The sequence below is a fragment of the Lonsdalea quercina subsp. quercina genome (assembly GCF_000688695.1).
GTDB lineage: Bacteria > Pseudomonadota > Gammaproteobacteria > Enterobacterales > Enterobacteriaceae > Lonsdalea > Lonsdalea quercina_D.
The window spans coordinates 288,358-345,101 of sequence record NZ_JIBQ01000005.1; the positions used below are offsets into that span (position 1 = coordinate 288,358).

At 51.2% G+C, this 56,744-nt stretch carries 60 protein-coding genes and 1 tRNA gene (1 of these 61 running past the window's edge); 40 read left to right on the forward strand and 21 right to left on the reverse strand.

Going from position 1 to position 56,744, the window contains the following annotated elements; translation table 11 throughout:
• Window positions 1-959, forward strand: the 3' portion of a protein-coding gene (locus SB13_RS06325; protein WP_160168631.1) for a pyridoxal-dependent decarboxylase. The gene continues 214 nt to the left of window position 1, outside the view; the window shows 959 of its 1,173 coding nt (coding positions 215-1,173); the start codon falls outside the window, past its left edge; its stop codon occupies window positions 957-959.
• Window positions 960-1,124: 165 nt separating this feature from the next.
• Here the strand turns inward: SB13_RS06325 and SB13_RS06330 are convergent, their stop codons facing one another.
• From SB13_RS06330 to SB13_RS06340, 3 genes are all read right to left on the reverse strand, one after another.
• Window positions 1,125-3,770 carry a hypothetical protein gene (locus tag SB13_RS06330; RefSeq protein WP_026739550.1) on the reverse strand — a complete coding sequence of 882 codons (2,646 nt, stop codon included), beginning with the start codon at window positions 3,768-3,770 and terminating at the stop codon, window positions 1,125-1,127.
• Between the two features lie 110 nt (window positions 3,771-3,880).
• A complete protein-coding gene (locus SB13_RS06335) occupies window positions 3,881-4,516 on the reverse strand; it encodes a two component system response regulator (RefSeq protein ID WP_026739551.1) in 636 nt (211 codons plus the stop codon).
• A gap of 43 nt (window positions 4,517-4,559) precedes the next feature.
• Window positions 4,560-7,310, reverse strand: coding sequence for a two component system sensor kinase (locus tag SB13_RS06340; protein ID WP_026739552.1), 2,751 nt, complete (start codon window positions 7,308-7,310; stop codon window positions 4,560-4,562).
• Window positions 7,311-7,576: 266 nt separating this feature from the next.
• On the opposite strand from SB13_RS06340, the gene SB13_RS06345 reads away from it, so the two are divergent.
• The 30 genes from SB13_RS06345 to SB13_RS06500 all read left to right on the forward strand — a co-directional run bounded on the left by SB13_RS06345 (window position 7,577) and on the right by SB13_RS06500 (window position 31,278).
• Window positions 7,577-7,972: a pathogenicity island protein gene (locus tag SB13_RS06345; protein WP_026739553.1), complete on the forward strand. Its 396-nt coding sequence runs from the start codon at window positions 7,577-7,579 to the stop codon at window positions 7,970-7,972.
• Window positions 7,959-9,443, forward strand: coding sequence for an EscC/YscC/HrcC family type III secretion system outer membrane ring protein (locus SB13_RS06350; protein WP_026739554.1), 1,485 nt, complete (start codon window positions 7,959-7,961; stop codon window positions 9,441-9,443). The genes SB13_RS06345 and SB13_RS06350 overlap by 14 nt, the downstream gene beginning before the upstream one ends.
• Window positions 9,436-10,626: a type III secretion system inner membrane ring subunit SctD gene (sctD, locus tag SB13_RS06355; RefSeq protein WP_026739555.1), complete on the forward strand. Its 1,191-nt coding sequence runs from the start codon at window positions 9,436-9,438 to the stop codon at window positions 10,624-10,626. Before SB13_RS06350 ends, sctD begins: the two co-directional genes overlap by 8 nt.
• Before the next feature lie 10 nt (window positions 10,627-10,636).
• On the forward strand, window positions 10,637-10,873 hold the full coding sequence (locus SB13_RS18095) for an EscE/YscE/SsaE family type III secretion system needle protein co-chaperone (protein ID WP_026739556.1): 237 nt from the start codon (window positions 10,637-10,639) through the stop codon (window positions 10,871-10,873).
• A gap of 98 nt (window positions 10,874-10,971) precedes the next feature.
• Window positions 10,972-11,259 carry a hypothetical protein gene (locus SB13_RS06365; protein WP_026739557.1) on the forward strand — a complete coding sequence of 96 codons (288 nt, stop codon included), beginning with the start codon at window positions 10,972-10,974 and terminating at the stop codon, window positions 11,257-11,259.
• A 14-nt stretch (window positions 11,260-11,273) separates the two neighbouring features.
• Entirely contained in the window at window positions 11,274-11,867 is a 594-nt protein-coding gene (gene sseB, locus SB13_RS06370; RefSeq protein WP_036150480.1) for a type III secretion system translocon protein SseB, read from the forward strand.
• Window positions 11,868-11,893: 26 nt separating this feature from the next.
• Window positions 11,894-12,382: a CesD/SycD/LcrH family type III secretion system chaperone SscA gene (sscA, locus tag SB13_RS06375; RefSeq protein WP_235202375.1), complete on the forward strand. Its 489-nt coding sequence runs from the start codon at window positions 11,894-11,896 to the stop codon at window positions 12,380-12,382.
• Window positions 12,360-13,820, forward strand: coding sequence for a type III secretion system translocon subunit SseC family protein (sctE, locus tag SB13_RS06380; RefSeq protein WP_235202376.1), 1,461 nt, complete (start codon window positions 12,360-12,362; stop codon window positions 13,818-13,820). The genes sscA and sctE overlap by 23 nt, the downstream gene beginning before the upstream one ends.
• Window positions 13,821-13,829: 9 nt before the next feature.
• Window positions 13,830-14,582 carry a type III secretion system translocon protein SseD gene (gene sseD / locus SB13_RS06385; RefSeq protein WP_152545820.1) on the forward strand — a complete coding sequence of 251 codons (753 nt, stop codon included), beginning with the start codon at window positions 13,830-13,832 and terminating at the stop codon, window positions 14,580-14,582.
• A gap of 16 nt (window positions 14,583-14,598) precedes the next feature.
• Window positions 14,599-15,030 (forward strand): type III secretion system effector protein SseE, encoded by a 432-nt coding sequence (gene sseE / locus SB13_RS06390; RefSeq protein ID WP_026739562.1) that lies wholly within the window; start codon window positions 14,599-14,601, stop codon window positions 15,028-15,030.
• A gap of 41 nt (window positions 15,031-15,071) precedes the next feature.
• Window positions 15,072-15,506: a SycD/LcrH family type III secretion system chaperone gene (locus SB13_RS06395; protein ID WP_051616507.1), complete on the forward strand. Its 435-nt coding sequence runs from the start codon at window positions 15,072-15,074 to the stop codon at window positions 15,504-15,506.
• A 38-nt stretch (window positions 15,507-15,544) separates the two neighbouring features.
• A complete protein-coding gene (locus SB13_RS06400) occupies window positions 15,545-16,357 on the forward strand; it encodes a hypothetical protein (protein WP_051616500.1) in 813 nt (270 codons plus the stop codon).
• 836 nt (window positions 16,358-17,193) lie between these two features.
• A complete protein-coding gene (sctF, locus tag SB13_RS06410; RefSeq protein WP_026739564.1) occupies window positions 17,194-17,409 on the forward strand; it encodes a type III secretion system needle filament subunit SctF in 216 nt (71 codons plus the stop codon).
• On the forward strand, window positions 17,406-17,654 hold the full coding sequence (locus SB13_RS06415; protein WP_026739565.1) for an EscG/YscG/SsaH family type III secretion system needle protein co-chaperone: 249 nt from the start codon (window positions 17,406-17,408) through the stop codon (window positions 17,652-17,654). Before sctF ends, SB13_RS06415 begins: the two co-directional genes overlap by 4 nt.
• 21 nt (window positions 17,655-17,675) lie before the next feature.
• Window positions 17,676-17,951 (forward strand): type III secretion system inner rod subunit SctI, encoded by a 276-nt coding sequence (gene sctI / locus SB13_RS06420; RefSeq protein ID WP_026739566.1) that lies wholly within the window; start codon window positions 17,676-17,678, stop codon window positions 17,949-17,951.
• The gene (gene ssaJ / locus SB13_RS06425) at window positions 17,948-18,667 is read left to right on the forward strand and encodes an EscJ/YscJ/HrcJ family type III secretion inner membrane ring protein SsaJ (protein ID WP_026739567.1); all 720 of its coding nucleotides are present in this window, start codon (window positions 17,948-17,950) and stop codon (window positions 18,665-18,667) included. The genes sctI and ssaJ overlap by 4 nt, the downstream gene beginning before the upstream one ends.
• Complete coding sequence (locus tag SB13_RS17225) at window positions 18,649-19,254, forward strand: type III secretion system domain-containing protein (RefSeq protein WP_235202377.1); 606 nt, start codon at window positions 18,649-18,651, stop codon at window positions 19,252-19,254. Before ssaJ ends, SB13_RS17225 begins: the two co-directional genes overlap by 19 nt.
• Window positions 19,236-19,931 carry a type III secretion system stator protein SctL gene (sctL, locus tag SB13_RS06435; RefSeq protein ID WP_036150478.1) on the forward strand — a complete coding sequence of 232 codons (696 nt, stop codon included), beginning with the start codon at window positions 19,236-19,238 and terminating at the stop codon, window positions 19,929-19,931. Before SB13_RS17225 ends, sctL begins: the two co-directional genes overlap by 19 nt.
• On the forward strand, window positions 19,897-20,871 hold the full coding sequence (locus tag SB13_RS06440) for a TyeA family type III secretion system gatekeeper subunit (RefSeq protein ID WP_026739569.1): 975 nt from the start codon (window positions 19,897-19,899) through the stop codon (window positions 20,869-20,871). The genes sctL and SB13_RS06440 overlap by 35 nt, the downstream gene beginning before the upstream one ends.
• A gap of 68 nt (window positions 20,872-20,939) precedes the next feature.
• Window positions 20,940-21,311, forward strand: a complete 372-nt coding sequence (locus SB13_RS06445; protein ID WP_026739570.1) for a type III secretion system protein SsaM — start codon at window positions 20,940-20,942, stop codon at window positions 21,309-21,311.
• Window positions 21,308-23,353 (forward strand): EscV/YscV/HrcV family type III secretion system export apparatus protein, encoded by a 2,046-nt coding sequence (locus tag SB13_RS06450; protein ID WP_394296365.1) that lies wholly within the window; start codon window positions 21,308-21,310, stop codon window positions 23,351-23,353. Before SB13_RS06445 ends, SB13_RS06450 begins: the two co-directional genes overlap by 4 nt.
• Window positions 23,343-24,662 carry an EscN/YscN/HrcN family type III secretion system ATPase gene (locus tag SB13_RS06455; RefSeq protein ID WP_036150477.1) on the forward strand — a complete coding sequence of 440 codons (1,320 nt, stop codon included), beginning with the start codon at window positions 23,343-23,345 and terminating at the stop codon, window positions 24,660-24,662. Before SB13_RS06450 ends, SB13_RS06455 begins: the two co-directional genes overlap by 11 nt.
• A gap of 56 nt (window positions 24,663-24,718) precedes the next feature.
• Window positions 24,719-25,036, forward strand: a complete 318-nt coding sequence (locus tag SB13_RS06460; RefSeq protein ID WP_235202379.1) for a hypothetical protein — start codon at window positions 24,719-24,721, stop codon at window positions 25,034-25,036.
• Between the two features lie 335 nt (window positions 25,037-25,371).
• Window positions 25,372-26,349: a YscQ/HrcQ family type III secretion apparatus protein gene (locus SB13_RS06470; RefSeq protein ID WP_026739575.1), complete on the forward strand. Its 978-nt coding sequence runs from the start codon at window positions 25,372-25,374 to the stop codon at window positions 26,347-26,349.
• An 85-nt stretch (window positions 26,350-26,434) separates the two neighbouring features.
• Entirely contained in the window at window positions 26,435-27,082 is a 648-nt protein-coding gene (gene sctR, locus SB13_RS06475; RefSeq protein ID WP_026739576.1) for a type III secretion system export apparatus subunit SctR, read from the forward strand.
• On the forward strand, window positions 27,079-27,345 hold the full coding sequence (locus SB13_RS06480; protein ID WP_026739577.1) for an EscS/YscS/HrcS family type III secretion system export apparatus protein: 267 nt from the start codon (window positions 27,079-27,081) through the stop codon (window positions 27,343-27,345). Before sctR ends, SB13_RS06480 begins: the two co-directional genes overlap by 4 nt.
• The gene (locus SB13_RS06485) at window positions 27,342-28,115 is read left to right on the forward strand and encodes an EscT/YscT/HrcT family type III secretion system export apparatus protein (RefSeq protein ID WP_026739578.1); all 774 of its coding nucleotides are present in this window, start codon (window positions 27,342-27,344) and stop codon (window positions 28,113-28,115) included. The genes SB13_RS06480 and SB13_RS06485 overlap by 4 nt, the downstream gene beginning before the upstream one ends.
• The gene (locus tag SB13_RS06490; protein ID WP_026739579.1) at window positions 28,108-29,175 is read left to right on the forward strand and encodes an EscU/YscU/HrcU family type III secretion system export apparatus switch protein; all 1,068 of its coding nucleotides are present in this window, start codon (window positions 28,108-28,110) and stop codon (window positions 29,173-29,175) included. Before SB13_RS06485 ends, SB13_RS06490 begins: the two co-directional genes overlap by 8 nt.
• A 506-nt stretch (window positions 29,176-29,681) precedes the next feature.
• Window positions 29,682-30,482, forward strand: a complete 801-nt coding sequence (locus SB13_RS06495; RefSeq protein ID WP_026739580.1) for a DUF1460 domain-containing protein — start codon at window positions 29,682-29,684, stop codon at window positions 30,480-30,482.
• Window positions 30,483-30,546: 64 nt separating this feature from the next.
• On the forward strand, window positions 30,547-31,278 hold the full coding sequence (locus SB13_RS06500) for a hypothetical protein (RefSeq protein WP_051616497.1): 732 nt from the start codon (window positions 30,547-30,549) through the stop codon (window positions 31,276-31,278).
• Window positions 31,279-31,394: 116 nt separating this feature from the next.
• Here SB13_RS06500 and SB13_RS06505 read toward each other — a convergent pair whose 3' ends face one another.
• On the reverse strand, window positions 31,395-31,655 hold the full coding sequence (locus tag SB13_RS06505) for a pentapeptide repeat-containing protein (RefSeq protein WP_072000322.1): 261 nt from the start codon (window positions 31,653-31,655) through the stop codon (window positions 31,395-31,397).
• A gap of 135 nt (window positions 31,656-31,790) precedes the next feature.
• A protein-coding gene (locus SB13_RS17010) for an IS3 family transposase (RefSeq protein WP_152545925.1) occupies window positions 31,791-32,890 on the reverse strand; the annotation gives its coding sequence in 2 pieces (ribosomal slippage) (window positions 31,791-32,635 and window positions 32,635-32,890; 1,101 coding nt in all).
• Between the two features lie 944 nt (window positions 32,891-33,834).
• Here SB13_RS17010 and SB13_RS06520 point away from each other — a divergent pair.
• Window positions 33,835-34,434 (forward strand): pentapeptide repeat-containing protein, encoded by a 600-nt coding sequence (locus SB13_RS06520; RefSeq protein WP_026739583.1) that lies wholly within the window; start codon window positions 33,835-33,837, stop codon window positions 34,432-34,434.
• A gap of 595 nt (window positions 34,435-35,029) precedes the next feature.
• On the opposite strand, the gene SB13_RS06530 is transcribed toward SB13_RS06520, so the two are convergent.
• From SB13_RS06530 to aspA, 5 genes are all read right to left on the reverse strand, one after another.
• A tRNA-Phe gene (locus tag SB13_RS06530) sits at window positions 35,030-35,105 on the reverse strand.
• A gap of 117 nt (window positions 35,106-35,222) precedes the next feature.
• Window positions 35,223-35,798, reverse strand: coding sequence for a division control transcriptional repressor DicD (dicD, locus tag SB13_RS06535; protein ID WP_026739584.1), 576 nt, complete (start codon window positions 35,796-35,798; stop codon window positions 35,223-35,225).
• Between the two features lie 25 nt (window positions 35,799-35,823).
• Window positions 35,824-37,524, reverse strand: coding sequence for a protein-disulfide reductase DsbD (locus SB13_RS06540; protein WP_026739585.1), 1,701 nt, complete (start codon window positions 37,522-37,524; stop codon window positions 35,824-35,826).
• On the reverse strand, window positions 37,500-37,832 hold the full coding sequence (gene cutA, locus SB13_RS06545; protein ID WP_026739586.1) for a divalent cation tolerance protein CutA: 333 nt from the start codon (window positions 37,830-37,832) through the stop codon (window positions 37,500-37,502). Before cutA ends, SB13_RS06540 begins: the two co-directional genes overlap by 25 nt.
• Before the next feature lie 161 nt (window positions 37,833-37,993).
• The gene (gene aspA, locus SB13_RS06550) at window positions 37,994-39,433 is read right to left on the reverse strand and encodes an aspartate ammonia-lyase (protein WP_026739587.1); all 1,440 of its coding nucleotides are present in this window, start codon (window positions 39,431-39,433) and stop codon (window positions 37,994-37,996) included.
• A 424-nt stretch (window positions 39,434-39,857) separates the two neighbouring features.
• Between aspA and SB13_RS06555 the strand changes: the two genes are divergently transcribed.
• The 5 genes from SB13_RS06555 to ubiA all read left to right on the forward strand — a co-directional run bounded on the left by SB13_RS06555 (window position 39,858) and on the right by ubiA (window position 44,792).
• The gene (locus SB13_RS06555) at window positions 39,858-40,328 is read left to right on the forward strand and encodes an FxsA family protein (RefSeq protein ID WP_026739588.1); all 471 of its coding nucleotides are present in this window, start codon (window positions 39,858-39,860) and stop codon (window positions 40,326-40,328) included.
• A gap of 207 nt (window positions 40,329-40,535) precedes the next feature.
• Window positions 40,536-40,829: a co-chaperone GroES gene (locus SB13_RS06560; protein WP_026739589.1), complete on the forward strand. Its 294-nt coding sequence runs from the start codon at window positions 40,536-40,538 to the stop codon at window positions 40,827-40,829.
• A gap of 45 nt (window positions 40,830-40,874) precedes the next feature.
• Entirely contained in the window at window positions 40,875-42,518 is a 1,644-nt protein-coding gene (gene groL, locus SB13_RS06565; protein WP_026739590.1) for a chaperonin GroEL, read from the forward strand.
• Window positions 42,519-43,391: 873 nt separating this feature from the next.
• Window positions 43,392-43,913 carry a chorismate lyase gene (gene ubiC / locus SB13_RS06570; protein ID WP_026739591.1) on the forward strand — a complete coding sequence of 174 codons (522 nt, stop codon included), beginning with the start codon at window positions 43,392-43,394 and terminating at the stop codon, window positions 43,911-43,913.
• Between the two features lie 15 nt (window positions 43,914-43,928).
• Window positions 43,929-44,792 (forward strand): 4-hydroxybenzoate octaprenyltransferase, encoded by an 864-nt coding sequence (gene ubiA / locus SB13_RS06575; protein WP_026739592.1) that lies wholly within the window; start codon window positions 43,929-43,931, stop codon window positions 44,790-44,792.
• A gap of 40 nt (window positions 44,793-44,832) precedes the next feature.
• Here ubiA and plsB read toward each other — a convergent pair whose 3' ends face one another.
• Window positions 44,833-47,292: a glycerol-3-phosphate 1-O-acyltransferase PlsB gene (gene plsB / locus SB13_RS06580; protein WP_026739593.1), complete on the reverse strand. Its 2,460-nt coding sequence runs from the start codon at window positions 47,290-47,292 to the stop codon at window positions 44,833-44,835.
• Between the two features lie 131 nt (window positions 47,293-47,423).
• Between plsB and SB13_RS06585 the strand changes: the two genes are divergently transcribed.
• Entirely contained in the window at window positions 47,424-47,792 is a 369-nt protein-coding gene (locus SB13_RS06585) for a diacylglycerol kinase (protein ID WP_026739594.1), read from the forward strand.
• A gap of 112 nt (window positions 47,793-47,904) precedes the next feature.
• Window positions 47,905-48,516, forward strand: coding sequence for a transcriptional repressor LexA (lexA, locus tag SB13_RS06590; RefSeq protein WP_026739595.1), 612 nt, complete (start codon window positions 47,905-47,907; stop codon window positions 48,514-48,516).
• A 208-nt stretch (window positions 48,517-48,724) separates the two neighbouring features.
• Here the strand turns inward: lexA and zur are convergent, their stop codons facing one another.
• Both zur and SB13_RS06600 read right to left on the reverse strand, forming a co-directional pair.
• Window positions 48,725-49,234 carry a zinc uptake transcriptional repressor Zur gene (zur, locus tag SB13_RS06595; protein ID WP_026739596.1) on the reverse strand — a complete coding sequence of 170 codons (510 nt, stop codon included), beginning with the start codon at window positions 49,232-49,234 and terminating at the stop codon, window positions 48,725-48,727.
• A gap of 85 nt (window positions 49,235-49,319) precedes the next feature.
• Complete coding sequence (locus tag SB13_RS06600) at window positions 49,320-50,021, reverse strand: pirin family protein (RefSeq protein ID WP_026739597.1); 702 nt, start codon at window positions 50,019-50,021, stop codon at window positions 49,320-49,322.
• Between the two features lie 110 nt (window positions 50,022-50,131).
• On the opposite strand from SB13_RS06600, the gene SB13_RS06605 reads away from it, so the two are divergent.
• Window positions 50,132-51,028: a LysR family transcriptional regulator gene (locus SB13_RS06605; RefSeq protein ID WP_026739598.1), complete on the forward strand. Its 897-nt coding sequence runs from the start codon at window positions 50,132-50,134 to the stop codon at window positions 51,026-51,028.
• Between the two features lie 75 nt (window positions 51,029-51,103).
• Here the strand turns inward: SB13_RS06605 and SB13_RS06610 are convergent, their stop codons facing one another.
• The 8 genes from SB13_RS06610 to SB13_RS06645 all read right to left on the reverse strand — a co-directional run bounded on the left by SB13_RS06610 (window position 51,104) and on the right by SB13_RS06645 (window position 56,641).
• Complete coding sequence (locus tag SB13_RS06610; protein WP_026739599.1) at window positions 51,104-52,093, reverse strand: glutathione S-transferase family protein; 990 nt, start codon at window positions 52,091-52,093, stop codon at window positions 51,104-51,106.
• A gap of 153 nt (window positions 52,094-52,246) precedes the next feature.
• Window positions 52,247-52,642 (reverse strand): DoxX family protein, encoded by a 396-nt coding sequence (locus SB13_RS06615; RefSeq protein WP_026739600.1) that lies wholly within the window; start codon window positions 52,640-52,642, stop codon window positions 52,247-52,249.
• 224 nt (window positions 52,643-52,866) lie between these two features.
• Window positions 52,867-53,154: a YqjK-like family protein gene (locus SB13_RS06620; protein ID WP_026739601.1), complete on the reverse strand. Its 288-nt coding sequence runs from the start codon at window positions 53,152-53,154 to the stop codon at window positions 52,867-52,869.
• Window positions 53,151-53,546, reverse strand: a complete 396-nt coding sequence (locus SB13_RS06625) for a phage holin family protein (RefSeq protein WP_026739602.1) — start codon at window positions 53,544-53,546, stop codon at window positions 53,151-53,153. The genes SB13_RS06620 and SB13_RS06625 overlap by 4 nt, the downstream gene beginning before the upstream one ends.
• Window positions 53,547-53,551: 5 nt before the next feature.
• The gene (locus SB13_RS06630) at window positions 53,552-53,860 is read right to left on the reverse strand and encodes an ElaB/YgaM/YqjD family protein (protein WP_026739603.1); all 309 of its coding nucleotides are present in this window, start codon (window positions 53,858-53,860) and stop codon (window positions 53,552-53,554) included.
• A 140-nt stretch (window positions 53,861-54,000) separates the two neighbouring features.
• Entirely contained in the window at window positions 54,001-54,375 is a 375-nt protein-coding gene (mzrA, locus tag SB13_RS06635; protein WP_026739604.1) for an EnvZ/OmpR regulon moderator MzrA, read from the reverse strand.
• A 3-nt stretch (window positions 54,376-54,378) separates the two neighbouring features.
• Window positions 54,379-55,053 carry a DedA family protein gene (locus tag SB13_RS06640; protein WP_026739605.1) on the reverse strand — a complete coding sequence of 225 codons (675 nt, stop codon included), beginning with the start codon at window positions 55,051-55,053 and terminating at the stop codon, window positions 54,379-54,381.
• 634 nt (window positions 55,054-55,687) lie between these two features.
• On the reverse strand, window positions 55,688-56,641 hold the full coding sequence (locus tag SB13_RS06645; protein ID WP_026739606.1) for a TerC family protein: 954 nt from the start codon (window positions 56,639-56,641) through the stop codon (window positions 55,688-55,690).
• Window positions 56,642-56,744 lie beyond the last annotated feature (103 nt).

Here is a 56,744-nt window from a genome sequence, read left to right on the forward strand (position 1 = left end):
CATGGGGTTATGTCGGTGAAGGCTCATCAATAGGTAATCTTCAGGGGATGTGGATGGGTATGACCTTGATTAAGGACGCCACCCTGATATTCACAGACCAGGCTCATTACAGCATTCCCAAGTTTGGCTCAATACTTAAGTTTAAAAACGTCAAAGTGATAAAGACCACGCAAGAGGGAAGTATTGATATCAACGACCTCGCCGCACGCATTACCGAGAATGAGAAACTCGTGGTTGTTCTTACCGCCGGTACGACGATCACGTCTGCCTACGATGATATAAACCGTGTTCTCGCTACCTTAAAAGATAAACATTGCCCTTTTTATCTTCACCTGGATGCCGCGCTGGGTGGGTTTATCCTGCCGTTTATCAACGATGAGGATTTTCCTGACCGGTTAGATTACACCTTTGCCAATCGCTCAATTTCATCACTGACCGTGAGTTGCCATAAGGTCATCGGCGTTCCTATGCCATCGAATATCTTTATTTCCCGTTGGAAGGTTTATGAGGCGTTTAAAAAACAGGTCAATAAAATAGAATATTTTGAAAATAAAGATGATGTCACGGTCTATGGCAGCCGGGATGGTTTTCGCGCTGGGGTGGTGTATGAACGGCTGAGCAATATTAAAAAAAGCGAAATTGCTGAATGGGTGAGCCAGGGTATTTCGCTGGCAAGCTATCTGGCCGATAAAATAAGTACAACGCTAGGAATCAGGAATACGTTCTCGGTTAAAGGCGGATTGGCGACTGTTTTTTCCAAACCAGAATTTGATCATCAATTCAGTCAGGATGCCTTAAAAAGGATCGTCCAGCGATATCGACTGGTCAACGATGGGCGATTTTATCATATGTACCAAATGGCTCATATGGATAAGCGTATTTGCGATGAGTTTATTGATTTTTGTCTGAGTCAGCGTGAGTGTATAGACATATCTTATCAGCATGATGCTCTTCAATGATCGCCTGCATCATTGATGAACTATTTCCAGCGACGAGCATAGAATGAGAACTGAATACCTTTTCATAATAATCCGGAGACGTCCACCGTCTCCGGATTATGCTATACCACTGACGTGTCCAGGTCAGTGATATGCCTGGTCAGCGTGTCACTTTGCAATCCGATATTATCTCCCAATAAAGTTATCGAACTTTGTTACTAAGTTTGTGCTTTTGAATTTATTTTCATATTTAATTTTTTTAATTTTTTCTTCCAATATATCAATGTTAGGTAATTTATTCCCGAGTGAGCGAATGATATCCCTTAGTGAGATATAGTTCACTTCGGCCTCGGACATATAGTCGCGCTTCAGTTTTTTATCTTCTGGACATTGGCTAATCATGTCTTCAAGAATTTCTAATGCTCTGAGCGCACTATTGCCAGTCCGTTTAGCGACATCGTTGGTCCGGGGGCTTTCATGCAGTGGCTCAAGCTCTTTCGCTGCAATATCTAACGCTAATAGCCCCTTATGCCAAAGTGGGTTTGAAAGACTCGCGCCAGCTTTGGTGATTTTAGCGAGTGTTTCTTGTACCTGAGTAAACTTCTGATCCTGATTCTGGATCTTTGTCAGAACCACTTTGGTGGCACTAATATCAGTCAGAAGACGTTCGTTCGCCGAGTTTTTGGGTAGCGTTTCACTACGCGCCTCCAATTGAGCAAAACGGTCGGCAATGCCTTTGGAATAGGGGATGACATACCGATTGATGCCAGAGATGGTGACGCTTAATTCCATTAACTCTTCTTTGATAGCGCGATTTTCTGAGGATGCTTCCGCGAGTGTCTTAATTCTTTGTTCATAATCATCCCGACGAGTGCCGGGCAGTAAACTATTATTATGCGACGTTAACTCGTCGATGTCTTTCTGCTGGGCAACACTATTTTCGATGTCATGAAGTTTTTTTTCAATTAATGCGATGACGTCACTCTGTTTAGTTAATGTGTCAATTCTGTTGATGAGTGTGATCTCATTTTCTGTGAGATTGTTTTTTGTCTGTAGCTCTTCTTTTAATTCCATTGCTTTTGACTCCGCCTGAGTCAATAACAATGGAGGTTGAATATTTTCGTGAGTTAATAAATTTAGCGTTGTTTCCTTATTCGTCTCTGACTCCGGCACCGTACTGAGGCATTGTGCCCACATCTCTACCTGTCGGTAAATAATGCTAAGGTTAAGCGCATCAATTTTTGTTTGGTAATCGGATTTCCTTTGGCTAACTGGCAAATTATCAATGTGTTGTTGTTGCCGCTGGGCAATACTTTTTCGAGGGTAGGATAAAATATCAAGATCACCGATCTTGCTCCCCTCATCCAGATATTTATCTAACTCGTTTATCGAGTTTAATGTCTGATACGCCGCACTTGCTCGTTCGATGATTGCAGTTCGGTTTTCTATGATGGGCAATAAGTGGTTTGCCTTCAAAAAAAATTGCTTGAGAGAGGCTAATTCAGAATTCGGTCGGAGATTTGAATTTTCAAGCAACTGCTTAATTTCGTCTTCGTAATGTGTCAGTGTTGAAATGACTTTTTCAGCCTGCTGATGTAAATCCGACTTTAAGTTTGTGCTGCCTACATACCACGGGTTGGCTTCTCGAATGTTCTCCAGGAGTCTATCCCGTACAGCCGTGAGCTGGTTTGCTCCAGCTTCGTCTAGCTTATTTCGCTGTTCGTTAATCTGTTGATATAGCTCTTCAGGAAACTTCTTTGAGTCATGAATTTCTTTTTGCAACTCTGTGATGAAAACAAGATGTTCCAGCTGTTGTTGTATTTCGCTAACTGTTTTCTGGTTTCCCTCTGGTACGACAGATTGATATTTTACTTCGTTCATCTTAGCCAGATGAGCGATATCAAGGTCAAGATCTGGCATTTCTATAGCCAGTTTGTCTCCAGTTAGAAGGGCGTATTTTTCAATCAGCGTATTCAATGATGCCTGATTAATCGATTTATAGGTGTTTTGTTGTTCGGCCACAAACTCGCTTAGCTGATCGATGGCTGCCTTAATACGAACATCATTCGGCGTGTAAGATGTACCCGGCGGTGAGATGAGGCTTTGGAGGTGCGCAATTTGCTGTTGATACTGTTCAAGTTGATGGGCTTGTTCGTCAAGATTGCCATTTTCGTTAATACCGCGTTCTGTCAATGCGCGGCTTTGGTCTAACGCGGTGGCCACCATAAACTCATATTTGCTGGCGATCTGGGTCTCGGCATCAAAGGAAACTCTATTTCCATTGGTGGTCAAAACAGCGGGGTTTAGTTGATAAACACCCGAATGACTCTGTGCATCTTCATCCACTTTTAAGAGCATGTAGCGATCAGTAATACAGCTCAAAATAATGTTATTGAGCGGTGTGTTTGAGTATGAAATATCGGGCAGTGAATGATCATCTATGATGATAGTGAAAGGGATTTGAGAAGGCTGATGTTCTACATCAAGTGTACCACCAGGATATCTGAAATCGAACGTCATTGTGCGAGCTTTATCTCCTTCCATTAATTCGATTAAGTCTTGCAAAGAATGCCAAATGGTTTCTATCGAGTGTGTTTCTTCACTCGAAACGGCTGTATTGTTTTTATGATAAATTTTTTCATAAATTTCACGCAGCGACTTCTCTTTATCCTCAATATTAATACCGGGTAGATTATTGAGTAGTTTAATAAAGAAATTCTTGAATGCTTCCCAGCCTTCAAGTTTGGTCGCACCTTTGATATCTCCGGTCAACATGGCGTGTAACTGTGTCTCGTTGATAGTGGGTCCGTTGTCGATAATTGCCATACTCATGATATTTGTCCTTAGTTGGTTAAAAACACCATGTTGCAAAAATGTAAAGCGAACAACTATCAGGTAAATAAAGGAGTCTGTTTATTTTTCTAGAGATTAGGGTGAATGATTTAATTCATAAGGCCGAGACGGCGGACGCAGTTCAGTAGTTCTGTGACTTTATGCACGTTAAGCTTTCGCATGATATTCAGTCTGTGTGTCTCAACGGTTTTCACACTTATGCATAGCTGTTCGCTAATGAGCCGATTGGTATAACCGTCTGCGATCAATCTGAGGATCTGCTTTTCACGCGGAGTGAGAATCTCAGGGCTGTCATTTTTGACGCTCAACGCGTTATTGATGGCTACGCGGTTGAGCGCAGGGTCAATATAACGTTTATTCACAGCAACGGTTTGCAGCGCGGCTAATAGCACCTGGCGACTACTATTTTTCAAAACATAGCCCATTGCGCCAGCTGCAAGCGTGCGTATTGCCATTAACTCTTCAACGTGTGCGGTATATATCAGAATCGACATTTGTGGCCAGCGACTGCGCAATTGAGGGATGAGGTCCAAACCGTTAATACCGGGTAGTCCCAGGTCGAGTACCAAAATATCTGGTTCGTGCAGCCGGCAGGTGTTGTAGACCTCTAAACCGTTATCGATATGCGCGACGATGCTAAAACGCGGGTATGGCGAGAGCAAACTCATCATGCCATTAATAATGAGATCATGGTCATCAACCAGCAGTATTTTATGGTTTTGCATATTATTACCTCTTAAATGAAAAGAAGCATTGGCAAGAACGGACTCAACTATCCAATGCTAAATTTAGCGCGTAACGTAGCTCTGCAATCTCTTCTGGTGTTAACGCCAGACCATGCTGAACACGGTTTTCCATATCAATCACGCTGCAGACTAAAGTGTTTAAGCCTGCTTGTCCGAGACACCCTTTTAACGTGTGTAACAGTGCGGCAGTTTCCTTCAGAGCCGATAAGTTTTGGTCAAGTTCGCCGAGCAGTAAATTCAGCGAACGCCGTATTTTTTGTCTCATCGTGGCATCATCGAGGGATAAAATCGCATGGCCTTCCGCGTAGTCTTGTTCCTTAAGAGGGATATCTCTTTGCAGCTGGAATTCCGCTGCGATGCTGATTCCGTCGGCCAACTGCGTCAACGTGACGGGCTTGGTTAAATAATGCTGCATTCCCGCCTCTTTACAACGGGCGATCTCTTCTGGCGCGGTATTGGCGGACAGCGCCATGATCATGCACTCGCAATCGAGGTTGTTGGTATCTTGACGCCACTGTTGCGTGCACAGGATCCCGTCTGTGACGGGCATGCGGATATCCATCAGTACCAAATCGAAGCTCTGATGCTGGCCGTGCATTAAGGCTTCTTTGGCATTTGCCGCCAGAGTGACGTCCTGTCCCAGCGACGTGAGCATCATGCCGATGATGTCTCGATTGACCACCGAATCATCGACCAGCAGGATGCGCAGCCGCCAGGGTTGGACCGGTAGCGGATCGGCCGTATTGTCTTTTTCTCCGGAGAGAGCGTGAATGACGGTGTCCCGCAATTTTCCCGGCAGAAAACAGAGGTCATCAGAACTAAAGGCGCTTTCCTCCGTGGACAGCACGCAGCGTAGTCCCCAGGCGGAGAGCTGACGATGCAAAAGCTGCGGAGCCGCAATCTCACCGCACAGCGGCGTGGGTTCGCTATATTCATCTAGCGGCAGCAGAAATGAGATGCAGGTCCCTAAACCTGAAGAGCTGCGCAGCTCCAGTTTCCCGCCCATCATTTTGGCCAGCGTAGAGGCAATGGTCAGCCCCAGCCCAGTGCCCTGGCTATGGCCCTGGCTTTGAAAAAAGGGCTCGAAAACGGCGTCTTGATCGGCAAGCGAAATTCCCTGACCACTGTCGCTAACGGAGAAAATAAGGTGATCGTTGTGGCGTTTGACGGTGAGACAAATACCGCCGGCCTCTGTGAATTTGAGCGCATTTCCCAACAGGTTCACCAAAATCTGCCGTAAACGCGTGCCATCCACGTTGAAACTCAGCGGCACTTTATGACCGACAAAGACTTTTAGCGTTAATCCTTTGGTTATTCCGGGCCCCTGAATCGTTTGCATCGCCTGATCCAACAAGGGCAGCAGCGGGGTCTGCTCCATGTGCAAGGAGAGTTGCCCTGACTCAATGCGTGAAAAGTCCAGAAGGTTATTGATGATGCCGAGTAGTGACAGCGTGCATTGGCTGGCCGTATTGGCAAGTTGATATTGCTTGTCGCTCATTGGGGTCATTTTCAGGAGTTCTAATGCGCCCAGCGAGCCGCTGAGCGGCGTGCGCAATTCATGACTGATGGTGGTGAGATGACGGCTTTTGCGTTTGTTGGCCTGCTCTGCCTGCTGCTTGGCAATCGTCAGTTCACGCGTGCGTTCGGCAACGGTTTTTTCCAAATTGTCATACTGAGCGCGTAGGGCATCGAGCAGCAGATTATAGGCGCGCGCAATGCTGCCCAGCTCGTCTTGACGGTTTTCTGGCAGACGTGCCGAGAGTGAATTGGGGCCGGTTTTCGTGATGATATCGACAAAATCCCACAGCGGACGCGCCAGGTAGCGATGAAGTAGCCAGAACAACATCGCGGCCAGTAACAGCAGTGTGGTCAGTGCAAAAGGCAGCTGGTTTGCCACAATCCCAATCGCTCTCTCCATTACCCCATTGGTCGGATATAAAATGACCTGCTGCCAACCGGGCCCTTTTAGCTTATTACGCAATACCAGATAACCGGGCAGTTGCTGCCATCCCTCCTTCAAATGAGCATGGAGAAATACTTTTTGCAGCGATTTCACGTCGATTTCATGCAGAGCTGAGAAGGGTAAGATCTGATTATCCTTGTCAAGCCACAGGCTGATGTCGCTATCAGAGACAGAATCCCCATAAGACAATATATCGTTGAGCTTGACCGTTAACCCTATCAGCACGTCATGCATCCCGGCCGCCGCGATAGACACGCTCCAGCCGCTCCCTGAGATGTATTCGGGTTTGCCCCAAAATAGATTGTCATGGGTTGCACAGAGGGGGAATTGCCACAGCTCCTTTTGACGGCGGACGAAATAATCGGACGAATGTTCTAGCGGCGGCAAGAGGGAAATGCCATAGCGCCGGTCGAGGATAAAACTATCAAGGTAGTAAGTCTGACCCGCGGTCCCGTAGAGCTGAATGAAGCTAAGATCCTGATTCTGCTTGTCTGGCGGTGTACAGACCGAGGTATCGACAGGAAAATAGCGGCTCTCGGTTTTCGTCGTCGGAGCGGCATTAACGGGAATATAGTGGTATTGCTGATAGTGGCGTGCGAGCGCCTGAGCATCTCGCTCAGCCCCTTCAAATCGATGATTGCTCAATCCCACCCTGAGGTTGGCGATGTGTGACAAATTATCAATCAGCCGATGGCGATTCTGGCTTAATGAAACATACGTTGCTGAAAAGATCGTGATTAACCAGATGGTTAATAGGCCGATTGAGATCAGGAGCGTTAATTTACCCACCAAGGAATACTGTTTTCTCATTACCATTATCCTAAGACAATAGCCTGATATGAAACGCCCAGGCTTCATCGTCAATGAATGTGGTGGTAGACCACCTCTATGTTGATCAGTATGAGGTCATTTGGATATACACAATCGCAATGCTTATAAACTTTGCGGGATTCGGCGTATGGGGCTGTCGATGAATAGGATGACAAAGTTAGCAATGCAATCAAATCAGGTCTTGAACTGATGTACACCTAAAGTTTTCCCATTGAATATCTCTCCTATTTTAGGAGTCAATATCGATGCTGGATAAATTAAAAAAAATACCGTTGATTGATGATGTACATATTTCTAATCATGATGGCGTAATCCTGATGAATATGGAAGGAAGAGCGGCGCGTGGGTATCTATGTACACTGTCGCTGGCTCTGTCTATCTATATCGATACCGTTGAGAACTTTACGGCGGAAACGGCAAATTACATGATGCTGTTGCTGGCAGCGTGCCCGCAACTCCATGATTACGCCCTACAAATGAATCCCGTAGGGGGGTGGCTATGCGGCTATTACGATAAAAATATGACGGCTGAAATAATGGCTGTGGAGGTTGAAAAGCATCTGGCGTTAACTCGCTACTTAACAAGCGTCCTCTCTTGTAAAATAAAATCAGGTAAGGAAAGAGGAAATGAAATTAAGTAAGGCGGCTGCTTTATCTATCCTTTTTTTCGGCGCCATGGCTCATGCGCAGTCACTGAATTGGACAGGAGATAACTTTTCCATCCGGGCACAAAAAATAGCGCTTTCGGTGTTATTACAGAATTTGGCCGAAGACTATGAGACTCAAGCGACTATCGATCCCGGTATCGTCGATGTTTTCAGCGGAACGATTCCGGCATCTCCGCCGGTTGAAATTTTGAATAAACTCGCTGCGCAATATCATTTGGCCACCTATTTCGATGGGAATACGCTCTATATCTATCCTGGCTCCCGCTTGACGCATAGTGTTATTCCCCTAAAGACCTTACCTGCCAGCTCATTCATCCACTATTTACGTCAGCGCGACATCATGGCGAAGAACAGCTGTGAGATAAGCCGCGTGCCGGGTATCAATGCGCTGGATGTCAGCGGGGTGCCCGCCTGTATGTCCCGAGTCACGCAGTTGGCCTCAATGCTGGATGGGGAAATGACCCGACGACAGGGCGATGCGGTTAGTTTGATTGTCTACCCGCTGAAATATGCCACGGCCATCGATGACCGCTATCAGTACCGCGATCAGACGGTTGTCGTGCCGGGCGTGGTCAGCGTGCTTCGCGAGATGAGTCGGAGCAGCGCACCTTCGGCTAACGCTAACTCACCCGATACGGCGGGATTGCCGATGTTTTCTGCCGATCCCCGCCAAAATGCGGTTATCGTTCGCGATCGCTCGGCGAACATAGCCGGCTATCGCCAGCTCATTAGTCAGTTGGATCAGCGCCCGAAAATGATTGAAATTTCCGTCACGATCATTGATGTAGACGCCGGTGATGTGAGCGAACTCGGCATTGACTGGAGCGCGGCGGTCTCTCTGGGCGGCGGTTCTATTTCGTTTAATGGCCCTAACAACAACACCGGCGGCGGATTTTCCACGGTCATCAGCAATACGCCGAGTTTTATGGCGCGTTTGGTCGCGCTGGAGAAGAATTCCCACGCCTATATTTTGTCGCAACCTTCCGTCGTAACACTCAATAACATCCAGGCGGTGCTGGACAAAAACATCACTTTTTACACCAAGCTAGAAGGGGAAAAAGTGGCCAAGATGGAATCTATTACTACCGGATCCCTGCTCCGTGTGACGCCGCGCTTGCTGGATGACCACGGCAAGCAGAATATTATGCTGAGCCTTAATATTCAGGATGGTCAGCAAAATGCACCGCTGAGCCAAGAAGAGCCGCTACCCCAGGTACAAAACTCTGAGATCGCGTCACAGGCCACCCTGCAGCCCGGTCAGAGTCTCCTGCTAGGCGGCTTCAAGCAGGACAAACAAATTCAAACACAGAATAAGATCCCTCTGCTGGGGGATATCCCCGTTATCGGGCATTTATTCCGGGATGATATCAATCAAACGCACAGCGTCATCCGCCTGTTCCTGATTAAAGCGACCGTGGCGAAAGGTGACAACAGCCATGGATAACGAATGGAAAGTGCGTTTACTCGGCGGCGTACTGCATGGCCGAGAGGTGTGGCTGTCGGAGGGGCATCTGACTATCGGAGAACGCGGCTGCGATCTCTGTGTCCCGCTCCACAGTGACGGCAAAATCGCACTGTCGGTGATGGAGGGAACGCTGTTTATTGATGCGGGAGGCGCCGGCGTTCTGCTCAATGGACGACGGCATAAAAACGGCGCCCCGTTGCCTGAAGAAGGCGTAGTGAAAACCTTGGGATTGGAAATGGCTTTCGGCCGTCACAATACCGATTTATCACGCTATCCACAGCGAACCGGCATGCCCGCTATTTTGTGGGGGGCCGCCCTGATGTTGATGGCGCTGATTGGCCTCTCTATCGTCGTGCTCTGGACTTATCCCGTCGTCAAGGCGCCCGAGTCGATGTCAGACCGCGTCGAACAACTGCTGCAGAAAAAGGGATTGACTGACACCACGACACGTTGGGATCAGGATGGCGCGCTGGTGTTGTCGGGGTATTGCCAGAATAGTGCGGCGATGCAAGCGGCCCATTCCACGTTAGAGGCATGGGGCGTGCTCTATCGGGACAATGTTGTCTGCTCCGATCAGCTCATCAGAGAAGTTCGCGATATTCTGATACAGGCGGGATATAACGATGCACAGGTCACTATCACCGCACCCGGCGAAGTGCATATCAACGCTGATATCACCATGGGGAAACGCTGGGCCGCCGTTCAGCCGCAGCTGAGCCAATTACCGGGGTTGAAACATTGGAGAATTGACAACCCGCACGAAATACAGAGTCAAGCGATTATCGATGAGTTACTCCACAATGGATTAGCGGGCAGCGTTAGCGTGACTCCAGTCGGTCAGGCCTTTGTCATCAGTGGCGTACTCAATGAAGATCAGCTGCGGTCCTTGCAGTTGCTCATGAAACGTCTGCGTAAACAGTTTCCCCATATTGAGTTGAGCTATCAACATGTCGCCGCGTCCAACGAAGGCAGCCAGCGGCTGCCTTCTCCGATTGCTGCGGTTGTCCACAGTCGTACGGGACTCTACGTCGTATTGGAAAATGCTGAACGCCTGAGAACGGGCAGTAGACTCCCAAATGACGGGGAAGTGATCGCCCTTAATGATCACGCTATGGCGCTCAAGTCCGGGGACGCCTTGATCAATATTCCCTTCAATTTTTAGCGGAGATACCGTGCCTACGTTGACAGATTTAGAAGATCACGTGCGTGACTCCGAAGCACATACCCGTGAACGATTAGTGCAGTTGGCAGAGGCCAAAGCCCGGTTATTACGGGCGATGAAAGGACCGTCGACCCCACTACAATATCAGCACATCACCTTATTGTTAGAAGCGGTCATTCAGGCCGAAGATATTATCAAGGTCATTTACTTTCGTTATCACAATCATCAAATAAATCGAGATGATTAAGAAGTGACGCCGGGTTTCTCACTGAACGAATACACTTGGAAAGTGAGATGAAATAAGTACCAATACTTGGTTATATATCGAATTTCACAGGTGATGTTATGAGAAAAGATATTGAGTCAGAGAGAAAAAGAATAGAGCGAGAATATATTTGGTTGGAAAATTGCTTTTCAGATTTTAATCATTTGAAAAAACGAATATTGGAGTTGGTTGCAGACTCAGCAAAAGAACCCGAGGCGGCGAAAAAACTTACGGAGTTGCATCGGCTTTTTCCTGAGGGGCTGGAGGGTATTGAAAATAATGCCAGGCAAGATATGAAAGCGTTAAATACCACGCTGAAGAAACTGCAGTCGAAATTGAAAAATATCGTTTCAAATTCATTGGAATAATTGAGGAGAATAGGATGAGCGTAAATGTATTATCCAGTCAAAACTCTCATGTTACGGCTACCGGTATCAGTTCATATTCACGCATTAATGAAAATGATGCTTCGCAGGTCAGTAGCAGCGAAGAGGAGAATCCTTTTGCTTACGGATTATCCGTTCTTGATAATTTTGAACTCGTGCTACAAAAAATCGCGAACGATCTTTTCAGCACTCTTGAACAGAAAAGTGTGCGTGCGCGTAATACGCAAGAGAAGTCCAACACCATGGATGAAATCATTGCCGAGGCGGCAAAAGGTGATGATAAAACTCGCGAAAAAGTGCCCGACGACGTCATTAAATATATGCAAGAAAACGGTATTACCGTGGATGGCGTCAATATCAATGACTACATCAGCCAGCATGGCGGTTCGGCAGGATTAGATAAAGGATCGCTGCAGGCCATCAAAGCCGCGCTGGATAACAGCGCCAACCGCGACACCGACCTGATGACGCAGGGACAGATAAAGATCCAGAAAATGACCCAGGAGATCAATGCGGTGATCACTCAGATGACCGGTCTGGTCAGCAAATGGGGCGATTTACTCAGCATGATTGCACAGAAGATGTACTGATGACGGAGCGCGGAAGTCCCCAGGATATGCAGATGCTGTTGCATTTTTTTCAGCGGGGAGGCGCGCTGCGCATGCTCTTGGACAAGGATGTTAGCGCAGAACTGGATGTGTTATTTCGCTATGCGAAACAGCTGATGGGGATTGGTGAATACGGTGCCGCGGCTCGAATCTTTAAAGTCCTGACGCTCTACGACGGGTGGTCGTTTGATTACTGGTTCGAACTGGGCGCGTGTTGTCAGGCGGACGGGGCTTGGATCGATGCCATCTATGCCTATGGACGTGCCGCGCAAATCCGTGTTTCGGCTGCACAGGCGCCCTGCGCCGCCGGTGAGTGTTATCTCGCCTGCGGTCATCGGCCGCAGGCGGCCAAAGCATTTAAAGCGGCTTTACTGGTGTGCGGCACTGCCCATGAAGGAGAGCAGTGCAAGGACCGAGAACGGGCGGATATTCGCCGCCGCGCACAAGTGGGCCTGGCCAAAGCAGGAGAGGATCATGAGTCGGATGCAGATAAATAGCGTTGCCAATGTTCATGCTGGATTGAGCGGAATACCGCCCAAGATCGATACACCCACCGTTAGCCCGCTCCGCGGTGGACTGAGCCATCGCCTTGGCGTGTTGCCCATTTTCGATGATGAAAACCCTGAGGCGCAGCGCTCACCGTATGTCAGCCAACAGGAGGCGGAAAAAGCGTTACAGCAGCTCATTCCTTCCGGTGCGATGGGGGCAAGTCCGCCCTCCATTCGCGACGTCATGGACATGGATCCGATGGTGTTGTCCATGATGATGGTGCAGTTGGTCATGAACGTTTCCGGCAACAACGCCAGCGCCCTCTGTCAGCAGTTGGAACGGGCGACTGAAGTCCAGGCCGCACTGCGAAATCAGCAAGTCGAAAAATATCAGGAGCAAATCAACAAGGCGATTGAACAAACCGATCAGGCGCGTAAAGCCGGGATACTGAACGCGGTATTCGACTGGGTTATCGGCGGTGTTGAAGTCGTCTATGGCGCGCTGACGCTCATGAGAGGTTCGCTGAGTGGCGACCCGCTGGCGATTGCCGACGGGGCGGCCTATTTATCCGCGGGCTTATTCGGGATGGTCAAAGCCAGCGCTGAAACGGCGATGTTGTTGGGGGCGAATAAAAACGATTGTCAGCAGGTTATCCAGGTCGCCGGTACGTTACAGACTAGCTGTGAGTTCGTGGCATTCGGCTTGGACTTTGTGCAGGTCGGCCGGGGAATCAGTGCCTCTCGCGCCGTGACGAAAGCCGCCGAAGAGGTGCTGGAGTCCGGTATAGGAGAACGTTTTGTTGAAGCCGTGGCGACAAAGGCGGCTGAAGAGGTCGAGGTTCTGGCTAAGAAGATCGGCCAGGAAGTGAGCCAAGAGTTAGGTAAAAACTTCGGCATGGCGATGGAGCGTGAAATGGTCGAGGTGGGTGATATGGCAATCGAAGCGGCGGCGCACGAGATAGAAGCTGAAGCGAATATGGTGCGCATGATGGGGAAAAGTTTTACCCGTGAGGGCGTCGCGGAAATGGTGGGATCCGTGCTTAAAGCGGTGGGCGAGGATCTCATCCAAAAAGGCGAGAAAGTGGTGGCGGAGAAACTTCGCGAGGCTGTGTTGAAGCAGCTCCGTAACACATTGATGAAGCAAATTCTTTTCGACGTCGGCTGTGACGCGTTAAGGACGACACAAAAGATCGGCAGCAGCGTGAATCATACTTTTTCGGGAGTGATCGCTTATAAAACCGCCGAATTGCAAAAAATGATTGATCAATTAATCACGCAACAAAACTTCATCGACTTCATGGTGAACTGGACTGAAGAGCGCAAGAAAACGCAGCAGAAGAGGCTGAATGAAGCCTATCAGAATGGCGCCAACGCAATGAAATGCGCGTCAGACATTATCGATAGCTACGGCACGGTGCTGGCGAATATCGCCGGAGCGCGCGCCTGAGGAGGAACTATGAGAAGTATTGATACCGCATCGACAACCCTTTCCTCGACGGTGACAGGGGCATTGCCGGTTGGAAGCGACACGATTGCATCTCTGTCGAGTCAGGGAACGTTGATTAAAAACCTATGGCCTGTCAGCCAGACACAAAAAAGGACGATGGACCCTGCTGGAGAGTTGATTCCTCAGACGCACAGCGCCGGGAACGCGGGGGCTGCGGATAACAGCAATGTCGCCTTCGATGCCAACTCGTTTTTCAACTTATTTGATGAGATCTGGGCCAAGCTCATGCTTCTGGCTAAGGAGCTACGCGACACGATGCAGTACTACAACCAGAAAAAACAGGAGCTGGGTTGGGGATTGGAAATCAACGCTTTGAAAAAAAGCCTTAACGCGATTGATGATAGCTGCTCGGCTGCCAAGCTGGATGCGGTAGGCAGTATCATCGGCGGCTTATGTTCGCTGGGCGGCGCGGCTTATGGTATAGCGGGGGCGAACAGTATTGCCCAAGAGGCCGGGCGCTTCGTGGGCAATGCCGCGGATCAGACTGTCAAAGGGACATTCAGCGCTCTCGCCGCCAATCTCAAGCGTACCGCCGATGAAGAAAAGGCCATTGCCGATTTGCAAGACAAAGGGGCGCAATCTTACGCCAAAACACTCGACGATATCCTGACGAAAGCCCGTGACATCATGCAGCAAATGATGGAAATGGGGCGCAGTCTGGTTGAGGTTTTCAGTCAGGCATTGCGCGCTATTTCGCGTTAACGCTCAGGGAGTCAGTATGAATGAGATAGCGCGTCTGCTGCGTCAGGAAGGGTTAGATCCGCAGCCGGCTTTTTTGGCCGACTGTGGGTTGCAGATTGGGCTTCAGGTGGACATCGCGCCCTATCGCCTTATTTATCGAGTGGATGCCGGCCATCTTATTTTGTGCAGCTTTTATCGGACCCCTGATAGCGGGCCGCAGTTCTCTTCGTTGATCCGGTTTTGGCGCTTGCTCCGTCGACTCTTTCAGCGCGTATCTTCGTTGAACGGCGTCAGGATGCTGGTGATCACCAATGTCTTGGATCAACGGTTGGCCTTACAGCGACAACAGCTAGTGCGTTTACTCCATAGACTGGGGGCGGTCGGTGTAATAAAGGACGGTGATGACTGGTTGGAGATACCGGCATCGAGGTTGCTTCATCGACGAAAATCTCCAGGGAGTAGCCAATAGCATTTTTTTCTCAAGATCCCGCCTGGAGGTATTTTATGCCCATGACATTCGATACGACTGAACAGGATATTTGGCAAAACCCAGAGGTCAGACAGGCAATGAAACTTGACCCTGAAGAAGTTTATGCCGAGGGGTATGTCGCCTGGCAAGCGGGGGATTACGGTAGCGCGCTGATCAAATTCAGCTGGTTGGTCATGACTCAGCCTTGGTGTTGGCGTTCACATATCGCCCTGGCAGGGGCGCTGATGATGCAGAAAGAGTATGTGATGGCCATCAACCATTACGGCTACGCCCTCATGCTGGATGCCTGTCACCCGGAGCCTGTTTATCAAATTGCCGTCTGTCTGAAAGCGATAGGGCAACTTTCAGAAGCGCGAATAGCGCTGCAAACGGCATTAGAGATGAGTTATGACGACCCTTCATATAGCGACGTGCGCGCTAATGTGGAACGCCTGCTGAGCCAGCTACTGGTTTAGCGTGGTGTGGCTTTATCACCTTCGACGACGGGGATTTGATGATGCTTCCTAGTCCAAAACCTGTTCCTCAAACCGCCAATATTGGCAATATTTTCCCTGCTCCCATTGCCGAATCCGGTGACGCGGCGGTCTCGGTTCCTGTGCTCATTCCGCCGGGGAGCCAGACAACATCGCCAGAGTCGGTCATGAGTCAAGAAACGCGAGCGAAGCGGGCGATTCAAACAGGATATTTTCTTCAGCGTTTGACGCGGCTCATCGGCGCAGCGTCTGTGTTTGGGCTTGCCGTCGCGGCAACGGTACTTTCTGGCGGGATGGGGATCCCTTTGGTCGCCGTGGCGGGCGTCGCGATGATGATTGCCGTGGGGGATAGCTGCTGTTCGCTTTATAACCTGATTCAGGTCAAAAACGATCGCGAGCCATTGGAAACAGCAGATGACTGCATTGCGCTGGCGGTCAGAGCCTTGATGATGTCTTTAGACTGTTCGGAGGCTTGCTCACTCAACGTGGGGGATGTGGTTTCGTGTCTTACTCGGGTGATTATTGGCTGCGCTCTGCTTGTTATCCCCACTGCGCATTTATCAGAGGGGGGGGCTCATACTTTGAATATTATCTCGACGGCCATCACCGTAACGATCACGTTCGGCGGAGAAGGGGTCAATATGTTCATCTCTTGGGTCGAGAGAAATAAAGCGAATGCCAAGGCGGCCGAGTCTAAGGCGCTGGCCGAAAAGACAGAGGCTATGACTCATGGCACGACTGAGGATGGCAAGTTGAGCGAGGAGCTAAAGGAAATAGTGAAGCAAATTGTTGCTTGCTATGAGCGGGAAAAATTGCAACAACCAAGCCTTTAAAAGGGCCGCATATGGCTGATATCACTCGCACCGGCAGTACGGTATATGCTGAGGTCTGGCAAGCCGTGCAAGAGGGGGGCGACAAGCTGCCGAGCCCTGTACTACCTCTGCCGCAACGCGCAGAGTCGTCGGCGCCCGGCGCTTTTTCTCGCGAGGAGGGGCAGCAAAGTATGCTGGCTAGCTTGGTGAAACGCGTTATCCGCGTCTTTCCCCCCGCCCTGTTTAGTTGGCAGGCAATCGTGGTGGGCGGTCAACTTTTATGCTGTAGTTCAGCGATCGTACTGGCGGTGCTTTGCCCTGGCACTGTGCCCTTACTGTTGCTGTCATCGATTGGCTTGGCGATTGCTGTTGCGGATATCGCCTGCTTCATCAAGCNCCAAGAGCAGGCGCTGCCGATGGAGCATGACAGCATTGCGAATGCGGTCTACTGCATCGCTCAGCGGTTTTGCGACAAACAAAAAAGTCAGCATATCGGCTCCGTAGTGTCTTTAGGCGCGCGTTTGTTGCTGACGGTGGCCTCTTGCGGATTGTCGTATATGTCGACTTCTCTGGGGCTGAGTTACCCTCTGTTCCGCCAGGTGTACAACGCAGCCCAGGGTTCCTTGATTTTTTTACGCTACGGCCAGCAAGGGCAATCGGTGGTAGGGCAGAACGCCAGCGGAGCTTTCTTCCGTCTTATGGCGCGCCTATTTCCTCCCGACGAGTCCGACACCGCTCCCTCTTACTCTCCAGTTCAGGCCATCACCCGATAGGTAACCTCAGGTAGCGCGTCATAATTGAGTTCGCGGGCAGTTTGGTGAATGACGTTGCCCGCCTAGCCTTAGCGGGAGGTCATTATGAACGTTGAGCAACTTGTGGATACGCTATCGCGTTTGGCGAATCAGGCAGGACAGGCCGTCGAAGACAAAATGAATGGTCAGGATATTTCTAACCCTGAGGCCATGCTTAAAGCCCAGTTTGCCGTGCAGCAGTACTCCACCTTCATCAACTATGAAAGCGCGATGATCAAAACGATCAAAGACATGCTGAGTGGGATCATTTCCAAAATATGATCTTGCTGACGGATGGCGAACGGCGGTTGCTGGTCGAGACAGCCTTTGCAGGGATCAATCATGGCCTGCACCGGCAGGTCCGGGGCATGTTACCCGCCTTACCTTATCTGGTGACGGATAACAACATGCGGGCGGTCTGTCTCGGCGTTTTATTTGCGGGGCTGAATGAGCCTGAACGGGCACGTCAGATCCTGACTGATATCACGCTGCCAGAAGCCGAATCGCTGAAAAACTACTTAACCTGATCTCATCATAGGAGTCTGCCCATGAGTATCCTCAGCAGCACGGCGGCGATCGATTCCAGTGCCGTTTACGGAACCCTCCATTCATCTGATGCTGACGTTCCAAGCAGTGAAAAAGTATCGGCATTCAACAAGTTATTGTATGCGGGGACACCGCAAGGCGACGTCGGCCAATTATCGCCCTCGCAGATGTTGGCGCAGCAGGCCACATTGATGGGAACGACGGTCAGCGTGGATCTGGGCGCGAAAGTCGCTGGCGCCGTGTCTCAGTCGGTCAACAAACTGGCCAACATGACATGAAATTATTGCGCTTTCTGTTGGTCTTCGGGCTGATTTTACTACTGTCAGGGTGTCGGGTTGAGCTCTATAGCGCCCTTTCTGAAGAAGATGCCAATCAAATGCTGGCTATCCTCATGCAGCACAACATCTCGGCGGAAAAGCAGGTGGCAGAAGGCGGCGTCACGTTGCGGGTGGAGAAATCACAGTTTATCAATGCGGTGGAATTACTGCGTCTCAATGGGTTTCCCCGCCGCAGCTACACGTCCGTCGATACGATGTTTCCACCGAATCAACTGGTGGTCTCGCCCGCGGAGGAACATCAGAAAATCATTTTCCTCAATGAGCAAAGAATCGAAGAGATGCTGAGCAAGATCGACGGTGTGGTTTGTACCGATGTCACGATTGGTTCTCACCTCCCGGATGATATGGGGGATAACGGCAACGTGTCGGTGGCGGTATTTATCAAATATTCACCGCAGATCAACCTCGAAGCGTTCCGGGTTCAAATAAAGAACCTGATTGAAAAATCGATTCCAGGCATTCATGCGGATCAAATCGGTATTCTCATGCAGCCGACTGAATTCAGAATGCACAGTGCGGCGAATGTGCCGGATGAGGGTCCGTGGAGGACGATACAGTGGTTAGCCCAACATCGATGGCCTTTAATACTCGCGTTGACGCTGGTGATTTTCATCCTTGTTTCTCTGATGTTAGTGGCGTGGCGCAAACGACGCTAGGCGTCGCCCTGCCCGAAGACACGATCTTGCTGCTGCATCGCTATCTTTGGACACCGGCTCGTTATGCGCATCCATGCTGGCTGACGTCGCTTGGCTTCAAGCCCAAGCCGGACTGGTCGTATGGTGAGAATCCTCAACGTGATCGCTGTTTGAATCAGGCATTGCGAGTCCGGCGGGGAACGCCGCGGCTTCCGCTTAAGCTTAACGATCGTCAACGGCGCATCGCGCAGCTGGCGCCTCACATGGAGCCATTTGCGCTGGCGATGGGCTTGTTGATGCTGGGCTGCAACGACTATTTCCTGTTACCCGATTACAGAAAGGCTATTTTACGCTGGTTGAATGAGGCGGTGATTCGGCAACTCTTCGGCCTCTGCCGGGGGACGCGTCGGGCGGTTTTTTCGCCTCTGTCGTTGAAAAGGATGGCACTGGAGCTCGGCACCGCCGTACTTCATCGCGCCGCGCTGGCGGAGCCGGTGCTGTATGCCATGTTGATCCTGTCACCGCCGTGCGAACGGGCCTTATGGCCGCAAGTCCCTACTCTGGCGATGAACTTACTGGAGCGATCGCTATGTGCCGAATACCGCTGACCGAGCTGGAGTGGCCGCTACCCAATCAGCGAATCATTCCCGCAGAGCAAATCGTGCTGGCGTATCAGCAGACCGAAGCGGCGAAAAATGCGCATCGTGACGCTGTCGCTATCGTGAACGCGGCCCGGCGTAAAGCGGAGAAGATCATTCAGGAGGCCCATCGCTTTCGTCGCCGTACGGAGGGCGAGATGCAAGAGGAGCTTGAGACGCTGAGAAAAACCACGCTCGACCAGTGCGAGACGCAGTGGCTTCATGCGCACGTGACCCGTTTGTTGGCCGATGAGGCGCTGGAAAAAGAAGTCGTCAACGCGGTGTCGAACCGGATCCATCTTAGCCTGAAACAGGTGCTCACCGCGTGGTTTGAACAACAACCCTATGACACAACCTTGTGCGCCCGACTGGCCAGACAGGCCGAACAGATGGCGGCTGAAGGCGCGTTAACACTGCATTTTCACCCAGAACATCAGGAAAAGATGCGGGCTGAGTTCGGCTCGCGTTTTACTTTCGTGCCCGAACCTGACTTTCCCCGCGATCATGCCGTGTTAGCGTCATCTCAGCTTTCCGTCACTTTTTCGCTCAGCAACCATTTTCAGCAGTTGCTCACATGGCTTCATTCCCCCTGCACGGACACAGGAGAGCAAAATGAGAGTATCGGATATCCCGGCAGTCATGAATGATACGAGGGATCAGCACCTTTCGCAGGCCTCCCACGAAAACGTCACCTCGCCGATGGAGCTGGCGCTGTTGGAATTACAAGAAACGGCGGGAAGCGCGCTCTCCGAGACGCTGCAGGACATGGGAATGGTGCTGGGCGGGCGCTTGAAGGATTTCCGACCGATGGATACAGAAGAGCGGCAACTGTTGCGGCAGCAGGCTTTGCTGAAGATGGTTGAGCGAATGCAGCAGCAGGAAGGCGGCTTGAACGTACAACTGACTCAACAAGAGAACCGTTCATCTTTGGGTCAGCAACTGTTAAGCCTTGCCGCCTTGCTGGTGGCAGAAGGCCTGGACCGCAAAAAACGGAAAAAACTGAGCGACCACCTCTCTGAGCTCATGGAACAAGAGGGCTGGGAAATTGCGCTGTTCGGCATGCTGGAACTGGGGCATGTGGATAAAGGGACATTAGCGCAGATGAATCGCTTGTTTCAGCAGGCGATGGATGAGGACAACGTCTCGTTATCCGAATGGTTCCAACGCGTCATGGAATGGCCGGACAGGCGGCAGAGAATCCGGGTTTTATTACGCGCGATGGCTTTCGAACTCTCGGCCTGCGTGATCGGCGCGCAACAGGAGCGGCTGGCCGCTGTGCTGGTGCGTTTACGCCGCCTGTTATTGTTTTTAGGGCTGGAAAAAGAGTGTCAACACACGGAAGCCGCTTGCCAGTTATCGAAGGATACCCTGCTTGCCTTATTGATCGACATCACCAACGAAAGTTGGCTGTTTGCCGAATGGTTAGAGGAGCGCATCACGCCGCTGGTCGATTCCCCAAATCTGTATCAACGGCTGTTACAGCATCTGGACGCACTTTTCTCGCACATGCCCGATCGCTGCTTCAACGATGAAGATCAACGAGACCAAATTCTTACCGTTTTACGGGGTTTGAAACAGGGGGGATAAGGTCATCACCGGATTCCGTCTCTGCGTCGCATTTGGAACTCTATGTTCAAGTTAATGCGGAGGTCGTCATGACGTTAGATCTGATCACGGAGCTCAATATCCAGCGCTTTATCCAATTAGCGGATATGCCGGATAGCTGCTCGATGGCCGAGATGTGTTGGAAAAAAGAAAAATACGAAACCTACCTTAATTATCGTGATAGTCGGCTGCACATCAGTCAGTGTCTGCCCAGGGATCCTTTTGACAACGATCTGTTGATGCTGGCGCTGCACCGCTGGCATCCCGCCTATTTCGCCGGTATCCCTCAGCGTTTCTTCACACTGCGCCGTGGATTATTCATCAGTTGCTCACCCGCAGCCGAGAGTACCGCCGAACTGTGGTTTCATCTTCATCGTCGCCAACAAGCTTTTTTGGAATCGTTATGCAAATCTCTGTCATGAGCAGAATGAGTATGCAGAAGCTTCAGCGGGGCTTGTCTGTATGCGCAAAGCGTCAGGACGTTGTTCTGGCCGTGGTCCTTCTCATCGCGATTGTGATGATCATTTTGCCGCTGCCGACATTCCTGATCGACACGTTGATCGCCATCAACATCACGTTTTCCGTCATTTTGCTGCTGATCTCTATTTACCTGAACGATGCACTAGATTTGTCGGCGTTCCCTTCGTTGTTGCTGATTACCACCTTATACCGATTGTCATTGACCATCAGCACCTCGCGACTGGTGCTGTTGCAACACGATGCGGGAGATATCGTGGAGGCCTTCGGTCATTTCGTTGTGGGCGGAAACCTGACGGTGGGGCTGGTGATCTTTTCTATCATCACCATCGTGCAGTTTATCGTCATCACCAAAGGTACGGAGCGCGTGGCGGAGGTCAGCGCCCGTTTTTCTCTGGACGGAATGCCCGGCAAGCAAATGAGTATTGACGGGGATCTGCGTGCTGGGGTGATTGATGCAAATCAGGCGCGGGAGTTGCGCTATCAGGTCCAACAAGAAAGCCGTTTTCTGGGCGCGATGGACGGCGCCATGAAATTTGTCAAAGGCGATGCCATCGCCGGCATTATCGTCGTACTGGTCAATATCATCGGCGGCATCATTATCGCGGTAGTGCAGTACGGCATGTCATTGAGCACTGCGGTACAAACGTATAGCGTGCTCTCGATAGGTGACGGCTTGTGCGCTCAGATCCCCTCTCTGCTGATTTCATTAAGCGCAGGGATTATTGTGACCCGCGTACCGGGAGAGAAAAAACAGAACCTGGCCAGTGAATTGACATCCCAATTGGGACGCCAGCCCCAGGCACTACTGCTGACTGCCATCGTGTTGACTTTATTTGCCTTGATACCGGGTTTCCCCTTCCTGGATTTCTTTGTGATGGCGATGTTCACCGCGATGCCGTTCTTTTTCATCCGGCACCGCTCACGTCTTCCCGCGCGTGAAGATCCCCACGTTGATGACATGACTGAAGACGTGATGCAACCTGGCGCGCGCCCGCTGATGCTGCGTGTGTTACCGGCGCTGAACACGAACAGCCTGGCAAAAGATATCGATGCCGTGCGCTGGCGGCTATTCGAAGAGTATGGCGTACCTTTACCGGAAGTCAGCATCGTGGTGGATAGCCGGGAAAGCGCCAACGGCATGACGGTGTTGATATATCAGGAGCCGGTGTTTTCTCTGGCAATCCCCGATCAACCCTACCTGCTGCTGAAACCCGATGAACAGCTGGAGTGCAGCGTACAGGCGCTCCCCAACGAGATGGGCGATATCGCGTGGTTGTCGCAGGAGATGGGAAAAAAAGCCAAAGGACTGGGACTATCGGTCGTCGACGGGAATCAGCGTATCACGACATTACTCAGACAGGTGCTGATACGCCATATGGCTGAGTTTATCGGTGTGCAGGAAGCGCGATACTTAATGGATGCGATGGAAAAGCGCTATTCGGAACTGGTCAAAGAATTACAGCGTCAATTGCCGATCAGTAAAGTCACCGAAACTCTGCAACGTCTTGTGGCGGAAAGCGTGTCGATCCGCGATTTACGCACGGTGTTCGGCACCTTGATTGAGTGGGCGCCGCGAGAAAAAGATGTGCTGATGCTGACGGAATATGTCCGTATTGCGCTGCGTCGCCACATTTTGCATCGGTTGAAACCTGAGGGCGAACCACTACGTACGCTCCGTATCGGAGAAGGGATTGAAAACCTAATCCGTGAGTCCATCCGACAAACCGCGATGGGAACCTACGCCGCGCTCAACATGCAGCAAAGCACACGCATACTGAGTTTGATTCGGGAAGCGCTGGAAGAGCACGGCGACTTGCGCGTGGTGACCTCAATCGATGCGCGACGCTTTCTGCGCAAAATGACTGAGCAAAGTCTGTTTAATGTGCCGGTGCTTTCCTGGCAAGAACTTGGCGATAACTGCCCGGTGCAGATAGTGCATAGCATTGATCTCACTGAACAAGAGCTGGCCTGCTATGAAGATTAGCGCTGCGGCTATCGCCGACCTGGAGCAGTCCCTCATCCCACAGGGAAGCCCGCCTCAGGGCGAGTTAAAAACCGGATGCCTATTGCATATCGGTGCCACACTGCTGACCGCCTGGCTTCCCGGCGTCTTTATGGGAGAGGTCTGCCGCCTATTACCTGATGGCGCGTTGGCCGAGGTGGTCGGCATTGATGGGCCGAAGGCGCTGCTATCCCCTTTCATCAGCACGGCAGGATTGTACTGTGGCCAGCGGGTTCAGCCTTTAGCCCGTCGTCACCTTGTCCCGGTTGGGGACGATTTGCTGGGGCGCGTGGTGGACGGTATGGGACGCGTTTTGGATGAAGGCCCGGAGTTGCATGGCCCGTGGCGTAATTATGATGCGTCGCCGCCGTCGCCCTTAGTGCGTCAGTTGATCGACAGGCCAATGCTGACGGGGATTCGCGCTATCGACAGCCTGTTGACCTGTGGTGAGGGGCAGCGCATGGGGATTTTTGCCGCCGCAGGTGTGGGGAAAAGTACCCTGATGTCGATGCTTTGCCGCAGCCCGGATAGCGAAATCAATGTGCTGGTCCTGATCGGCGAGCGTGGACGGGAAGTGCGTGAGTTCATTGAACAAACGCTGGGAGAAGCGGTTCGCCGCCGTTGCGTGATGGTGGTTTCGACCTCTGATCGGCCGGCGCTCGAACGAATGCGGGCGTTATTTGTGGCGACGACCATTGCCGAGGCATTTCGCGATCGGGGTAAACGCGTGCTGCTGTTTGCCGATTCGCTGACGCGCTACGCGCGCGCCGCGCGCGAGATAGCGCTGGGCAGCGGTGAAGTGGCCGCGCCTGGGGGGTATCCACCCTGTGTTTTTGCCGCATTGCCGCGCTTGCTTGAGCGAACGGGAAAGGGGGAACGTGGCAGTATCACGGCCTTTTACACCGTGTTGGTGGAAGGCGACGACATGAATGAGCCCCTGGCGGATGAAGTGAGATCTTTACTTGATGGGCACATTGTACTCTCGCGTCGCCTGGCTGAAAGCGCTCACTTTCCCGCCATTGATGTCTTAGCCAGCCTGAGCCGAGTGATGCCGATGGTGACGAGCGCCGAACACCGCACGCTCGCTAACGCGTTACGCAACCTGCTGGCGGTTTATCGCGAAGTTGAACTGCTGGTGCGGGTCGGTGAATTTACGCGTGGAGAAGATCCGCAGGCCGATCGCGCCGTCGATGCCTATCCCGCCATCTGCCGTTTCTTGCAACAACAGGGTGATGAATCATGCGTTCTCGACGAACAGCTGAAACAGCTGCGTCATTTGACCAGCGGTTGACGTTGAGTCGGTTACTCCAGATTAAACATCGTCGGGAGCAGCGCCAGCGGCGGCAAATGGCGGAGATTTCTCGACGGATGACGCAAACGGAGGTCATGCGCGAACAGTGTCAACAACGGCGTTCCCAGGTACTTCAGCTGTTGAGTCAGATACTTAACTGGTCGGGTACGCTGAGCGCCAGGGAACTGATGGAGCAGAAGCAAAAAATGGGGCGCCTTTTTCATGAAGAGATCGACTTGGCGCGTCAGCAACGTGTGTTGTCAGACCAGAAGGCAGAACTGCAAAAACAACGAGATGAGCTGCATTGTGAGCTCTCTGTCACCCTGAAAAAAGTTGAGAAACTCAGGAGCTTGCTCAACGATGAATATGATTAGAGTCGAAGGCTGCCTTTGGCATGACCGACAAGAAAGCGAAGAAGTGCAAACCTCGTCAGGTGACGACAGGTTTATCCGGCTGATGCGGCCGGTAGTGGGAATCTCTCCCGGCACGGTAGGTAAAGCGTCCCGCCCAACACGGAACAATAATCGCTATCGGTTGCTCAGCGGGCCCGCGGCGGGTTTGGTGTGCGACATCGAAGAGCGGGCAGGGCAAACGTATTTGACGGTTTTAGCGCCGCAGCCAGCGCTGTTTACACTCTTGAGCCAGTTTGCCATGTGGTTGAATGACGGTTTGCTGGCTGCTGGCCACCGAGTGACGTTGGAAGNGGTGTATGACGACAATATCGCCTGAAGAAAGTCACCTGGTCCGGTTACTGCCCGCTGATGGCGTCACCCTCTTCGGGCTGCACGTTTCCGCCCAACGAGGGGCGGAGGACCCGAATGGGCGGGTATTTCCGGTCACGGTGGGAGAATCACCTTGTTATATCTGGTTACCGGAGTCGGTCTGGCAGACGTGGTGCGAAGAAACGATGGGGACTGCTGACCCTGATGCCATCGACTCTGTATTGTTATCGGGCATTGCGGAGTGGGGAATGTCGCCGCTGATAGCGTGCAGCGGTGCACAAATGCCTGGCCTGAAGGGCGGCCCGTTACCGTGCAGCATACTGTCCGATTCTATTGCGCCGATCTTTCACTGGCAGATTGAACATCACCACTTTCGCGCTTTTTTGCTGGGGTGGCCTGCGGCTTTTTTTCATTTCCTTGCCGGGAAAATCGTTCCCCGAGTACGGCCAGCGCGTTTACTTCCGCCGCTCACGCTTGCCTGTTATGCCGGGTGGTGTCAGGTATCGATTAATGAACTGAGAATGCTGAGCACGGGCGTCGGGTTGAGTCTGTGTGCTTTTGGCGATCCGCGTGGCGGAGAGTGTGTGCTGCAGCTCGCGACGGGCAGGATGGCACGCGTTTGTGTGGAACCGGAGGGTCGGGTGAAAATTAATGCGCTGGTGCAGGACGTCGAAACCTTGCTGATGGAAAATGACGACGAGAGGGATTCACCGCAGCCACCGTCGATCAACATAGACGATCTGCCGCAAAAGCTGCTGGTGGAAGTCGGGCAGTTGGAGCTGCATCTCGGGGCTCTGCGTACCTTAAGTGAAGGGGATGTATTACCCGCTGAAGCCCAGTTTTCTCCCGAGGTGAAGCTGCGGCTAAATGGACGTGTGATTGGGCTGGGGGAACTGGTCGGTTGCGGCGACCATTTTCTGGTGCGGATTAGTCGTTGGTATCTCAATCCCGCAGAAACGCAGTAAATAGGGACGAATACGGCAAACACCCCATATCGGGCAAGTTATGCGTCGGTTATAACGGATTTTTCGCGGTTTATTAGGAAAAATCATGCTGTTACCTGAGTCTTCCTGGCAGCTTATTACCTTGCTGTTCTTGCTCTCGATGCTGCCGCTAGCCGTGGTGATGGGAACTTCATTCCTCAAACTGGCGGTGGTGTTTTCGATCTTACGTAATGCGCTCGGTATCCAGCAGGTCCCGCCCAATATGGCGCTCTATGGGCTGGCGTTGGTGCTCTCGCTGTTCATTATGGCGCCGACGGTATTAGAGGTAAAAGCCCAATGGCATCCAGTGGCTGAAGCGGGCGCGCCGCCGTGGATGAGCAGTTGGGACAGCCAAGCGTTAGGCCCTTATCGTCAGTTTCTGAAAAAAAATTCTGATGAGAAGGAGGCACATTATTTTCGCAATCTTATTGCCAAAACCTGGCCCGAAAAGGCGCGCCAGCGGGTTAAGCCAGACTCGCTCCTGATCCTGCTTCCCGCGTTTACCGTCAGCCAACTGACGCAGGCGTTTCGTATTGGTCTACTCATCTACCTGCCCTTTTTGGCGATAGACCTGCTGGTGTCGAATATCCTGCTGGCGATGGGCATGATGATGGTGTCGCCAATGACCATTTCCCTACCGTTTAAGTTACTAATTTTTCTGTTGGCGGGGGGATGGGATTTGATTCTTGGCCAACTGGTACAGAGCTTTATATGAATGATGCCAACCTTGCCCACTATGTCACTCAGCTGATGTGGCTGGTGCTGATGACCTCGTTGCCCGTGGTATTCGTCGCTTCCGTGGTAGGGATCATGGTGAGCTTGTTTCAGGCACTGACCCAAATACAGGATCAGACGCTGCAGTTCATGATCAAGCTGCTGGCTGTGGCGCTGATGCTGATGGCGACATATCACTGGATGGGGGGGCTGATCCTGGCTTATACCCGCCATGTGCTGATGCAAATTGGTCTCCGCGGATGATCGGTGAGATCAGCGAGGGGTTAGCCACGGTGGCTTTGGCGATGATGAGGCCATTGGGGCTGACATTGCTATTTCCGTTGCTGCAAACCGGCAATCTGGGGACACCGCTGATCCGCAATGGCGTGCTGCTGGCGGTCATGTTGCCCATGCTTCCTGTCCTCCATGCGCAGCAGATAATCCATCAGAACGGGGACTGGGTTCGCCTGATTCCGGGGGAAATGCTGATTGGCCTTTTATTGGGGTTCTGTGCTGCGATCCCTTTTTGGGCGGTGGATATGGCGGGGTTCCTGATTGATACCCTACGTGGGGCCACAATGGCGACGCTATTCAACCCCGCGATGTCGGTGCAAACGTCGATTTTTGGTCTGCTGTTTAGCCAATTTTTATGCGCGCTTTTTTTTATGGGCGGCGGTTTCAATCTGCTGCTTTCGGCGCTGTATGACTCCTATCATTATCTGCCTCCCGGCAAGACGCTGACGTTCGATCGGTCTTTTTTTGATTTTTTACTGGTTGAATGGAAAGTGTTGTACCGGCTGTGTCTGAGTTTTTCCCTACCGGCGGTGATTTGCATGATGTTGGCCGACCTGGCGCTGGGGCTGCTTAACCGCTCTGCGCAGCAGCTCAACGTCTTTTTCCTCTCCATGCCGATAAAAAGCGCGTTGGCGCTGTTTTTGCTGTTGCTGTCATTGCCCTACGCTTTTCATCACTATCAATTGGAAAGCGATGCGCTATACCACCATGTCAGCCGCTGGTTAGCCAGCCATGAGTGAAAAAACCGAGCAGCCCACCGAGAAAAAGAAAAGAGATAGCCGCCAGGAAGGGCGAGTGATTAAAAGCATAGAGATTACTTCCGGTGTGCAGTTGCTTTCGATATTGGCCTTTTTTCATTTTTTTTCCGACCGGGTCATGCAACGGGTATCACAGCTGATAACACTCTCGGCGCAGCTGATAAACAAACCCTTTGATTATGCCGTGAGCTTCATGTCACAGGCGGTACTGAGTGCCGGAGGCGAAATTTTCGCCATGTTGGGAGGGATGCTGGCGGTGGGCACGATTGCCAGCGTGGTGGCTCAGATTGGGTTTCTCGTGGCGCTCAAGGCAGTCGGCTTCAAAGGTGAAAAAATAAATCCGATCAATAACCTAAAACAGATTTTCTCGGTGCGTAGTCTGGTTGAGTTGCTCAAGTCTTGTTTGAAGGTGGTTTTGCTGTGTCTGATCTTTGTCTATTTGTTCTGCTACTACGCGCCAACGTTTCAGGCGCTGCCTTATTGCGATCCGACCTGCGCGATCCCGCTATTCACGACCTTTGTTCGCTGGATGTGGTATGCGTTGCTAGCGTTTTACATCGTGTTGGGGGTGTTTGATTACGCCTTCCAGAGCCATAACACGATGAAGCAACAGCGGATGAGCAAAGAGGACGTTAAGCAGGAGCGTAAAGACACGGAGGGCGACCCACAAATGAAAATGCGGCGGCGAGAGCTGCAGAGAGAAATCCAAAGTGGGAGTCTTGCCCAGAACGTCAAACAATCCGCCGTGGTGATACGTAATCCTACACACATCGCGATTTGCGTAGGGTTTGACCCGGTTGAAATGCCGGTCCCTAAAGTCTTGGTCAAAGGGGTAGATGCGCAGGTTGCCCATATCGTGAATCTCGCAATGCGAGAATCTATCCCCGTCGTCGAGAACATTGGTCTGGCGCGCCAGCTGTTTCATGATGTGAAATGTGGTGAGACGATCCCGGAGTCTCTGTTTGAGCCCGTGGCGGCGCTACTGAGATTGGTCTTCGATATTGATTATGATGCCGACTCACGGAGTGAGCCGAAAGGTTAATTGCTTGTTGAGCGCAATATCAGGTCATGGCCTGACGTTTTTTGGGAGGGAACGGTTTTAATCTATGCTTCTTTAACGACCATATAAGAGTGAAGAAAATATAGAGGTGTTTATAAAAACGCATCGGGTCTTCGCGTGAGAAGATGCATATGTATGGGGTTTGCGGCGGGCACTCTCTTCATCGGGTTATTATTGCCATTATCACAACCTTTTCATCACTGATTTGATGAATGTATCTTTTATCCCCGTCTGGAGCTCTGTTTTTAAATAAAGATGAGGACGCTAGTTCGGTAAAATAAATACGGAATAAGAAGTCTTAATCGTGATGTTTTCAATCAAAATCCAAATATTTTAATGTAAAAAATGATGTCGATTATTGTGTGAAAAAAACGGCATCATGACTTAAGTATGTTTATCGTTGTTCGATTGTTTAATTGCGCTCATCGATGATGATGAATCTCTCTTTATTATTTTAATTGGTGTGTCTCTGTAAAATGAAACTCAAGATGATAATGAATAGTCTCAGATTATTGTGTCTCCCCCTATTAGTGACGTCATGCTCCTCGGTAGATACCCAACATTATCAAACGGTCATGGATGCGAAGACCGAGAGTAAAGTGAAGCATATTATTATAACGAAAGTGCTTCCAAACTCCGGGAAACAGCATGGGAAATTAGTGAGCGATGTCTCCGCAGAATTTTTAAATACCCCCTATCAGGGGGGAACGCTTATCGGTTCACCAGAGACGCCGGAATCGCTTGTGGCTAATTTCAATGGTGTTGATTGTTTTACCTTGATTGATTATGTAGAGGCGTTGACCCGCAGTCGTGATAAAAACTCGTTTTTGAGCAATCTTGCTAGAACTCGCTATGTTAACGGCAAGGTGAGCTATCTCAGTCGACGCCATTTCTTTTCCGACTGGTTCGCGACAAAACCTTATAATGCCCGTGATGTTACATCGTCAATCAGTCCACATTATCTTACGGAAGAAAAAAAGCTAAATCGTAAGCCTGACGGGGGAGAGTATGTTCAGGGTCTGGGAGTTATTCCCCGCAAAATAAATTATGTTCCAGGCAATGCCATAAACCAAGATGTTCTTCGTCAATTAAAAAATGGAGATTATGTAGGGGTTTATTCTCCACTGAAAGGTTTGGATGTCTCACACACGGGCATTGTTATTAAAGAGGGTGGGCAGGTCTGGTTTAGAAACGCCTCATCACTCTCTTCAAACAGAAAAGTCGTTGACTCTCCTTTTAAGGAGTATATGAGTAAAAAACCGGGCTTCATTGTTCTACGAGCAAAGTAATTAACGAGAGTTGTATGTCATTTGTCTATAATTTTCCGGCAAATAGAATGGGGGGTTAATCACTATGCAAATTGGATTTAATCTGAATAACATTGACTACAAAATATCAGATTCGCTCCTGAGAAATCTTATGGATAATGATGCGGAATTATATGATTTCTCAGTGTTTGAGCGCTTTGTGGACTTTTTTAAGTATTTATTTACGGGGAATAGCACCATCTCTGATTATAGGGCGATATATGAAATCCTATATCCCCATCACTCAACGGTAAAGATTAGCGATCCTTTGTCACTCCGGTCTTGGGGGAGGGGTTTTTACGACCCAACGGAGTGGAGGACGGTTGTCGGTTTTGTCAGACTCATCGAGCAATCTAAGTCTGATGTGATAAGTAGATACTCGATCGTTGAAAATAAACTAGATGAAGAAACATCACTATTAAAAATGAGGGTGGATGGAATCCTCATTGCTGAGGCAATATGCTCTGAGAGGAATCTTTTATTTTTGAAAGAGTATCTTTTTAATGAAAATAACAGTGAGATAATCTTAACGAAGGAAATGGATTGTTTTCAAAAACAGGAGGGTGGACAATATTTACACTTTGAAGACCTGTTGAAAAAGCATTTATCAGCGCAGATGAAAACGGAGAATGTCATCAACAATGATCCACATGTCGGAGATATTAAGGACGAGATTGGGAAAAAAGATGAACACTATGCCAGTGGGGTAGGTTTCAAATTGGCGTTCTCGGCCAACAGTGCGTTAATTAATCGCGCTTTGAGCGTTAACAGGAAGTAATGTTAACTATAGGCATTCTTTAATAAGAACAGCTAAATATAAACCTATTTCTCATATAGTTAGCTGTTCATTTTTTATTAAAAGACGGGCTGACACTGAACGGAGAAGTATAACGATTAAAAATCTTCGAATAACTCAGCCTGTGTAATTTCTCCACCATCCAATGTCGATATAGCACCATCCAATGTCGATAAAGCCAGTTTAACCCGCTCAAAATTTGCGTTGGTAAGGTCGGTATGACTGAATTCCGAAGCAAAGATATCTGCTCCGTTAAAGTTGCAATGTTTTAGGTCGACATCTAAAAATTTGGTTGCCGATAGTCGTGTCGACTCCATGTTCGCTCCGGTGAAATCACAATCCTTCACAGATGAAGCCATGACTTTGGCATATTTCAGGTTTGTATTAATCAATTTTCAGTGTTTGAATTTTGTAAGCACACCCGTTTTAGTTCCACGCATTTTTTGAGAGTTCCGGTTTCTTTGACCTTGGTCCAAAATTAATGCAGGCATAAACTAGAGATCTTTGTCTTTCTGAAGACTTCGAATGAATTCAGCCGGAGTCATGTCATTTAATGACGAATGCGTTCTCTCATAATTATATTCCCTGCGCCAGTTGTCGAGTTTGTCCTGTGCATCGTCCAGTGACAGAAACCAGTGAATATTCAGGCATTCGTCCCGCAGACTACCGTTAAATGATTCGATAAACGGGTTATCTGTCGGTTTTCCGGGGCGGGAGAAGTCTAGGGTAACACCCTGATCATACGCCCATTTATCCAGGTTTTTCGAAATAAACTCGCTGCCGTTATCCGTCTGAATACGTACCGGTAGGCGCTTATCCAGCACCCGCAGCGCCTCCATTACACCGACCACATCTTCACCTTTCAGTGATTTCCCAGCATAGATCGCCAGGCACTCCCGACTAAAATTATCCACTACAGTCAGCATCCGGAAACGCCGCCCGTTAAACAGACTATCCGACACGAAATCCATACTCCAGCACTGATCGACGTGCGTCAGGGCCGGACGCTGTTGGCGACGTGCTGCACTGACATGCCTGCGAGGACGTTTTCTGCGCAGATTGAGACCTTCCAGGCAATAAATACGATGTGTTTTCTTATGGTTAACCCGCCAGCCCTCGCGTCGTAACTGGATATGAATACGTGGACAGCCATACCGTATCCGGGTTTCCGCTATCTCTCGGATGCGTTGGGTGATCGCCCGATCATCACGCCGGCTCTGCCAGTGGTAGACAGTTCTGCTCTGCATCAGCAGGCCGCATCCGCGGCGGACACTGATACGATAAGCTTCAAGCAGGAAATGCACCGCCTGGCGCTTCTGAGCCGGCCTCAGAACTTTCGCTTCAATACCTCCTGAAGCATCTCCTTGTCCAGGCTCAGATCTGCCACCAGCTTCTTCAGCCGCTGATTTTCATCCTCCAACTGCCGCAGACGTCGCAGTTCCGTCACGCCCAGCCCGCCGAATTTCTTCTTCCAATTGTAAAAAGTGGCCTCAGAAATCCCCATCTTTCTGCAGACTTCCCCGACGCGGGTGCCGGTTTCGGCTTGTTTCAGCGCAAACGCAATCTGTTCTTCGGTATAACGGGTCTTTTTCATGGCAATGAGCCTCTCTGGGTAATGGAAGAAAGACCGGATACTTCAGTTTAGACTGGCACTGTTTTCAGGGGGAAGGTCAGTGACATCTATCCTGACAGAGGGGGGGGAAGATCAATCGAATAATGCAAATATCTTCTTTGAGTTTGTAATTATATCAATTATTTTTTCACATTCCATTATAACTTTCCTTTTTTGGCTTCTTAAAATCAATACGTAATTTCTAATGATATAATTCTGTTTACCATTCCATTTGTTATGGCTTGATGATATGTCGACTAAAACAAATCTAATAAATATATATTATTAGCCAGTAAAATTAATACGTTCACAATATAAAAAATGAGAGAGCATTGGAAAGATGCTTCTAGTTTTTTTTACGAATTAATTTATGCAATGCTACCGCCCTTCGCGGGCTGAGCGAATAATTTTTCGAATTGATAGTGTGTCAAATTAATAGCACAGGGAGAAGGAGTTCAAGAAAGGTTAGCAACTGCAGAATCAGAAATTTACAAACAGGAGATAAGGCTATATTGCGGGAGATGTTTTAAATATAAGAAACATCGTATTGATGTAAGTTTTGAGTGATCAATGAAGTAAGATTGAATTATAATCCCTTAATCCCTTAATCCCTTAATCCCTTAATCCCTTAATCTAATTCTTCAATCCTTTGAAGTCCTCCTGCACATATACATTTTAAATGCATTGCAAAAAATCTTATGTTTACCATTACTTAACTTTAATAATGTATACACTAGAAATCACTCCTTTTCAAAGGCATACTAACAAAATTAAGAAACAAAATGAAGATAAAAGTAACATAAAGCTACATTGATGTTAGTCGATTGACTTGAGTTAATTGCATTTCTTGTACCAAAACTTTTTTTTGGACAGAAAAACCCTATCATCCTAGTACAGTCGATGAGAGTGATTGTAAAGAGGCCAATTTGTCAGCTATAAAAAGTAAGCATGAATATTTCGAATCTACTTTTTCAAGAGTAGATCTTTCAGAATGTGTTGTACAAAACTCAAAATTTGAAGATTGTGACTTCGATAATTGTAACTTTTCTGGTGCCAGTTTTATTAAATGCAAGTTTAATAACTGCACATTTAATCATTGCAATCTTAACATAACTGAAATAATCGATAGCAGACTCTATGAAGTGAATTTCAATGAATGCAAACTTTCAGGTATTGATTGGACAAAGGCCAATTGGACCTCTTTTAATTTAGATTATGAGCTTAAATTTAGCAGATCCATATTAACTAACTCTTCGTTCATGGGATTGAAGTTACAAGGCATTATAATGGATGAATGCAAGGTTGTTGATGTGGATTTTAGAGAGTGTGATCTTTCCAAGGGGGTATTTTCAGGCTGTGACCTACATGGAAGTTTATTTAATAAAACAATATTGCGCTCAGCCAATTTCACGGAATCATGGGACTATAATATTGATGTATTGAATAACTACGTTGATAAGGCAAAATTTTCGAGGGCAGAGGCTGTTTCACTCCTTGAAGGATTAGGGATTGAATTAGAAGATTAATAACATTTAAATTCACTGCACAAACAGATATATTTAAAAATTTGTAACATGCAGTGAAGATTGATTTAATTAATTATTTCATCGTAAATCAATCACAGTTATTTTAATTCTAGGATATCACAATCAATCTTGGCTAGGATGACTATAATTATTATAAAAATTTTGACCGTTTATCTGATCCAGAAAAATATTTTATGGAGCCATGTAAGTTAGGTTTTTTAGCTTCAATGATTATAAAAAAGAATAGTTATTATCAGGATAGATTGACATTTCGCTTAAAAATTAAAGTGATAGACATAATCTTTGGGACTTGGGACTTGGGACTTGGGACTTGGGACTTGGGACTTGGGACTTGGGACTTGGGACTTGGGACTTGGGACTTGGGACTTGGGACTTGGTTGACATAAGCCACAATGCTTGCAATCATTTCTTTCTACGAGAAAAGGGTATCAGCGTGAACTGATACCCTTTCTTGAAGATTTTTATATTCAATCTTGGATGATGCATCTGTCAATGCAGTCACCGTTGCTTTGAACACCATCTTCGTTTAGACACCCGTTAGAGATCTCACTTCTAACCAGTGTGCTTCGATGTATGGTGCCCGGACTCGGAATCGAACCAAGGACACGGGGATTTTCAATCCCCTGCTCTACCGACTGAGCTATCCGGGCAACGGGGCGCATTAAACCGTATTGGTTCCGCGCCGTCAACGGCTTTATGGGAAAATAGCGCTGACTGCTGACTTTTCAGTCAAAGGCATGCTATCTGATATATATCAGGGGCCTGGCTTAGCTAAGCGCCCCGTTTTGGCGGCAACAAGCGATGCGCAAAACGTCTTCCGCCAACCGTTTGGCGACGGCAATATCGGCGATTTGGCGCTTCACCAGCAGTTTGCTCAGGCAACCCTCTAAAATCAGCTCCATCTGTTGTGCGACCATCGCAGGATCGTCTGTTTCCAATTCGACCAGCAGCGCCTTGGTGTAGTGGTACGACGCCTGCTTTTGCTGCTCGGCCAGTTGGTGGATAGGGTGGTGAACGTCAGGGTAAAAACTGCAGGCTGCGATGAATAAACAGCCCGGGTAACGCCCTTGTTTAACCGCTTCGTGCAGGACGTGATAACGCGCCAAGAGCTTTTGCTCAACATCACGCGATTCGTCCAGCATCAGTCGTCTGCGCCAACCATCAATTTGCTGGCTGTGATAGCGCAGGCTGTCGTATAGCACCGCTTCGTCGTCCGGCCAGAAGGGGGCCAGCTCGTCCACAGAAATGTGCAGACTGTCGGCCAGTTTTTCCCGTGTCATGGCGGTGAAACCATGCTGTTCCAGCAAGGTCAGCGCATGCTCCAGAACTTTTTCCCGTTGCATGGGTCCTCCTCTCAGTGCGTGACCGTTAATCAACAAGTGTCGTTGACGGAGATAGTTTCTGCAAATGCGATCGGAACTGCGCCGCATCCATAAAACCAGTAATGCGCGACCCCGGAATTTCTTTGCCGGAGGCGTCGAAAAACAGAATGCTCGGCAGGCCGAGTACCTGCAACTGCGTCAGTAGGGCGTTCTGCTCGGGCGTATTGGCCGTCACGTCGGCTTGCAGTAGCCGCAGGCGCGACATTTGACGCTGAACTTCGCCGTCGCTGAATGTGACCTTCTCGAACGACTTACAGGCCGCGCACCAGTCGGCGTACAGATCCAACATAGTTATCTTGTTGCTGTCACGAAGCGCGGCATTCAACTCATTCACAGTGTTAATCGGCGAGAAAGCGGTGCCGGAAGAGGATTTGGTAGGCGTTGTGGCCGAGGTGAACAGCCAGTCTTGTATCGGTCGAACCGAGATCAACGCGCCGAGCAGCAGTAAGACCTGCAGACCCCGAATCCATCCTCCTTGCCCACGCAGACTGAGGGCGAACGCCCAGCCGAAGAAGGTGACGCCGAGGAGTCCCCATAGTCGCCAGGCCCAATCGTCGCCGAGCAGACGCGTCAGCAGGAATATGGGTAGCGCCAGCATCGCGAAGCCACAGGCCTCTTTAATGTGGTTCATCCAAGGGCCGCTCTTCGGGAGGATGCGGTTGCCGAACAAGGTGACGCCAATTAACGGCAGCCCCATCCCCAGCGCATACAGGTACAACGTTCCGCCGCCTGCCAGCATATGGCCGCTTTGGGCGATATACAGCAGCAGCGCGCTGAGTGGGGCGGTGGTGCAAGGTGAGCAAATCAGACCAGCGAGCGCGCCCATTAAAAAGACGCCATACAATGAACCGCTTTCCTGTCGGTTACTCCAGTCAATGAGTCGCGTTTGCATGGCGGAAGGTAACTGCAGGTTAAAGAGCCCGAACATGGAAAGCGCCAACAGGGTGAACATCAACGCCAACCCTATCAGGACGTAAGGATGCTGTAACGCCGCCTGAAAGCGCAGACCCGCCGCCGCCACGACCAATCCCAGCAGCGTATAGGTTAGCGCCATGCCTTGCACATAGGCGAAGGCTAGCAGCAGAGTGCGTCGAGCGGAAAGACGTTCGCGCCGCCCCAGAATCAAGCTGGAGATCAGTGGGTACATCGGCAGCACGCAGGGTGTAAAGGCGATCCCGATACCAATCACTATGGCCCACCACGGCGAAAACGGCAGCGGTGGCGCGGTGGACGACTTTTCCCCCGTATCCCATTGGCTAAGCGGAATGCTGAGTTGCTCTGGCGGATAGCAGAATCCGGCATCGGCGCAGCCCTGATAGCTGACCCTTAAGGTGCTGCCCGGTGGGATCCCATCCAGAGGAATATTCAGTTGCAGGCGGTTTCGGAAAATATCGACCACGCCGAAAAAAGCGTCCTGATGACGTTCGGCGGCCGGAAAATCAACCTGTGTGAGCGTCGTGCCGCCTGAGTGAATCACTATTTTTTGGCGATACAAGTAATAGCCGGGGTGAATAATCCATTGAAGTGTTAACTGCTTCCCCTGTTGCTGGAAGTCGAAGACAAACGCCTGCGCGGCGGGCAGAAAACGAGACGTTTGCGCGCGTCCAAAGGGATTGTCGGCAGGCGCGACAGCGGTAAAAAGCAATGTGCCGAATAGGAGAATCAGCGTAAGGACGCGTTGAGCCATGAGAGATAATCGTTATCGCCGTCGTGAACCGGGAGCGCCAATAATTCCGGCGTTTGGTAGGGATGCTGCTGTTTCAGCAACGTAAACAGGTCTTGAAGGTGCGCCTGATCGCTTTTCAGCATCAGCTGGATTTCCTGCTGTTGCTCCAATTTACCTTCCCAGCGATAAAGCGACGTGGCGCCTGGCAATAGCGTGACGCAGGCCGCCAATTCGGCTTCCAGCGCGGCGGCGGCTAACACTCTGGCGCTGGCGTCGTCGGGGGCCGTACACAGTACCACCACGGCGTCGCAGGCGTTGGGTTCAGACATAATGACCTCAGCAGCGGAAACGTGAAATGTCGCCACACTATACCTTGAGGCCAGCATGAGCGTAAGCGCGGATCGTGTTGAAAGTAGACGCTTCGGAAAGTGCGGGGAGTCACAGAATCTCCCTTCGCCGCCGAGTGTGGGGGCGAAGGGAGCGGAGAAGGTTACTGCGGTTCGTTTTCGTCAGTGTAACGTTTCGCTTTGTAGGCCGGGTGCATCAGGTTCTGCACGGAGAAAATATCGTCCAGCTCCGCTTCGGTCAGCAGACCACGTTCCAACACGACTTCACGTACGCTTTTTCCGGTTTCGGCGCAGATCTTACCGACGATGTCGCCGTTATGATGACCGATAAACGGGTTAAGGTAGGTGACGATGCCGATAGAGTTGAATACGTAGGATTCACAGACCGACTGATTGGCGGTGATGCCGTTCACGCATTTTTCCAACAGGTTGTAGCAAGCGTTGGTCAGAATGTGGGTGGACTCAAACATGGCCTGTCCAATCACGGGTTCCATCACGTTCAGCTGAAGCTGGCCTGCTTCGGCCGCCATCGTGACGCAGGTATCGTTGCCGATAACCTTGAAGCACACCTGATTGACCACCTCAGGAACAACCGGATTGACCTTCGCCGGCATGATGGATGACCCGGCCTGCAGCTGAGGCAGGTTGATCTCGTTGAGGCCAGCGCGAGGGCCGGAGGAGAGCAGGCGCAGATCGTTACAGATTTTCGACAGCTTGACCGCCAGACGTTTGAGCGCGCTGTGCACCATGACATAAGCGCCGCAGTCGGACGTGGCTTCAATCAGGTCTTCCGCGGAGACGCAGGGCAGTTGGCTCACTTCGGACAGCTTCTGCACGGCCAATTGCTGGTAGCCGTCCGGCGTGTTCAGCCGGGTTCCGATCGCCGTCGCGCCCAGGTTTACCTCCAGCAGCAGTTCTGCGGTGCGCAGCAGGTTTTTGTTCTCTTCCTGCAGCAGAATGTTGAAGGCGTGAAACTCCTGGCCCAGGCTCATCGGCACGGCGTCTTGCAGCTGGGTCCGTCCCATTTTCAGGATGTTTTCAAATTCTTTGGCCTTACGCTCGAACCCTTCGCCCAGATGCGTATTGGCATCAACCAGCTTCAGGATCGCGTTGTAGAGGGCGATACGGAAACCGGTCGGATAGGCATCGTTGGTCGACTGACACTTATTCACGTGATCGTTGGGGTTGAGGTATTGGTATTCGCCCTTTTGGTGTCCCATCAGTTCGAGACCGATATTGGCCAGCACTTCGTTTGTGTTCATGTTCAACGAGGTGCCTGCTCCGCCCTGGAAGACATCCACCGGGAACTGGTCCAAACATTTGCCGTTGTTGAGCACTTCGTCGCAGGCGCGAATGATCACGTCGGCGATTTTACGTGGGATGGTCTGCAGTTCGCGGTTGGCCATTGCCGCGGCCTTTTTCACCATCACCATGCCGCGGACGAAATCAGGAACGTCGCTGATTTTCTGATTGCTGATGTAAAAGTTTTCAATAGCGCGAAGGGTGTGGATGCCGTAATAAGCATCGGCGGGTACTTCTCGGCTGCCTAACAGATCTTCTTCGATACGGATATTGTCTGACATAAAGAGCCTTCTCTACTCTTCTATAAGTTAGCGTTTATACAGCTTATCGTAATGCATTTTCCCAATTGGGATGGTGTATCTGACCGATACTAAGGGCTATCGCATTATTATATTCTTAACCTGTACGTGAAATAGTCGCCTTGATCACATCTGGGCATTCCATTGTCTGTCTCCTGAGTGAATCGTAACGAATAGTCACGCCGTGTGACTATAGATAAAAAACGTAAGCAGCCAAAAAAAACCATGCGCATAGGTTGAAAAGTAGCGTATGAGCTACCATTTCAACAGTATTGTAACGAGATGACAGGCGCGTTGAATGCTCTACCGAGAGCCGTTTATGACTGCGTCAATAGCATATTACGAGCGCCAGTTTTAGGAATATACTTTTTATCAATACGTTAAATATCAATTACAGGAGCACCGGGTGCGCTGGATACCGTTAATACTGATTTTCCTGTTGGCCTACATTGAAATCTTCATTTTCATCCAGGTCGCCCACGTGCTGGGTATCGCTATCACGCTGCTGCTGGTGGTGTTTACCTCTTGCCTCGGTGTTTCACTGGTCCGCAATCAGGGAATCAGAACCTTTATTCAAATGCAGCGAAAAATCGAAGCGGGGGAAAGCCCGGCCGCGGAAATGGTCAAAAGCGTTTCGCTGGTGATGTCAGGATTTCTGCTGCTGGTGCCGGGGTTCTTCACCGACTTCCTCGGTCTGCTGTTGCTACTGCCGGCGTTGCAAAAGCATCTGACGTTGAAACTGATGCCGCATTTGCATCTCTGGCGTTCACGTTCGGGTCCGGACGGAGCACAGGGCGATGTTTTCGAAGGCGAATATCAACGTAAAGATCAACGCCCTGAACGACTCGAAAAGCATGACGAAAACGACGACCGCTGATTCAGGCGGTCTTTTTTTGTTAGCTATCTGATCTTTGGCATTTTTTTCTTAGGCCGTGAATAAAGTGCGAACAAAGCGAAAAAATTTTGCCTTTCTCCCTTGAAGCCCGTCGAAACGTCCCCACTTACTTTTCCACAAGGTCGGATATAAAAGCATATCCGGCATGTTACCTAAACTGACATGGACTTTCTCAAAGGAGAGCTATCAATGAAAATTCGTCCATTGCATGACCGCGTTATCGTCAAGCGCAAAGAAGTTGAATCAAAATCAGCTGGCGGCATCGTTCTGACCGGTTCTGCAGCGGGTAAATCTACCCGTGGCGAAGTCCTGGCTGTGGGTCATGGGCGTATCCTGGAAAACGGTGAAGTTAAACCGCTGGATGTGAAAGTTGGCGATATCGTTATTTTCAATGATGGTTATGGCGTGAAGACAGAAAAAATCGACAACGATGAAGTGCTGATCATGTCCGAAGGCGACATCCTGGCAATCGTTGAAGCCTAATCGCGCGTAATCCTCTGAACTGAACGAATTTAAGGGAAACAACCAATGGCAGCTAAAGACGTAATTTTCGGTAACGACGCTCGAGTAAAAATGCTTCGCGGCGTGAATGTACTGGCTGATGCAGTGAAAGTCACCCTGGGGCCGAAAGGTCGTAACGTAGTGCTGGATAAATCCTTCGGCGCTCCGACCATCACCAAAGACGGCGTGTCCGTCGCCCGCGAAATCGAACTGGAAGACAAGTTCGAAAACATGGGTGCTCAGATGGTTAAAGAAGTGGCTTCCAAAGCGAACGACGCTGCTGGTGACGGTACGACTACCGCTACCGTACTGGCGCAGTCCATCGTCAACGAAGGTCTGAAAGCCGTTGCCGCGGGTATGAACCCGATGGACCTGAAACGCGGAATCGACAAAGCCGTTATCGCCGCGGTCGAAGAATTGAAAAAACTGTCTGTGCCTTGCTCTGACTCTAAAGCCATCGCTCAGGTAGGTACCATCTCCGCTAACTCCGACGACACCGTGGGCAAGCTGATTGCCGAAGCGATGGAAAAAGTCGGTAAAGAAGGCGTGATCACCGTTGAAGAAGGCACCGGCCTGCAGGACGAATTGGACGTGGTTGAAGGTATGCAGTTCGACCGTGGTTACCTGTCTCCTTACTTCATCAACAAGCCGGAAACCGGTTCTGTTGAGCTGGAAAGCCCGTACATCCTGCTGGCTGACAAAAAAATCTCCAACATTCGCGAACTGCTGCCGGTACTGGAAGCTGTTGCCAAAGCAGGCAAACCGCTGCTGATCATTGCTGAAGACGTTGAAGGCGAAGCCCTGGCGACTCTGGTGGTGAACACCATGCGCGGCATCGTGAAAGTCGCTGCTGTTAAAGCACCGGGCTTTGGCGACCGTCGTAAAGCCATGCTGCAGGACATCGCTACCCTGACTGCGGGTACCGTGATCTCTGAAGAAATCGGTCTGGAGCTGGAAAAAGCAACGCTGGAAGATCTGGGTCAGGCTAAACGCGTTGTCATCAACAAAGACACCACCACTGTGATTGACGGTGTTGGTGAAGAAGCGACTATCCAGGGCCGTGTTTCTCAGATCCGTCAGCAGATCGAAGAAGCGACCTCTGATTACGATCGTGAAAAACTGCAGGAACGCGTAGCGAAACTGGCTGGCGGCGTTGCGGTTATCAAAGTCGGTGCGGCTACCGAAGTTGAAATGAAAGAGAAAAAAGCGCGCGTTGAAGATGCCCTGCACGCGACCCGTGCTGCGGTTGAAGAAGGCGTGGTTGCCGGTGGTGGTGTTGCGCTGGTTCGCGTGGCGAATGCAATCCGTTCACTGACTGGCGAAAACGAAGATCAGAACGTGGGTATCCGTGTTGCGCTGCGCGCGATGGAATCTCCTCTGCGTCAGATCGTCTCCAACGCCGGTGAAGAGCCGTCTGTCGTTGCTAACAACGTGAAAGCGGGCGAAGGTAACTACGGTTACAACGCCGCTAGCGAACAGTACGGCAACATGATCGACATGGGTATCCTGGATCCGACTAAAGTAACGCGCTCTGCTCTGCAGTACGCTTCTTCCGTCGCTGGCCTGATGATCACCACCGAATGTATGGTGACTGACCTGCCGAAAGAAGATAAAGCAGACTTAGGCGCTGCTGGTATGGGCGGCATGGGCGGTATGGGCGGCATGATGTAAGATGCGTTAAGCATCGCATCATCAGCTTAGGAAGCGACTGACGGCGCTTATAACGCCAGCATCCTTCCAAGCCCTGATAGCCAATAAAAACGACTGGGTCATAGCGGCCCGGNCGTTTTTTTATGTCGTTCCGTCATGCGGGCTGTTTGAGGCAGGACTCATCCTCAGCCGAATTAAAGCGCTGCGGCGGGACATTGCATTATATTGACGGGTATCCCCTTCTTTCGGGCGGAGAAAACACCGCTTAAATACCCGTTATAAAGTGAGGGTAAATAATTGGGACACCGTGGTTGCCGAGAGACAAAAGTCCGATTAATTAAAGGCAAATTTAATTGTGTTCTAAACTCCATCATCGATACGAAATAAACCAGAGGCGAGGGTTGATCAATGATGTGATGAAAACCTTAGCGCGACCAATGATGCAGACGCGGTTTTCCTCGAGTTGAAACATACCTTTTCAGGCGATAGATTATCCATCCTCATTGTGTGGTTTTTTCCCTTACAATCAGACAATTAGCATTTTTCGTCGTAAGCTGTTTTAATCCCAAAGCGTAAAAATGAGCCATGCTATTAATAGCTGGATTTTTATTATATTAATAACGCATTCAGCGGCGGTGGCGGGTGAATTCATCTTTGCTTCATCGCATTGAAATATCATGAAATCAGGGGACATGGCCGGTTTTAAGTCTCTATCCAGATTTCATGCGGCTCACTGAAGTCCTATTGACTCCGGGTGAGTTTATTGGCGTAACGAATGTATGAAAATCATGCAGATCATGAGTCCCAGCGGTTGAACGAGTTATCAATGCGCTATTCTACGCTACAATGGAAACCGTTTACTTTATTTACTAAACCCAAGGCGAGGAGGGGGCAATGACAGATGAGACGGTAGACCTCCTGCGCCCGGTGACATGGTGCGAGTTCGCTGATGTCCCCGCGGTAGTCTCCGAGTGGCTCGCCTATCGAGACTCAATGACCGTGCGATTGGAGACCCATTGCCGGCGTCTCGACGTGGAGGTCACCCACGAAGGTTTTATCTCGCCATCGGCCTTAGGGGAGGCGTTGCCGCTATTGCCCGTCAGCGAACGCTTCTGGCTCCGGGAAGTGACGCTGTATGGCGACGGCAGACCCTGGCTATTTGGCCGTACGGTGATCCCTGAGCGCACGCTGCAGAAATCAAACCAAGCGTTGACGCAGATTGGGCGTGAGCCTCTTGGACGGTATCTTTTTCAACAGGGCGCGCCGGAACGCGATTTTATCAATCCGGGACGTAGCGGCGATCTGTGGGCTCGCCGTTCACGACTGCGGTTGGCGGGCCATCCTTTATTGCTGACAGAAGTTTTTTTGCCTGATGCCCCTATTTATTCTCCGCTCAGTTCTGATGCTGAACGGTAGAGAGGAGACGATGCGTTGGAACGAATTTTAACGACGGGACGGTGGATGGCGTATTGTCGCCTGATGCGGATCGATAAGCCGATAGGCTCTCTGTTGCTGCTGTGGCCTACGCTGTGGGCGCTATGGCTGGCAGGGCGCGATGCACCAGCAAGCTGGACGCTCTGGGTGTTCGTGCTAGGCGTATTCCTGATGAGAGCGGCGGGTTGCGTCATTAACGACTATGCCGACCGCCATTTTGACGGTCATGTGAAGCGCACGGCATCGCGGCCCTTACCCAGCGGTATGGTCAGTGAACAGTCGGCCAAAGCGCTGTTTGTGATCCTGGCGCTGGTCGCGTTTGCGCTGGTGCTGACGTTGAACACCATGACGATCTGGCTGTCGGTCGCCGGGCTGGCTCTGGCCTGGGTTTATCCCTTTATGAAGCGGTTCAGCCATCTGCCTCAGGTTGTGCTGGGCGCGGCTTTTGGCTGGTCGATCCCCATGGCCTATGCCGCCGTCAGCGAGTCGCTGCCTGTCAGCTGCTGGCTGATGTTTTTCGCTTACCTGTGCTGGACCGTGGCCTACGATACCGAGTATGCGATGGTCGACCGCGATGATGACCTCAACATCGGCGTGAAGTCGACGGCTATCCTGTTCGGTCGTTACGACACGGTTATCATCGGTGTGCTGCAGCTGTTGATGCTAGGGGCGATGGTGATTTTAGGACGTATTTCAGACCTCGGCGCCGTGTACTATTGGTCGTTGCTGGCGGCGGCGGGGCTGTTTGTTTATCAGCAGACGCTGATCGCGGGACGGGATCGCGATAATTGCTTTAAGGCTTTTCGCAATAACAACTATGTAGGGATGGCGCTGTTCGTCGGGATAGCGCTGAGTCTGTAGAAAAAAGGCCTGCGGCGGCGAGCCGCAGGCACATGTCTTATTACTTCACTTCGTTATTCTGTTGCACCGTCGGCGCCGTTACGACTACGGCGGGGCTTTCGATCGTCAACCTGACTTCCGGCGTAATCACGTCGCCCAAAATCGCATAGATCGCCTGCACTTTTTCCAGCACGGCATCGCCGCTGTCGCTGATGTAGCCTTCGCTGCGCAGCGTATTGACCAGCGTGGAAAAGACCGCCTTATCAAAGAACTCCGGCGCGTTGATGCCGTGCAGGAGGGACAGGCGCTGCGCCATCGCACGGCTTTCTTTCTCCAGCGTACCGCGATTGATCGTCGGGTCGCCCTTCAGCAGCAGGAAGGTGATGGCGTATCGCTGTAGCGTTTCGATAACGCCAGCGGCCAGCAGCTGCAGCGGGCGGCTACGCTCGCTATTCGGCGTCAGATTTTCGCCCTCAGTCACGATCAAGCGCTGATTCGCCAGCTCGGACGTCAATGCCTGCAGGACATCGGCCAGCTGCGCCGTTTCGTAGTGCAGGAACAGCTCCGCTTTCAGCAACGGATAGATCAACGTCACCTGGCGTAACAACTCAGCCTGCGTAATGTGCCGGTGGTACACGATAATGCTGGCGACCAGAGACGGCAGGATCAGCAGATGCTGAATATTGTTGCGGTAATAGGTCATCAGCACGGCCTGATCGCTCGGAAGGCTGATGATGGTACCCAGCTTGTCGTTTTCGACCGTGAATTTGTCCATCTTCAACGCATGGTCGATCAGTTCGGCAGGCGTTTTATCCGGTGTCGTCGTGTTCTCGGTATAGGGCACGTTGCGCATCAGTTGCAGATAGCACTCGAGCTGTTCTTCCAACTGCGTACGGGTCATTGCGCGTTGCGGCGACACCAGAAGGGCGGTTGAACACAGATTCATGGCGTTGGCCGCCGCGGCATTGTTGATGCGTACCATGATGTCGGAGGCAATGTCCTGCACGGTAGGCGTCAGCCAGGCGGGGCGCTGCGCTTCGATCGGGTCGATGGCGTCGCGCCACTGCGGAACCTTGTTGTTGAGGTAAGTCATCAGCGGCAGCGGTTCGCCGAAGTTGACGTAACCCTGTCCCAGATTACGCAGCTTGCGAAGTCCGCGCACCATCTGGAGAAAACCTTCTTTTTCCTTGGTGGCGCCGCGCAGCTCTTTGGAGTAAGTGCCTACTTCCATCACATGCTCGTAGCCGATGTAAATCGGCACCAACGTAATGGGGCGCGTGCCGCCGCGCAGCATGGCCTGCAGCGTCATCGCCAGCGTGCCCGTTTTCGGATCCAGCAGGCGACCGGTGCGCGAGCGTCCGCCTTCGACGAAGTACTCTACCGAATAACCGCGGGTGAACAGTTCGCCGAGATACTCGCGGAATAGGGTGGAATACAGCTTGCTGCCTTTGAAGGTTCGACGGATGAAGAATGCGCCGAGGCGGCGGAAGATAGGACCCGCCGGCCAGAAGTTCAGGTTAATGCCCGCGGCAATGTGCGGCGGCACCAGCCCCTGGTGATACAGCACGTAAGAAAGCAGCAGGTAGTCCATGTGGCTGCGGTGACAGGGAACATAAACGATTTCATGGCCGTCTTGAGCCAACTGCCGAACGCGCTCAGCGTTATGGACGTTAATCCCTTGATACAGCCGGTTCCAGGTCCAGCCCAGCACGCGGTCTGTCAGACGCACCGCTTCATAGGAGAAGTCGGCGGCGATCTCTTCCAGCATCGCAATTGCGTTCTGCTGGGCTTTCTCACGCGAGATTTTCTTGGCTCGGGCTTCGTCATCCACCGCTTTGGCGATGGCTTTCGACGACAGCAGTTTCTTGAACAGCTCCTGTCTGACCGGCAGGCGCGGACCGACGGCGGCTAGTCGCAGACGAGCGAAGTGCATACGCGCCACGCGAGCCAGTTTGTGGGCGATGGAGTTATCCGTGCCGTGCTCTGTTGCCATATAGCGCAGCGATACTGGCGTCGAGAAACGGACGAAGCTGTCGCGTCCCAGCCACAGAACCGCGAAGAATTTTTCGATACCGTTCAGCAGGCGCAGCTGAGGCGCTTCCTGCTGGTGCCCTTCGCGTCCAGGCGAGCGGCCGAACATCACTGAAACCGGCACCATCTGGACATCCAGCGACGGATTATCGCGATGCAGATCCAGATAGTCGTGGAAAAGTTTGATGGATTTCTCTTTGGGCACGTAGTAGCGAAATATGCGTGGGCCATTATTGACGAAGACGTAGCTTGGCAGCGCCTCACCGTCGACAATCAAGGGTTCAAGCGGATCCTGCAGCCCCAGTGCAAGGCACTTTTCACGCAGCGTCAGTAAGTCCGCTTTGGAGTTGTAGGGCAGAACGTAGAAAATAGGACGTGTAGGATCGATATCCAGCTCAGCGATCGGATCCAGAGGGATAATTTTGCTCTTTACCAAAAGTTTCAGAGGGAAATTCAATAATTTATAGTAGATTTTACGCCAACCTGACATAACAACTGAGAACCTCTTATTAGCAATGCGCCGCAAGGATAACAGAAACCTTATCGGATATCTGTGGTCATGAGACAATGGGGTGACGCGAAAATTGCGTTCGAAACTAAATAAAAAGGGAGTAAGCAAGGATCATGAATAAGGCGACCGGGATTACCCGCCTTGTCAAAGCAACGGGCTATTCGTTGCAGGGACTTAAACAAGCATGGAGGCATGAAGCGGCCTTTCGTCAGGAAACCATTCTTACTCTGGCAGGCATTATTATTGCCTGTTGGTTGCCAGTTTCAATATTAGAACGGTTATTGTTGATTGGCGCGGTAGTGCTGATTGTGATCGTCGAGTTGCTGAATAGCGCTATCGAAGCCGTGGTGGACAGAATTGGCCCGGAATATCATGAGCTTGCAGGGAGAGCGAAAGATTTGGGGTCGGCTGCGGTGTTGGTGGCTTGCCTGTTGGCGGCCGTGGTCTGGGGTGTCTTGCTGTGGGGCCATTTTGCGTGATGGCTCTCATGAATGACGCCAAAAAACAAGGCATAACGCGATTTCTCAGTTCCCATAGGCAGTTTCCCTGTATATACTCACAGCGAAACTGTATAAACAACCAGGGGGCGGAATGAAAGCTTTAACGACCAGACAACAAGAGGTTTATGATCTTATTCGCGATCATATTTCACAAACCGGTATGCCACCCACCCGAGCAGAAATCGCTAAGCAGCTGGGATTCCGCTCTCCTAATGCCGCTGAAGAACACTTGAAAGCCCTCTCCCGTAAAGGCGTGATTGAGATCGTCACCGGCGCATCCCGCGGTATTCGTCTGTTGATGGAAGAAGAGTCGCTCGGCCTGCCTTTGATTGGTCGCGTTGCCGCAGGGGAACCGCTGCTGGCTGAGCAGCATATCGAATGTCATTATCAGGTCGATCCGGCCATGTTTAAGCCAAATGCCGATTTTCTGCTGCGCGTCAGCGGTATGTCGATGAAAGATATCGGTATTCTTGATGGCGATTTACTGGCTGTGCACAAAACGCAGGATGTTCACAACGGTCAGGTTGTTGTGGCGCGCATTGAAGATGAAGTCACGGTAAAACGATTGAAGCAGCAGGGCAACAAAGTGCAGCTGTTGGCTGAAAACAAAGAGTTTTCCCCTATCGTGGTGGATTTGAGCAAGGAAAACTTTTCCATTGAAGGGTTGGCCGTCGGCGTCATTCGCAACAGCGATTGGAGTTGATAGACCGGCTTGCTGAACGCCCCGTTTATGCCTCTTCCGTTACGTTTGGTCTTTCTTGCTGAACGTAACGGGCGAAACCAAAGCAAAGTCAGACATTTTCCGCCAACGTGATGCTTCATCCCCTCTCTAATTTCTTCTCTTCCTAAGCTTCCAATTTCAGTATCACCGTTTGGCGCTGATAAGGCCGAACCTGAAAACGATATGCTGCTCAGCGTTTTTTGATGACGATACTGTGGTCGTGGTTGCAGCTGTCGCGATGGTCGCAGGCTTCGATTTTTCTGCACTCAACGCACATGCCATGCGCTTCAACTACACTGTGGCGTAGGGAGAATCCCGTTTGGACGGCAATTTGCTGCAATATTTCTTCGATGCCTTCCGTGGGGCTCTCCGTTACCTGGCGACAACGGTCGCAGATAAAGAGCGCTGAGGTGTGGCTGTGTTCTTCGAAATGGTGGCACAGCACGTAGCTGTTGGTGGATTCCACTCGGTGGATGAATCCTTGTTCCAGTAGGAAATCCAACGCGCGGTATACGGTAGGAGGCTTAGCCTGGGGTTCAGCGACACGGAGCAGATCCAACAGGTCGTAGGCGCTGATGGCTCCGGGTTGATGGGCCATCAGACGCAGTACTTCCTGACGCTGCGGCGTAAGTCGCACGTTGCGTTGCTGACAAAGTCGCTCAGCCTGGGCAAGAAGTTTGGTCGGATCGGTTGAATCCATCGCTGTAACCCTGAAGAAAAGTGGTGAAGATAATGGTTTATCTTACCATGACTCCTCAAAAACGCCGAGTCAGGTAGGGGAAGCGTTACACCACCAAATCGATCAGCAGGGCTCGCACCGGCGTTTTCGCCTGAAGGGCGATGGCCGTTTCCTGCTGGATAAAGGCACCGTCGCCGCAACGCAATGTTTTGCCCCCATCGGCTTTGCAGCGGATGCCAAGCTCACCGTGAATAGACTGAACATAGGCGCGATTCCCTTTTAAGGCATGCGTCAGCGATTCTCCCGCGGCCAGATCAAGATGGTAAACCCAGACCTGTTGTCTTAGGTGCAGACTGCCATTTTCATCGTCCGGGGAAGCCAGTAACTGACAGCACTCGCCGTTCAGCGACATACGCTGTAGCGCGCGGTTTTCGCGCGTCGGACAGGCATCCAGCCACAGCTGAATGCGGGTCAGCGGCGTGTCGATGGCAATATTTTGTTCGCTATAGCTGAGGTTAGGCTGAGTCGCGAGCAACATGACGTCGCCGGCTTTAGCCTGCGTGTGATTACCGTTACTGTCCCGATATTCGGCTTCGCCTTGCAGAAGAATATTAAGGATATCAACGCGCGGATAGGTCCGGGCCTGGAAGGCGGCTTTAGGCGCCAGAACTTCCTGATTCAACACGCGTAGCGAGCCGAATCCCAGCAGGTCGGGGTCAAAATAGTGGCCGAAGGAGAACGTGTATCGTGCCTGCAGCCACCCGTAGTCAGCCTTGCCGCATTGCTCCGCTGCTCTGCTAATGATCATGGTGTCAGGCCCTCGTAATTATTCGACTTTACAAGGGTAATCGGCTGGACGGTAGATTGTTAGCTAGTTAATCTGGTGGGGTCGTTCAAAAATCCTGAATGAGAATATCTATGTCGAAAGATCGGGCGTTAACATTGGAAGCGTTGCGGGTGATGGATGCTATCGATCGTCGGGGTAGCTTCGCGGCCGCGGCAGATGAGCTGGGAAGAGTGCCTTCAGCACTGAGCTACACCATGCAAAAGTTAGAGGATGAACTGGATGTGGTGTTGTTTGACCGCTCGGGGCATCGCACTAAATTTACTAATGTGGGAAGGATGCTGCTGGAGCGCGGGCGAGTCTTGCTGGAAGCGGCCGATAAACTGACGACGGATGCCGAAGCGCTGGCTCGGGGCTGGGAGACTCATGTCACCATTGTCGCGGAAGCGTTGGTGCCGACAGAGCGCTTGTTTCCACTGCTGGACAAGTTGGCGCAGAAGGCCAACACGCAGGTCTCTATTCTGACCGAAGTATTGGCAGGCGCCTGGGAACGGCTGGAGCAAGACCGAGCCGATATCGTTATCTCTCCGGATATGCATTTCCGTGCAACGTCCGAGGTTAATACGCGCAAGCTCTACTCGGTGAAAAGCGTCTACGTCGCCAGCCCGGACCATCCCATTCACAATGAACCCGAACCACTGTCAGAAGTGACTCGCGTCAAGTATCGAGGTATCGCCATTGCTGATACCGCACGCGATCGCCCTGTGCTCACGGTGCAGCTGTTGGATAAACAGCCTCGTCTGACGGTGAGTACGATGGACGATAAACGCCGGGCTTTGCTCGCCGGGCTAGGCGTCGCGACGATCCCTTACGAACTGGTGGCGCAGGATATCGCCGAAGGGCGGCTACGGGTAGTCAGCCCGGAAAACACCTTCGAGAGCCAGATCATCATGGCCTGGCGCCGCGACAACATGGGCGAAGCTAAGTCCTGGCTGCTACGGGAAATCCCCAAAGTATTGCGTGACTCCTGATGACCGCCCAACTGAGGGGACGGCAACACGGGAGAGTGCCTGGTTCTGCCGTCACGCTGAGGCCCTGATTGGGCGTTAGCGTCGAAACCGGCTCTCTCGATCGTGCGGCTTTGTTAACGATAACTCTGGGCCGATGGAGATAATGCCGCAGGGGTTGATCGAGGCATGGCTGCGGTAATAGTGGTGGCGAATATGATCCAGATTGACCGTGTCAGCGATACCCGGCAGTTGATAGATATCCCGCGTAAAACCGTACAAATTCTCATAATCTGTCAAACGCCAGCGATCGCACTTGAAATGGGTGTGATAGACCGGGTCGAAGCGAACGAGCGTGGTCCATAGCCGCAGGTCGGCTTCCGTCAGACATGAGCCGGTCAGATAACGCTGTTGGCTCAGCCGTTGTTCCAGCCGTCCCAGCGCATCAAACAGCTGCGCGACTGACTCGTCGTAAGCGCTTTGCTGCGTGGCGAAGCCCGCCTTGTAGACGCCATTATTAACCTGAGGGTAAATCCACCTGTTCAACTCATCAATCTCCGCACGAAGCGCCAGCGGATAGTAATCTCCCGGCGTCGCGCCCACCTCGTCAAATGCCGTATTCAGCATGCGGATAATATCCGCCGACTCGTTGCTGACGATGGTTTGCTGCTGCGTATCCCACAACACCGGTACGGTCACTCTGCCGCTATAGTTGGGCTTGGCGTGCAGGTAGAGCTGATAAAGGTAGCTGTGTTGATAGAGTCTGTCGCCGGTGGCCTCTGGAAAATCGGTCGCGAACGTCCAGCCATGTTCTAACATCAGAGGGTGCACTACGGAGACGCCGATGTACGTTTCCAACCCCTTCAGCTTCCGGAGCAACAGCGCCCGGTGCGCCCACGGGCAGGCGAGCGAAACGTACAGGTGATAGCGTCCGGGCTCTGCGCGAAAGCCGCCTTCGCCGCTGGGACCGGGGCGGCCGTCGGGCGTCACCCAATGGCGGAATGAGGTTTGTGGGCGTTGGAAATGTCCGCCCGTCGACGAGGTGTCATACCAGGTATCGTGCCATTGCCCTTCAACTAATTGTCCCATCGAGCTCTTCTCCCCAAAGTGGTATCGCGCAGAACGCTAGGTGATATCGGCTATCTGTTGAGTCACAACCCGCCAGCATGAAACGGCTTGAAAGCTGTGGCGTGGCGNTTCACGCGGCCGGTTGGAATCAGTACAGCACGACTGTTCCGGGTATTACCACCTCTTATTCAGTAGGCGGTCGAGACTGTAAGCGCCGGGGCCGGTGACGAATAACAAGAGATAACCCCCTGTGATGGACAGGTTTTTCATAAACATCAGCTCATTACCCGCCTGCGCAAAATCGTGGTGGAAAATAAGCGCGGTAAGAAGAGTGAAAATTGCTGTCGAGATGGCGGCGGTGCGAGTGAGAAAACCGAACAGGATGGCCAGCCCGCCGCCCAGCTCCAGAAGAATCGTCAAGGGCAGCAACGCGCCGGGTACGCCCATTGCCTGCATGTATTGCTGGGTCCCGGCATAGGCGTCGCCCAGTTTGCCGTAACCGGCGTAAATAAACAGTATTGGCATGAGGACACGGGCCACTAATATCAGGACATTATCTAATTTTTTCATCAATTCTCTCTCCGGTCGGCATAGTGCGATTCAGCACGCTGATGATGATTAACTCTCAATAATCAATCTGTTTTTGGCCGTAAATGACGGTTGAGGAAGATGTTAGAAGGGAAGGGGGAGGTAAGACAGCAAGTAAAATTGTCTTTTTTGTTCAATGAAATTGATTTAAAGGTCAGGGCATAAAAAAAGCCATACCTTATAGGGCATGGCTATGTCTTTGTGGACTAGGCGCGTGGGAGGATATTACGTACCAATTTGATCGCACCCCAAACGCCTGCGGCTTTGCGAGCAACCTTGAGCAGACGGCCGGGGCGGCGCAGGCCGACCACGGCAACAAGCCCCGCGCCAGCAATCAGATAATTACGCATGCCGACGAGTTTTTGCCAATAGCGATCGCACGGTTCAGTCGCTTCAAGCCACTGCCTTTTTTCCGAGACCAGTTCAATGCGTTGCTGATGGATTAGACTCACCAACCGCGCTTTTTCCTGTGCCAGATACCGTTTGCGGCTCACTTCAGCTTTTCCTCCAGCAACGCCCGATCGTTAGCCAGCTCTTTCCGGGTCTCTTTCAGCAGTGTTGCACTGCGCGCGCGCAGCAGCGCCCAAAGGCCGCCGATGACCGCCAGTCCAAGCAGAATACCGGTTATCCAGTACAGTCCCAGTAGGCGATACTCAGGTTGCAGGCTCCAAATCACCAGCGCAATCAGGCACATCAGACCAAACGTGGTGAATATCAGGGTTAGCCCAACCAACAGCAGCAACTGAACCAGATTGCTCTTCTCTTGTTCGAGCTCGACGACGGCGAGCTTGACCCGTGTTTCAGCCATTCCTGCCAGCAAGGTGATGATGCGTTTCACCGTCGCGACGCAGGCAATAGCGGGGCCTTGTCGTTCTTGATCACTCATAGCGATTAACGACGTGCGAGCAGAATGCCGACAACGAGGCCTACGGCCGCGCCAATTCCAACGCCAGCCCAGGGTTTTTCACGAATATAATCTTCAGCCTGTCCGGTCGCTTCACGCGTGTGAGCTTTGATACGTTCACCGGTTTCATTCAGACGGGAGCGGGATTCTTGCAGGACGCCCTCCGCTTTTTCGCGCAGTTTTTCCAGGTCGCCCTTGGACTTTTCGCTGGAGCTACGCAGGACTTCTTCCAGCGTGTCGCCAAGAGATCGTAATTCTTCACGCAGCTGCTGTTCTGAACTGGATTCACGAGACATAGCAAAACTCCCTAATGTGATAAAAGCTGATATTCAACTATAGACGATATTTCAATTTGCGCGCGGTAAACCCTTGCGTTAATTGCGGTAAATACGCCGCAACGGCGGTGACGGAAGCGCGGTGAGATAACCCCGAGGATTTATCCCAAATGAGATGATGGCGGCGGGGAATACTTCTGCGCGGGTTGACCGCTTTTCGCAATCTGAGTCACGACCTTGACCTGCGGGAGCATCATGCGCAGCACGTCGCGCGCGTCTCTGCTCTGTTCCGGACATGACAGTCTGACCACGATGCTGTCCTGCGCCGGGATGATGCTTTCAATGCCGATGCCGCGTTCGTTGAGACGCTGATAAATGTAAAACCCATCCGGAAGAGGGGCGCCCTGATGCTGTGGGCTGATGTGCAGGGTGACTTCATCGGGCGTGTGATGGGATGACGTCACCATGACAATAACGGGCAACAGCAGTAGCAGTAGACGCCAGACGGGCTTGTTTTTCAGCCAGCGGCTCACCATGTCTTAATGTCCTTTTCTACTATTAACGGCGCGTTTCTTGCGCCAGAGTACGACCAATGATCCCACCAATCCGATGCAGAGCAATACCAGGGGCAGCATCATGAGGAAAAACATCAGCTGGCCTTCGTATTTACGAAAGACCGGCGTATTGCCCAGCGCATAGCCGAGCGACACCAAAATGATGACCCACAGGAAAGCGCTCATCCAGTTGAAGAACTGGAAGCGTGCGTTATTGAGCCCGGATAGACCGGCGATCGTAGGCAGCAGCGTGCGTATAAACGCGAGGAAACGCGCGATCAGCAACGCCGACAGACCGTGACGGNGGAACAACTGGTGCGCTCTTTGATGGTAATGCACTGGCAGGTGCGAGAGCCAACTCTGCACCAGCCTCGTATTGCCGAGCCATTTGCCTTGCAGATAGCTCATCCAGCAGCCCAGGCTGGCCGCCGTGGTCAGCAGAGCGATGGTAAACGGATAGTTCATTGTGCCTTTGGCGATGAGCACGCCGACAAGAATCAACAGGCTGTCGCCCGGCAGAAAGGCGGCGGGCAGCAAACCGTTTTCCAGTACGAGGATCAGGAACAGTAGCCCGTAAATCGTCCAAACCAGCTTGGGGTTGGCAAGTATGTCGAAGTTTTGGTGCCAGAGTGCGTTAAGAAGCTCTTTAATCATTTCCATCTGGTAGTCCTGTACTGCGGCACGGGGATAAATTCTCTGCCCCCCATGCACGGCAATAGGTCACGGTAAGTTTCAAATCCTGCTGCTATAGCGTGATTTTGCGCCAAAAGGGCTTCTTTCGGCGAGAAGCAGGTTTAGCCTGATGCATCGGCAATGAAACGTTGCTCGATGACGCGTTATTTATTGATTTTATTGTTCGAACGATCCCGGGGTGGCATACCTGAATCGACGACGGCAATACAACGGATGGCCATAAAAACGTGGAGTCATGGCGCATTAAAATGACTGACATCCTGTTTAAGGGGTTTTGTCCAATCTGCTACCGATAAATATAAAAAAACGCCATAACTGTAACAAAATAGGTAGGGCTGAGATAGGGAAATATCAGCGATAAAAGTCAGAAAATTCGAGGTTTTAGCCGCGAGAATCGTGGATATAGCCATATTTTACACTTACTGACAGAAATCGACGTTTTATGACCTTTTTTCCTCTTGTCCTGATGATGTCCGCCCGGCAAAAAGTCGATAAACAGGCACAGTATAGACAACCCTCGCGAGAATATTAAAAAGAGAACGCCCGGTCAGGTATTTTACCGGGCGTTTTATTTAAGGCCGCTAAAAAGACGTCGCGGAAGTTAGCGTGCCGCTCGTCGATTGACCCAGATATTGATCAGTATGGTCACCAACAGTATTGCCGCCACGATGCCGAGCGACAGCGAAACGGGGATATGGAAGAGATCGATGAGCATCATTTTGACGCCAATGAAGATCAGGATCACCGCCAGGCCATATTTCAGCAGCGAGAACTTTTCGGCTACGCCGGACAGCAGGAAGTACATGGCGCGGAGACCCAGAATAGCGAAGAGGTTGGAAGTCAGTACGATAAAGGGATCGGTCGTTACCGCGAAGATGGCGGGAATGCTGTCCACTGCGAAAATAACGTCGCTGATTTCCACCATGATCAACACCAGGAACAGCGGCGTGGCATAAAGCAGGCCGTTCTGGCGGGTAAAGAATCGCTCGCCTTGCAGGGTGTCCGTCATTCGCAGATGCTTGCGAAGCCAGCGAACCACCGGTTTGTCGCCGACCGCCGCGTCATCTTCTTTCGCCATCGCCATTTTGACGCCGGTAAACAGCAAGAATGCGCCGAAGATATACAGCAGCCACTGGAACTGCGTCACCAGCCAACTTCCCGCGAACACCATGATAGTGCGCAGCACGATGGCACCCAACACACCGAAAATCAGCACACGGCGCTGATATTGCGCCGGGATGGCGAAGTAACTGAACAGCATCAGCCAGACGAAAACGTTGTCGACCGCCAGCGCTTTTTCAATCAGATAGCCGGTAAAGAAGGCCAGCGCCTGGGCGTCGGCAACCTCCCGTCCCATTGTGCTGTTGAGATACCACCAGAAACCGGCGTTGAACAGCACAGCCATCGTCACCCACACGATTGACCAGCTGGCCGCCTGCTTAAATGTCATGACCGTTGACCCTTTTTTCCCTTGAGAGAAAAGGTCGATGGCCAGCATGNCCACTACAATGGCAGCGAAGCTGCCCCATAACCACGGTGTGCCTATGGAAGCCATAGTTCATATCCTTAAAATGTAAAAACAAAACGGCCCACGTCGTAAGGCGTGGGCCGTTTGCGCGCATTATTCGCAAATGGACCTCGCCTTCCGGCAAGGTCTC

Bases quoted from the DNA above. Each gene is read 5' to 3' on its own strand.
- SB13_RS06330 (WP_026739550.1), bottom strand. From the start codon at position 3,770: ATGAGTATGGCAATTATCGACAACGGACCCACTATCAACGAGACACAG.
- SB13_RS06335 (WP_026739551.1), bottom strand. From the start codon at position 4,516: ATGCAAAACCATAAAATACTGCTGGTTGATGACCATGATCTCATTATT.
- SB13_RS06340 (WP_026739552.1), bottom strand. From the start codon at position 7,310: ATGAGAAAACAGTATTCCTTGGTGGGTAAATTAACGCTCCTGATCTCA.
- SB13_RS06345 (WP_026739553.1), top strand. From the start codon at position 7,577: ATGCTGGATAAATTAAAAAAAATACCGTTGATTGATGATGTACATATT.
- SB13_RS06350 (WP_026739554.1), top strand. From the start codon at position 7,959: ATGAAATTAAGTAAGGCGGCTGCTTTATCTATCCTTTTTTTCGGCGCC.
- sctD (WP_026739555.1), top strand. From the start codon at position 9,436: ATGGATAACGAATGGAAAGTGCGTTTACTCGGCGGCGTACTGCATGGC.
- SB13_RS06365 (WP_026739557.1), top strand. From the start codon at position 10,972: ATGAGAAAAGATATTGAGTCAGAGAGAAAAAGAATAGAGCGAGAATAT.
- sseB (WP_036150480.1), top strand. From the start codon at position 11,274: ATGAGCGTAAATGTATTATCCAGTCAAAACTCTCATGTTACGGCTACC.
- sscA (WP_235202375.1), top strand. From the start codon at position 11,894: ATGCAGATGCTGTTGCATTTTTTTCAGCGGGGAGGCGCGCTGCGCATG.
- sctE (WP_235202376.1), top strand. From the start codon at position 12,360: ATGAGTCGGATGCAGATAAATAGCGTTGCCAATGTTCATGCTGGATTG.
- sseD (WP_152545820.1), top strand. From the start codon at position 13,830: ATGAGAAGTATTGATACCGCATCGACAACCCTTTCCTCGACGGTGACA.
- sseE (WP_026739562.1), top strand. From the start codon at position 14,599: ATGAATGAGATAGCGCGTCTGCTGCGTCAGGAAGGGTTAGATCCGCAG.
- SB13_RS06395 (WP_051616507.1), top strand. From the start codon at position 15,072: ATGACATTCGATACGACTGAACAGGATATTTGGCAAAACCCAGAGGTC.
- SB13_RS06400 (WP_051616500.1), top strand. From the start codon at position 15,545: ATGATGCTTCCTAGTCCAAAACCTGTTCCTCAAACCGCCAATATTGGC.
- sctF (WP_026739564.1), top strand. From the start codon at position 17,194: ATGAACGTTGAGCAACTTGTGGATACGCTATCGCGTTTGGCGAATCAG.
- SB13_RS06415 (WP_026739565.1), top strand. From the start codon at position 17,406: ATGATCTTGCTGACGGATGGCGAACGGCGGTTGCTGGTCGAGACAGCC.
- sctI (WP_026739566.1), top strand. From the start codon at position 17,676: ATGAGTATCCTCAGCAGCACGGCGGCGATCGATTCCAGTGCCGTTTAC.
- ssaJ (WP_026739567.1), top strand. From the start codon at position 17,948: ATGAAATTATTGCGCTTTCTGTTGGTCTTCGGGCTGATTTTACTACTG.
- sctL (WP_036150478.1), top strand. From the start codon at position 19,236: ATGTGCCGAATACCGCTGACCGAGCTGGAGTGGCCGCTACCCAATCAG.
- SB13_RS06440 (WP_026739569.1), top strand. From the start codon at position 19,897: ATGAGAGTATCGGATATCCCGGCAGTCATGAATGATACGAGGGATCAG.
- SB13_RS06445 (WP_026739570.1), top strand. From the start codon at position 20,940: ATGACGTTAGATCTGATCACGGAGCTCAATATCCAGCGCTTTATCCAA.
- SB13_RS06450 (WP_394296365.1), top strand. From the start codon at position 21,308: ATGAGCAGAATGAGTATGCAGAAGCTTCAGCGGGGCTTGTCTGTATGC.
- SB13_RS06455 (WP_036150477.1), top strand. From the start codon at position 23,343: ATGAAGATTAGCGCTGCGGCTATCGCCGACCTGGAGCAGTCCCTCATC.
- SB13_RS06460 (WP_235202379.1), top strand. From the start codon at position 24,719: ATGGCGGAGATTTCTCGACGGATGACGCAAACGGAGGTCATGCGCGAA.
- SB13_RS06470 (WP_026739575.1), top strand. From the start codon at position 25,372: ATGACGACAATATCGCCTGAAGAAAGTCACCTGGTCCGGTTACTGCCC.
- sctR (WP_026739576.1), top strand. From the start codon at position 26,435: ATGCTGTTACCTGAGTCTTCCTGGCAGCTTATTACCTTGCTGTTCTTG.
- SB13_RS06480 (WP_026739577.1), top strand. From the start codon at position 27,079: ATGAATGATGCCAACCTTGCCCACTATGTCACTCAGCTGATGTGGCTG.
- SB13_RS06485 (WP_026739578.1), top strand. From the start codon at position 27,342: ATGATCGGTGAGATCAGCGAGGGGTTAGCCACGGTGGCTTTGGCGATG.
- SB13_RS06490 (WP_026739579.1), top strand. From the start codon at position 28,108: ATGAGTGAAAAAACCGAGCAGCCCACCGAGAAAAAGAAAAGAGATAGC.
- SB13_RS06495 (WP_026739580.1), top strand. From the start codon at position 29,682: ATGATAATGAATAGTCTCAGATTATTGTGTCTCCCCCTATTAGTGACG.
- SB13_RS06500 (WP_051616497.1), top strand. From the start codon at position 30,547: ATGCAAATTGGATTTAATCTGAATAACATTGACTACAAAATATCAGAT.
- SB13_RS06505 (WP_072000322.1), bottom strand. From the start codon at position 31,655: ATGGCTTCATCTGTGAAGGATTGTGATTTCACCGGAGCGAACATGGAG.
- dicD (WP_026739584.1), bottom strand. From the start codon at position 35,798: ATGCAACGGGAAAAAGTTCTGGAGCATGCGCTGACCTTGCTGGAACAG.
- SB13_RS06540 (WP_026739585.1), bottom strand. From the start codon at position 37,524: ATGGCTCAACGCGTCCTTACGCTGATTCTCCTATTCGGCACATTGCTT.
- cutA (WP_026739586.1), bottom strand. From the start codon at position 37,832: ATGTCTGAACCCAACGCCTGCGACGCCGTGGTGGTACTGTGTACGGCC.
- aspA (WP_026739587.1), bottom strand. From the start codon at position 39,433: ATGTCAGACAATATCCGTATCGAAGAAGATCTGTTAGGCAGCCGAGAA.
- SB13_RS06560 (WP_026739589.1), top strand. From the start codon at position 40,536: ATGAAAATTCGTCCATTGCATGACCGCGTTATCGTCAAGCGCAAAGAA.
- groL (WP_026739590.1), top strand. From the start codon at position 40,875: ATGGCAGCTAAAGACGTAATTTTCGGTAACGACGCTCGAGTAAAAATG.
- ubiC (WP_026739591.1), top strand. From the start codon at position 43,392: ATGACAGATGAGACGGTAGACCTCCTGCGCCCGGTGACATGGTGCGAG.
- plsB (WP_026739593.1), bottom strand. From the start codon at position 47,292: ATGTCAGGTTGGCGTAAAATCTACTATAAATTATTGAATTTCCCTCTG.
- lexA (WP_026739595.1), top strand. From the start codon at position 47,905: ATGAAAGCTTTAACGACCAGACAACAAGAGGTTTATGATCTTATTCGC.
- zur (WP_026739596.1), bottom strand. From the start codon at position 49,234: ATGGATTCAACCGATCCGACCAAACTTCTTGCCCAGGCTGAGCGACTT.
- SB13_RS06600 (WP_026739597.1), bottom strand. From the start codon at position 50,021: ATGATCATTAGCAGAGCAGCGGAGCAATGCGGCAAGGCTGACTACGGG.
- SB13_RS06605 (WP_026739598.1), top strand. From the start codon at position 50,132: ATGTCGAAAGATCGGGCGTTAACATTGGAAGCGTTGCGGGTGATGGAT.
- SB13_RS06610 (WP_026739599.1), bottom strand. From the start codon at position 52,093: ATGGGACAATTAGTTGAAGGGCAATGGCACGATACCTGGTATGACACC.
- SB13_RS06615 (WP_026739600.1), bottom strand. From the start codon at position 52,642: ATGAAAAAATTAGATAATGTCCTGATATTAGTGGCCCGTGTCCTCATG.
- SB13_RS06625 (WP_026739602.1), bottom strand. From the start codon at position 53,546: ATGAGTGATCAAGAACGACAAGGCCCCGCTATTGCCTGCGTCGCGACG.
- SB13_RS06630 (WP_026739603.1), bottom strand. From the start codon at position 53,860: ATGTCTCGTGAATCCAGTTCAGAACAGCAGCTGCGTGAAGAATTACGA.
- mzrA (WP_026739604.1), bottom strand. From the start codon at position 54,375: ATGGTGAGCCGCTGGCTGAAAAACAAGCCCGTCTGGCGTCTACTGCTA.